This is a genomic window from Paraburkholderia franconis (assembly GCF_009362735.1).
Lineage (GTDB): Bacteria > Pseudomonadota > Gammaproteobacteria > Burkholderiales > Burkholderiaceae > Paraburkholderia > Paraburkholderia franconis.
On sequence record NZ_WHNP01000056.1, the window covers coordinates 1 to 51073 of the forward strand.

Genomic DNA, 51073 nt, shown 5'->3' on the forward strand with positions numbered 1-51073 from the left:
ATGTCGCGCTCCATTTTTAACTGGCGATTCTCACGGCGCAGCCGCGTAAGCTCCTGCCGCTCGGCCGTGGTCAGCCCGTCATGACGCACCCCAGCATCACGTTCGGCTTGCGCAACCCAGTTGGTGATGGTCTGCGCCGTCGGTTCGAACTCGCGAGCGAGCTCCTGCGGTGTGCGCCCGGCCTTGACCAGTTCCACCATCTGCGCCCGGAATTCCGCCGGGTACGGTGTACGAGTCTTGCCCATTTCGGCACCTCCTGTAAAAGGATAGGTGTCCGTTTTGCCGGGTCAACTTCACATGCTCGTCAACCATCCGGCTCGCAAAGCTTTGTATGGTCCGCGACTGGGTTCTGCGCAAGGCCGTTTGGCCGGCCGCGATCTCCGCCTGATTCGCTACAACGAGGATGCCGACGATCTGTGCGTCGGTCAGACGTGCCTCCTGGCCAAATGCGCAAATTGTCGATGCGAGGAGCAGCAATAGCGCCCCAGCGGTACATTTGACATTCATTGCTCGCCTCACATTCGCGTGCCCGGTTCCGTCGCAATAGGTCGGGAGAAGCAAGCGAGTGCCCATATTAAGAGGATTAGTTACATGACGCGGCCTCGCGGACTGTTCCATGTAACCATTCAGCGCCTTGCGCTTATCCGCCGCAATGGCGACGGCTTCGCCAGCCAGTTTCTGTTGTTCATCGTAGCGTTGAGATCGACAGGCGACCGGACAGGACCTTGGCGCATTTTGCTCTTCCGATGAGAGGCGCGTCGAACGAGCTGGCACCCGACGCGCTACAAATGCTTACAAAGTGAGCGCCACTGCGCGTGCACCGCCCTCGTCGACGCGACGTTATTGCTGGCACACACCAGTGGAGGCCGCAATGAACACAAACGTCACGAACAGCATCGCGCAACGCAGCCGCATTCATCCGTTGATCGCGGGCGCAGCCGTGTCCGTCATCCTCGCCTGTGCGACAGGCGTCGCAGCGATGACGGGTATCCTTCCCGTATCGCATGCAGTGCCGTCGCCCAGCGCGCAGATTGCGGCAGCCACTGCACAGCCCGCGAGCTTGCCGCTGGCCGTACAACAACCCGATCCGGTCCAACCCGCTGTTCGACCGGCGGCTCAGGCTTATGCGCAACCGACGGGACCTGCGGCTCCCCAGCGCGTTCATCACACGCACAAGCCGCACGTCGCGCCCGCTCCGCAGTACGCAAACAGCGACTACTCGCAGGCGCCTTCGCAACCCTCCGGCGCAAGACAGATCGCCGCCGATCCGGACGCCGGCGAAGTCGTCGCGATCACTCCAATTCAGACGTCCGAGCCGACGACCGGCCTCGGCGCCGTCGGCGGTGCTGTTGCGGGTGGACTCATCGGCAATCAGATCGGCGGCGGACGCGGCCGCATTCTCGCCACGGTCGCGGGCGCCGTCGGCGGCGGTCTCGCGGGCAACGGCATCGAGCATGTGGTACGCAAGCAGACCAGCTACCGGGTACAGGTCCGCATGGAAGACGGAAGCTACCGCAATTTCAGCTATTCGACGCAGCCGCCCGTGCAGATTGGACAGCGCGTTCATGTGTCGGGCGATACGTTGACCTCTTCGTGACCGAGTATCATCCGGCACGGTACAGAACGGCCCGTCATGCGCGAGCCGTGGTTACACCATCGGTTCCAGCAGCATGTTCGTGGCCGCGACCACTGATCAAAATCCCTGGAACCGACCATCTACAGTCACGACAAATGGCACGGCTTGACCGCGTAAGCTTCGGGTGTCAGCGGATTGATGCTCGCCGCTGCATCGCAACTCTGCAGCCACGCTCCGGCCGGCGACGCGGCGACCGGCCGCCTCTAATACCTCGTATCGCGGCTCTGTGACGGCTGCGACATACGATCTGTCAAAGCGCCCGGCGCTGAACATCGCGAAAGAGAATCTGCGCGCGTTGCTGTTGCGCGAGATCGTCGATGAGACGATCGTGAGCATCACGTCGCGGCGCGGCGTGCCCGTCAGTCCCGCAGGCGCCTGTTTATCGAATGCCTGCGGGAAGTGATCGATGCGGACGCGGTCGCAGGATCTCGACCGTGGCCTGTTTCACTCGATTGAATTGCTGTTTTAGACACAGCACCTGATCAGCGGCCACCGCTCCTTGCGAATGGCTGCTTTCAGGCAGCCCGGCTGGAGTGACGCGTGCAGCCATCCGCGCCGGTGACGTCCATCAACATCCAACCGACATTCGTCGACACCGGAAGGAGCGTCACTCGTCGGCCAAGGCCGACATTCAGGTATCGCGTCCGTCAGGCGGCTACGAGGCGTTTTGCCGACGTTCGCACTGCGGTGGCGTTGAACGTCAGCTTTCACTGCAAGCGAACCCACACTCTCGACGCGTTGCCGCGTCCGCCCTTGGACGCTACTGTCCACTTCCCAAGTCGAAGCGGACGTCAATCGCTTGCGAGCGAAGGTCACTTCCTGGCCGGCAATACGCGTTCACCCACCTTGTCGAAAAGCTGCCGTTGACGACTTCCACGTCAGTTCTGTAGAACGTTCACGGAACTGGTGCTCTCGGCCACAATCGGTCGTTCGCCAATGCCCCAGCAGGGACTTCCGCGAGTCCGCTCCCTTCAGAATCAGCCATTCGGTCAGCCATGATGCAAAGCACATCGTTTGCCGACGTCGTCGTCGACTACACGATGGCTTGTTGGCCGACACCCTTGTAAGCGACGAGACAGCGCACGGATCGTGCGACAGAGTGTTAGACAGGCGACACCCGCCGGTCGCAGCGCCTCCTATAGATAACGCGCATACGATTAAATCTTTTGCGATTGACATCGTTCGTGTCTTCATCCATCATGCGACGCATGCGATTAAAGCGCATACGATATAAAATCACTGACACACTCATGCACGAAGGAATCCATCATGACCAAGATCGACCAAGTCCTCTTCTCAGGCAACAGCCACAGCACGATCAATCGCGACCCCGATGTCCAGCGCGGTGAGCACGGCGTCCTCGACCTTAAGCTGTCAGCGCCTGGCGGTAAAAGCCGCGAGTTCATCGCCACCGAGCTGCACCCGAGAGCCGAGCAGTTGTTTTCCGGCGCCTGGTCGGCCTGTTACATCAGCGCGTTCGAGCTTGCGGCCTCGCTGAAGAAGGTCACGCTGCCATCCGACTATTCCGTGGACATCCAGGTAAACATTGGGTCGGTCGGTGCCGGGTTTTGCCTCGGCGCCCAGTTCACCATCCGCGTACCGGGTCTGGCAAAGGAAGTCGTCGAAGCGATCGCGCATCGGGCCCATCAGATCTGCCCGTACTCAAAGGCGGTGCATGGCAACATCGAGGTCGGCCTCAACGTCATCACGGCGTGATTTTTAATCGTATGCGATGACATCGCATACGTATAGTTAGCTTAACACCCTTATTCACGAAGGAATCCATCATGGAAAAGATCGAAAAAGTTCTCGCCGCAGGTAACACCCATGCTACGGTCAATCGCGATCCCAATGTCCAGCGCGGCGAGTTCGGTGTCTACGACCTCAAGCTGTCAGCGCCCGGCGTTGAAACGCTCGAGTTCATCGCCACGGAGCCACACCCGAGAGCCGAGCAGTTGTTTGCGGGCGCCTGGTCGGCCTGTTACACCACCGTGTTTGGGATGGCCGCCGAGCTGAAGAAAGTCACGCTGCCGCCCGACTATTCCGTCGACATCCAGGTAAACATTGGGCAGACCGGTGCCGCGTGGCACCTCGGCGCCCAGTTCAGGATCCGCATCCCGGGTCTGGCAAAGGAAGTCGTCGAGGAAATCGCGCACCTGGCCCATCAAATCTGCCCGTACTCGAAGTCTGTGCGCGGCAACATCGAGATCGGCATGAACATCGTCACGGCGTGATCCGCGAAGGCACGTGCATCTCTCTGAGGCACGTGCCCCTTATTGATCTTTTTTGGGAATTTCCATCACGAAGACCAAGCTCATCGTTGCACTGCTCGTCGCAGTTTCTGTGTCCGCCACCGCGCCCGCGTTCGCCAGCGGCTATGGACCGGCTCCCTTCTACAAGCCCTCAATTGGCGCACCGGCATTGCAAAGCGGTCAGAGCGTGCGCACCGTCGCCGCCGAACGCGAAGACGCAACCAGCTCGGAAAGGACGTATGGCGGTGCAGTCTCCGGAGCGTCCCAGTCGGGGATCCATGTCGCCGCGACGCCGCGCGATAGCTTCCCTGCACACCACTAGGCGCGCATCCCTCCACCGCTGGGCCGTCTCGCATCGTCGTTGCTCCTGTGCGTCGTTCACGGCATCGGGCGGTTCATGGTTCATTCACTGAGCAAGAAGCAGGCAATGTTCAGTCATATTGTGGTCGGCACCAACGACCTCGAAAAAGCAAAGCGGTTCTACGATGCGGTGCCGCGCGAGCTTCGTTATGGTGAAGGTCTTAACGATGACAACGAGCAGTGCCGGCGCTATATCTATCGCGCCGACACGGGGTTTTTCATCATCACCCAGCCGCTCGATGAATCCACAGATCAACTGGTACCCGCATATCTAACGCTCTGCGGCCAAGAAATCGAGTTTTTCAACAGAACCGACCGATAGTCGACATTGGTTAATCACGGCCAACATAGCAATGAAGCGTGGGCGAAGTCACTGCCTGGTGCCGGCCCGTAGTTACGGGTTTGCCGTAGGCCGTAAGGCAAACAGATCACTCACTCCCTCGGCATCGCCACTATAAAGCCTGCGGCACGTAGTTCCGTGAACATGACGCGCGTGAGCCACGCTATCCGTTCATCGTTCATTCGACTGCGGATGGCCGCAATGGAGATGGCTGCGTACCCATCGGCATCGATATCGAAACTCATGCCTACGCCCGATACACCTTCGTGAATGAGTCCGCCTGTTGCCGAGAAACCGTTCTTGCGTGTTCGCTCGACGATATGACGGATTCTCGGCAACGCAAGACCGAGCGGCCTGAACTCCTCGCTGTGCCGTGCATAAATTTCTGCGATGGCCTTGTCGGTCTGTCGGGCAAGTAGTGCCATGCCGGCCGAACCCACTCCAAGCACTCGCATGCCGCCCACTGGCAACACCAGCGTGCGAACAGGTGATCGCCCCTCCTCATAGTGCAGACAATGAGCGTAATCGCCACTGCGAACCACCAGAAACACCGAATCTTCGGTGAGATGAGCCAGTCGCTTGAGCATGGGCCGACAGGCCTCGAGAATAGGTGCACGCTTCATGGACGCGAGTCCGATTTGCATGGCCTGCATACCGAGCCGGATACGCTTTCCATCTCCGCGCTCAATGAATCCTGCACTCTCCAGGCTCTTGAGAAGCCGATGAGCGGTTGTTCTATCGATTCCTGCGGCCTTCGCCAGATCAGTGACCGTTGCGCCGTCCGGATGCAATCCGGCCACACGTCGCAGCAGATCAAGAGCGCGGTCCACCGACTGCGTGCCGGTCCTGACGGAAATCAATCTTGTCATGGTTCTCCCTAAATGTGTGCACAATGTGAACGATTCAATTACTAATCATTGTGCACGCTTTCAGTGTGCGGTGGAATGCGTCGGTCACACCACCACTTCTGTTTTTTTATGACCAACGATCCGCACAACATTCCCGTTCTCTCCAACGACGAATGGACCGCACAGCTGAAGGCTTCCCTGCCCTCGGCGAATATCCCGACCCTGCTGATGACCCTGATCCACCTGACGGGCGATCGCAAATGGCTGACAGAAACGTATCAATGTTCGCGTGTTCGCGGCATCGACGACAACGATCCGGGCGGCCTGCCGGAGGGAGTGCAGAAGGAAATCCGCGACGCCGCGTTCGAAGCGCTCGTCGAGTGGAAGAAGAGTGGCACGGTCAAGTTGCAGGCACCAGGCTTTGAGACTTTGGTCGAGATGCTCAAACTGAACGTCGGCGAGGACATTCCGCAGTCGTATGGCCCTATGATCAGTTCGTGGCTCGGCTTCGACGAGGACATGGTGATCGACCAGAAGGGTCGCTTCAAGATCCCCGATGGCTTCAAGGTCGTGGTCATCGGTGCGGGTGTTGCAGGTTTGGCCTCGGCGATCCGTCTACAAGGTGCTGGCATTCCGTTTGTTGTCGTCGAGAAGAATGCTGAAGTTGGCGGCACATGGTATGAGAACCATTACCCGGGTTGCGGTGTCGATACGCCGAACCACATCTACTCGTATTCCTTCGCCAAAGGCGACTGGTCGAAGTATTTTGCTTTGCAGGAAGAAATTCAGAAATACTTCGAAGGCGTCGCCGACAAGTTCAACCTACGTCAGTACATTCGCTTCAACACGAAGGTCGAAGCCGCACGCTACGATGAAGCGACGATGACGTGGGTCGTGGACACGAAGAACAAGGATGGCGAAACCGATCGTCTCATTGCAAATGTTCTGCTCTCCGCAGTCGGCCTGCTCAACGTGCCGAAGATGCCGCAGATCCCCGGCCTCGACAAATTCAAAGGTGTGTGCTTCCACAGCACGCAGTGGCCGGAAGGTCTTGATCTGAAGGGCAGGCGCGTGGGCGTCATCGGTAACGGTGCTACGTCGATGCAGATCGTGCCGGAAATCTCGAAGATCGAAGGTATTCAACTGACGGTGTTCCAGCGCTCGAAGCAATGGGCCGCACCGTTCGAGAAGTTCCGCCTCGAAGTGCCGCAGGAAAAGCGCTTCCTGCTTTCGCAACTGCCGTTCTATCAGGAATGGTATCGCCAGCGTCTGGCGTACATCTTCAACGATCGCATCCACAAGTCGTTGCAAATCGATCCGCAATGGCCGCATCCGGAGCGTTCAATCAACCGCACGAACGAACGTCATCGTGAGCATTTCGTGGACTATATCAAGGCAGAACTCGGCGCTCGCCAGGACCTGCTGCCGGATGTGACGCCCGACTATCCGCCGTTCGGCAAGCGCATGCTGATGGACAACGGTTGGTTCCGCACGATGGCCAAGGCAAACGTCAGACTCGTGACGGGTGGCATTCCTGAAATCCGTGGTAACGCCGTGATCGATGAAAAAGGTAATGCGCACGAGCTAGATGTGCTGATCGTCTGCACGGGATTCGATGCGATCAACATGCTCGCGTCGTTCAACCTCGTCGGCAAAGGCGGTCGCAGCATTCGTGAAGTTTGGGCCGACAAGGGCGCCGAAGCATATCTCGGCGTTGCAGCGCCGGGGTTCCCGAATTTCTTCATGCTCGCTGGCCCGAATACAGCACTCGGCCACGGTGGTTCGGTCGTCGCCCTGATGGAAACGCAGGTTGCGTATGTCATGAATATCCTGCGTCAGGCGATGGACAAGACGCCGGGAGGCCAGCGCTTCGAGTTCGACGTGCTCAAGGACTGTCACGACAACTACAACGCGCGCGTGCAGGCTGCTCACGGCGAGATGATCTGGACGCACAAAGGCATGAGCAACTGGTATCGCAATGCTGCTGGCCGCGTGATCGCCACCACGCCGTGGCGTAATGACTACTACTGGCACATGGCTCGCAAGGCCGACTTCGACGATTACGTGTTCCGCACGGAAGCGACGGTCTGAGAGGGGCCGATCATGACTGAAAACCAGCGTAAGCCCGGCCCTCACATGCTGAGCGGCGTGCGGATTCTCGATCTCGGCACGATGGTCGCCGGTCCTCAATCGGCTACTCTCTTCGGCGACTTCGGTGCCGACGTGATCAAGATCGAGGTTCCCGAGCGTGGCGACACGGTTCGCGATATAGGCCCGTTCGTGGATGGCGAGTGTCTCTACTGGGAAGTCGAGAACCGCAACAAGCGTTCGATCACTCTGAACCTGCGTGAAAAAGAAGGCCAGGACCTCCTGTGCAAACTCGTCTCGCAGTGTGACGCAGTGGTAGAGAATTTCCGTCCCGGCACACTCGAGAAGTGGGGTCTCACTTTCGAGGCGCTGACGAAGCACAATTCGAAACTCGTGTTGCTGCGAGTGTCGGGTTTCGGCCAGACGGGTCCGTACAGTTCACGTGCAGGCTATGATCGTATCGGCCTCGCCTTCGGTGGCCTGATGGGTATCACCGGTTATCCGGATCGCCCTCCTGTGCGTATCGGAACCTCGACCGCCGACTATCAGACCGCAATTCTCGGCGCGTTCTCGCTGATGATGGCGCTGTATCACCGCGACTGTCTGGGCGGCAAAGGGCAGGAAATCGACCTCGCGATGTACGAAGCGGTTATCCGTTTCACCGAAGTGCTGGTACCCGAATACGATCGCATGGGCTATATCCGCGGCCCGCGAGGGAACGTGCATTTCGCGGCCGCACCTGGCGACCACTTCCCGATGCAGGACGGTAGTTACGTCATTATCACGTGCTCGGCACAAACCGGTTGGGAACGTCTATGCGCGGCGATGGACCGTCTGGACCTGCTCGAAGATCCGCGCATGGCCACGCACGAACTGCGCTGGCAGCACATCAACGAACTGAACAAGGAGGTGGCGGATTTCGTCATGTCGATGCCGCCCGAGCAGGTTTTTGCAAAACTCGATGAAGCGAAGGCTGCGTACGCTCCAATTCTGACCATCGATAAGATCATGCAGAACGAGCACTACAAGGCTCGAAATACCATCGTCTCGGTCGAGAATCCGCGCATTGGTCCGGTTCGCATGACGGGTGTCGTGCCCAAGATTCCTGGTATTGCTGAGAAGCCGATCGTACCGGCTCCGGCACTCGGTGAGCACAACGCCGAGGTCTATGGCGAACTGCTGGGCCTCACTGAATCCGATCTCGCGGCTCTAAAAAAGAAAGGCACTATCTGATGTCAGCCATCAACACCCATGCGATCGTGTTCGGGGGCGGTGGCCTAGCTGGTATCGCATGGGAAGCCGGCCTCGTCCACGCCCTCGCGAAAACGGGTTTTGACGTCGGACTCGCCAACCTTCTGGTCGGCACCTCCGCTGGTTCGGTGATTTCGACGCAACTGGCCTCCGGTATCAGCACCGAAATCCTGTTCAACGAGCAGGCCAATCCGAATCCAGATTCCGTCGAGAAATTCCGGCCGTACTCGCAGGAGGAAGCGGACAAAGCGAATCAGACATTGATGGCCAAAGTGAATGGCGATTTGACTGCCGCACGCAAACGGATCGGAGCGTTTGCCAGGCGCAGCGAAACGCCCTCTCTGGACGAACGCAAAGCAATCATTGCTTCACGTCTTTCGCAGTATGAATGGCGCTCTCGTAGTCTGCGTCTCGTTGCGGTGGATGTAGATACAGGTGAGCCCCGCGTTTTCGATTCCGAATCCGGGTGCTCTCTGATCGACGCTGTTGCCGCGTCGTGTGCTGTGCCAGGTGTATGGCCCACAGTACCGATCGAAGGAAAACACTATATGGATGGGGGAATCATGTCGATGAATAATGCCTGGGTTGCAAGCGGGAGCAAACGCGTTCTTGTTCTGGCGCCTCTCGGCTACTCAGACGGCAACCCCGTCAGCGGTCATTTGCGTGATGAAGTGAAAACACTCGAAGACGAAGGTGCGAGCGTTCGCGTGATCACGCCGAACGAATCCTCACTCAAAGCCTTCGGTGGCAATGTGCTCGATCCGGCACGTCGCTCGCCTGCGGCACACGCCGGCTATAGCCAGGGTCTGGGCTTGGCCTCGGACCTGGTGGCCTGGTGGCTCGCTTGAATACCCCCTGAAGGAAACTCTCAAATGTCGAAAATTGAACAGTTTTCCCCCGAACGCATCGCCGACCGCATGCTGATCCAGCATCTGATGGCACGCTGGTGTCATGCGGTGGATCGCCTGGATGCACCGGGTATGCTTGCGTGCTTCGTGCCCGGCTGCATCGACAGCCATGGTCCGTATATCGGCCCTGTCGAAGGCCTCGTTGGATGGATTCTTGAACGTCACCAAAAGATTCACTTCAGCTCGCATTTCATCGGCAACATGCTGGTCGACTTCGTGGATGAAGACACGGCAATCGTCGAAACGTATGTCCGTACGAACCAGCAGTATCCGCCCGAAGCAAAAGCCGCGATCGCTCAATTCACGGGTGGTGCATCCGGTGCCGAAGACTGCTACGTGGACGTGTTCACGTCGTCGCGTTACATGGATCGCATCATTCGTATCGACGGCGAATGGAAGATCGCCGAGCGTCGTCTGATCCAGGACTGGAAGCGCCTGGACGAAGTAAAAGTTCAGGCACTGGCACCCAAGGAAGGCTGGATTCTGGGCAAGCGTGATGGCAACGATGAGTCGCAAGTCATGCGTCGCGAATTCGGCCTCGAATAATCGCATATCACAACGATAAGAGGAGACACAGCAATGAAGCTGACACGCCGTCGATTCAATCTCCATGCCCTCGCAGGTGTCGGTAGCCTCGCCCTCGGTGGCGTGAAGTTCGCGAACGCCGATGAAGCGTGGCCGCCCTCGTCGCCGATCGATGTCATTGTTCCGTTTCCTGCTGGCGGCACGACCGACATTCTCGGCCGCTTCGTTGCCGAAGCCGTGACCAAACGCATTCCGGGCGCAAAGGCAATCGTCCAGAACGTGCCCGGTGCCACCGGAATCATTGGATGCGGCCTGGTCGCGCGCTCGAAGCCCGATGGCGGCATGCTCCTGATGGCTTCAATCGGTACCGTCGTGACCAATCAGTTCACCTATCCAAACTTGCCGTTCAAACAGTCGGATTTGACGCCTGTCATCAACCTGGCCGAAATCCCGAACTGCGTGATGGTGCGTCCCGACCTCGGTGTGAAAACGGTGCAGGAATTTGCTGAACTGCTGCGCAAGAATCCGGACAAGTACAAGTACGGTTCGCCGGGTTTCGGCGCCAGCGGCCATATCTCAGGCGTACTGTTCTGCCAGCAGGCGAACGTCAAGGCAATCCATGTCCCGTACAAGGGTGGGGCGCCGATGATTACCGATCTGATCGGCGGTCACATTGACTTCGCGATCGACCAGCTTTCGGGTGCCGTCGAACTGATCAAGGCCGGCAAGATCAAGGCACTGGCCGTGACGTCAAAGACGCGCTCGCCGGTGCTGCCGAATCTGCCGACCATGATCGAATCGGGTTACCCGAAGTACGTGATGGCCCCGTGGTATTGCGTGGAAGCGCGTGCCGGCACGCAGCGTCCGATCATCGACAAGATGAACGCGGCACTGAACCAGATGCTTAAGGATCCGGTGATCATCCAGAAATTCCACGAACAGGCGATGACCCCTATCGGCGGCACGCCTGAAGACCTGCAGGCGGTCGAAGATCGTGATTACGCCGTCATCAAGGAAATGTCGAAGACGATCAACTTCCACGGCAGCGGTGCTTAACGACTGAATGCCATAGCGGAGTCCACTGGACTTTCTTTCCTGAGCTTACTCACCAAAAAACTATCCAATATGAAAACCCTCTCCTGTATTGCAGCGTTGCTGATTGGTGCGAGCATCGTCGCGCCCGTTGCCGCTCACGCCGCTGATACCTTTCCGGGCTCGAAGCGGGTCCGCCTCATCGTCGGCTACACGCCGGGCGGTGCTTCGGATATCGTCGGTCGTCTCGTGGCCAAGGGTATGGCGGAAGTCAATGGCGGCAACTTCATCGTCGAAAACCGTCCGGGCGACGGCGGCATGGTCGGCATGGCCTATGTCAAGAACGCGCCGGCTGACGGCTCTGTGCTCGGCATCGCGGTTTCGGGCACGCTGGTGACCGGTCCGCATCTGCAAAAGAACGTGCCGTACGATGCCCTGACGTCGTTTGCAGACGTCGGCAAGATCGCGAAGGCTCCGATGGTCATGTTCGCATCGCCCTCATACAAGGATCCGACCGTCGCGCACGTGATCGCGGATGCTAAGGCTCACCCGGGTCAGATGAAGTCGGCACAAGGCGCCAAGGCTTTTGAGCTCGCGCAGCACCTCTTCAACTCGCTGGCTGGCGTCAACATCGGCATCGTCCCGTATCCTGGTGGTGCGCAGGCTGCGATCGACGTGATGGCGGGCCGGGTCACGCTGATGGTGGATACGATCGGTGCACAGATCGGCGCGATCAAGGGTGGCAAACTCGTGCCGGTGGCGGTTCTGGATTCGAAGCGCTCGCCACTGCTACCCAAAGTGCCGACGATGCAGGAAGAAGGTGTGAAAGACTACGAAGCAGTTGGCTGGATGGGCCTCGTCGCACCGAAGGGCACGCCCCCCGAAGTTGTGGCGAAGATCAACGCGGACCTGAACAAGGCACTGGCGCTTCCGGAAGTCAAAGAGAAACTTCAGTCGCTCGGCTACGATCCGGACCCCAGCACGCCCGCGCAATTCCAGGAGACGGTGAACAAGGAATTCGCGAAGTGGGGCAAGGTCTGCAAGGACGCAGGCATCCAACCATCGTAATCGAACCCGCAGTGATACTCACCTATGTGGGCCTGCGCTCCTGAAAGTACCAAAACTAATTAGCTTGATGAATATCTCCGATAGCGTTTTCGTCATCACAGGCGGTGCCTCGGGTTTGGGTGCCGCAGTGGTACGCAAGGTCGTGGCGGCCGGTGGCGAGGTCATGCTTGTCGATATTCGTGAAGAGCCGCTCCAGGCGTTTGCCGCCGAACTCGGTGATCGGGCTGCATACAGCGTCGCCGACGTGACCAGCGAAGAACAGGGTGTGGCCGCAATCGACGCAACGGTGAGCAGGTTCGGCCGTATCGATGCGCTGGTCAACTGTGCAGGTGTCGAACTCGGCTCGCGCGTCGTGGGTCGCAACGGACCCCATGATCTGTCCAGGTTCGCACGGACGATCGGCATAAACCTGATCGGTACGTTCAACATGCTTCGTCTTGCTGCTGCTGCAATGGCAAAGCAGGAACCGCGTGAAGGTGGTGAACGTGGCCTGATCGTCAATACGGCTTCGATCGCTGCGTTTGACGGTCAGATCGGGCAGGCCGCCTATTCGGCGTCCAAGGCCGGTGTTGTCGGCATGACGCTCCCGATTGCGCGTGAACTGGCACGCTCGGGGATCCGTGTCATGACTGTCGCCCCCGGCATCTTCCGCACGCCAATGGTCGAGGGTATGGCACAGGAGGTGCAGAAATCACTCGCCTCGAATGTACCGTTCCCGTCGCGTTTCGGGGAACCCCATGAATTCGCTGCGCTCGTTGCCCACATTGCCGAAAACCAGATGCTCAACGGCGAGGTAATCCGTCTCGACGGTGCAGTCCGCATGACCGCCAGATAATCAGAGGAGACACGGAATGAATGCTGATCCGGTTGTTATTGTTGCCGCAACCCGTACGCCCATGGGAGGCTTTCAGGGCGACTTCGCGAACCTCACTGCATCCGATCTCGGTGCAGTTGCAATCAAGTCCGCGCTCGAACGTGCGGGGGTGGCCGGTGACCAGGTCGATGAGGTAATCATGGGTTGCGTGTTGCCCGCTGGCCAGGGACAGGCACCGGCACGTCAAGCCATGATAAAGGCCGGTGTTCCCGTCTCGACGGGTGCTCTCACCGTCAACAAGATGTGCGGCTCGGGTATGAAGGCGATCATGCTTTCGCATGATCTGATCCTGGCCGGTTCGAGCAGCGTCATGGTCGCCGGCGGCATGGAAAGCATGACCAATGCCCCTTACCTGCTGCCCAAGGGTCGAGGAGGCCTGCGTATGGGGCATGGCCAGGTCCTCGATCACATGTTCTTCGACGGCCTGGAAGATGCGTACGACAAGGGCCGCCTGATGGGCACCTTCGCCGAAGACTGTGCCTCCGAGTACAAGTTCACGCGTGAAGAGCAGGACGGGTTTGCGATCGCTTCGCTCACGCGCGCACAGACTGCGATCGCCAATGGTTCGTTTGTAAACGAAATCACGCCGGTCACCGTCCCGGGCAAGACCGAAACCGTGGTGTCGATCGACGAAGCACCGGGCAAGGCAAAACTCGACAAGATTCCGGGCCTCAAACCGGCCTTCCGTGCTGGCGGTACGGTTACGGCTGCGAACTCGTCGTCGATCTCGGATGGTGCGGCAGCACTCGTGCTGATGCGCAAATCAGAGGCCGAGAAACGCGGTTTGAAGCCGCTGGCGACGATCGCCGGGCATGCGACCTATGCATTCAAGCCAAACCTGTTCCCGACCGCGCCAACCAGCGCATTGCGCAAGGTCTCTGAGAACACGGGATGGAATCTGAAGGACGTGGATCTGTTCGAACTGAACGAGGCATTCGCCGTCGTGCCGATGGCCGCAATGAAAGATCTCGATCTGCCGCATGACAAGGTCAATGTGAACGGTGGTGCCTGTGCACTGGGCCATCCGATCGGTGCGTCGGGTGCCCGTATCGTTGTCACCCTTCTGTATGCCCTGCGCAATCGCGGCCTCAAACGTGGCATCGCCGGCATCTGTCTCGCAGGCGGCGAAGCTACTGCGATCGCGCTCCAGATTGACTGAACCTGGAATTGGAGGAGACGTGAGGACCAAATCGTTGCTTCTACGTATCAACAAAGACTATTACGGCGGGGCGCTTCTGCTCGTCATCGGTATGTATGTGACGTTGGTCGGACGTACATACGAGCGAGGCACCCTTAACCAGATGGGTCCCGGGTTCTTTCCGGTCGTGCTGGGCCTCCTCCTCTCGGTGCTTGGCATCATCGTGGCACTGGGTGCGCGTCGAGGCAGCACGGATTCAACAGAAGAAAAAGAGCATAACGATGCTCCGCGCACTGCTGACTGGCGTGGCTGGCTTTGCATCATTTTCAGCATCGTTGCATTCGTCGTTTTTAGTCAGTATTTCGGCTTCATCCCTGCGAGTTTCGCCACGGTCTTCATTTCTGCCATGGGCGACCGGGAGAACACCTGGAAGTCGGCTTTCGTTCTGGCAGTCTTGGCTACAGTCTTCGGCGTCATCGTTTTTGAATACGCACTGAAAATTCAGTTGCCCATGATTGCATTTGGAGGCTAAGCCATGATCGATCAATCGCTCATTGATCTTTGGCACGGGTTTGGAGTTGCATTCCAGTTCCATAACCTGATGTGGTCGTTCTTCGGCGTGCTGGTTGGCAATCTCATCGGCGTGCTTCCAGGCATGGGTGCCATGTCCGCAATGTCGATGCTGCTCCCGCTTACCTATGTGATGAATCCAGTTTCGGCAATTCTCATGCTGGCTGGTATCTTCTATGGTTCGCAATACGGTGGCGCAATCGGTGCGATTCTGCTGAATCTTCCGTGTCACCCGCCTCATGCTGTGACCTGTATCGACGGGTATCCGCTAACGAAGAGGGGCAAGGGCGGAACTGCACTCGGCATCACGATGATCAGTTCGTTCTTCGCGGCGTCAGTTGGCATCATCGTGATGATTTTCGCGTCGCCACTGCTCGTTCAGATCGCGTTCAAGTTTGGTCCCGCCGAACTGTTCTCGATCATGCTGGTGGGCCTGATTGCAGGCGGAACGATGTCTCGCGGTGCCCCGATCAAGGGCGTGTCGATGACCGTTTTGGGACTGATTCTGGGTATGGTCGGTACGGACGTGAATTCGGGCGTTCAGCGTTTCACGTTCGGCTTCCCGGATCTCGCGGACAATCTCGAGATAGTTGCGCTCGCACTCGGTCTGTTCGGTGTCGCCGAGTTCCTGCTCAACGTTAACCGCATGGGTGCTGTCGGTTCCAACATGAAACTCGGCATGAAGGACATGCGGCCCTCGCGTGCGGAACTGAAAACTGCGTTCTGGCCCATGGTCCGTGGCACGCTCATGGGCATGCTTTTCGGTGCGATGCCCGGCACTGGCCCAACGATCACGACGTTCCTTTCCTACTCGGTCGAGAAGAAAATCTCGAAGAATCCGAGATCGTTCGGCACGGGCAACATCGCGGGTGTCGCTGCACCCGAAGCGGCGTCGCACTCGAAGACGCAGGTGGACTTCATTCCGACCATGAGTCTCGGTATCCCTGGTGACCCGGTGATGGCACTGATTCTCGGTGCACTGCTGATCCAGGGTATCCAGCCGGGTCCGCAACTGATCACGGAACACGCAGACATCTTCTGGGGCCTCATTGCATCCTTCTGGATCGGTAATATTCTGCTGATTATCCTGAATGTTCCGCTGATCGGCGTATGGGTGAAAATGCTTCGCGTTCCCTATAAATACCTGTTCCCGTTGGCGATGGTTTTTATCTGCGTCGGCGTGTTCACGACTCAAAACAGCCTGTTTAGGGTGGGCGAAGTCGCGGTATTCGGCATCCTTGGTGCGATTCTCCTGCTACTCAAGTTCCCAGTCTCGCCGATTCTGTTGGGTTATGTTTTGGGACCCATGCTCGAAGAGAACTTCCGCCGTGCACTTTTAATTTCGGACGGCAGTCTGCAGGTATTTGTCGCTACGCCTATCTCGGCGACCTTTATTGGCATCTCGTGTCTGCTGATCTTGCTGCAACTGTTGTTTTGGCTACGCAATCTTATGAGAGCGCGGAAGGTCCGCGAATCTGCGGGCGTGCCGACATAGGCGGGGCAGCCTACGAAAGTAACAATCAGTAGTGCACTCTCGGCGCTCACTCATCATCCGCACGTGCACAGCATCGTCCCCCTGCGGGGGACTGTCGCCCGCAGGCGAGCGCTGGATCGCTTGCCGGCCCGGCTTCTTCCTGCCGGTACTCGTGCTCTCGCGCCTGTTCCGGCGCCGCTTCCTCGAAGCACTCGCCGATTCCCATCGACCGGCCAGCTGCAGTTCTTCGGCGAGTATGCGGGACTCGCCGATCCGGCCGTCTTCGCTCAGTGGCTCGCGCCCTTGCCCGCCCGCGAGTGGTTCGTGTACGCCAGGCGCCCCTTTGCGGGACCGGAAGCCGTGCCGCGTACCTTTCACGCTATACACATCGTGTGGCAATCTCCAACCAGCGTCTGCTCGCCTACGATGAGCGCGGCGTAACCATCCACTGGAAGGACTACCGCGCGACCGGGCGCACCCACTATAAGACCATGACGCTGGAGGCCGGCGAGTTCATGCGTCGCTTCCTGTTTCACGTGCTGCCCGGCGGCTTCCATCGCATCCGTCACTACGGGCTGCTCGCCAACCCGGTGCGCCGTGCCAATTTCGCGAGGGTGCGTGAGTTGCTCGACGTCGCGCGCGAGCTCGACACGGCATCCGACGACGCCATCGTCGAAACTCGACCCACCAGATGGCGGCCGGCAGAAACCGGTCGTAAGCGGCTGCCAGTGGTACATCGCCCCTCGACCAAACACCGTCATTTCAGCGCGATTTGCGCGCTGTTCGAATGCCTTTTGCCCCAGTCTCGTTCATCCGTGTTCCACTATCCGGTTAGTGGCAGCATTCCGGACCTTCCTTTGGGCATTTCGCGCCACAATCCGAATATTTCTACACGGACGGACTATGGAACGTCGTGCGCCGCTTCCTCCGCTGAATCCCACACGGGCATTTGAGGCGACGGGACGCTTGTTGAGCATCTCCAAGGCCGCTGACGAGTTGGCCGTCACGCCTGCCGCCGTCAGCCGGCAGGTACGCACGCTCGAAGCCTACCTTGGCGTCGATCTGTTCGAGCGAGTGAAGGGGCGGCTCGAGCTGACGTCGGCGGGAGCGCGGTATCTCGCGGAACTGATGCCGCTTTTCGCATCGCTGCGCGCGGCCACTGACAGCCTGCGTTCGCCCGAGCGACGTACCCGCGTACTCAAGATCCGCTCTCCTGCGACCTTTGCGGTGCGCTGGCTGATTCCGCGTCTCGCGAGCTTTCATAGACTGCACGAAAATATCGATGTTCAACTGACGACATCGTCGGCTCCGCTGAATTTCGCGCGTGAAGACATCGACGGCGGCATCCAGTTGGGCGATGGCAAATGGCCAGGCCTGCGCGTGCAACGTCTGATCGCGAACGAGCTGGTGCCGGTCGCGGCGCCTTCCAGACAGGTCAAGGCCCGCTCGCAACTGCAGGGCGAAACGCTCCTGCATACGCTTGCGCGCCCAGAAGACTGGACGTTGTGGCTGAAGGCGGCGGGTCTTCCATTGAACGGGCGACGCCGTGAGATGCGCTACGAAACGTCGCTGCTCGCTTACCAGGCGGCCATAGAAGGGCACGGTGTCGCGATCGCGCAGAAGGCGCTGGTGCGCGGCGAGCTCGCAAGCGGCGCGCTGGTCGCACCGTTTTCGTTCGAGCTCGATCGCGGGCATCACACTTACTACTTCGCGTGGCCGACGGGGCGTCCGCAATCGGATGCACTGAGGATTTTCCGCCGATGGCTGCTCACGCTGCTCAATGACTAGCGATGGCGAGCCGATGTCCTTTTAACAAAAAGTCAACGATTCGTTTCGAAATTGTCGATTGTCCAAGATGCCGACGAATACGTAATCTCGTCGGCATGATTCGCTGCAGTGGCGAGTCACGAGACAGGACAATCACAAATGCCAAGAGACAGCCTCAACGGCGTGCGGGTGATCGATTTCTCGCATGTCCTCGCCGGTCCGGTCTGCTCGATGACGCTCGCCGATCTCGGTGCGCACGTCGTCAAGATCGAGCCGCCCAATGGCGAGATCGGACGTCGGATCGGGCCGCCGTGGATAAGCGGCGAAAGCCCGGCCTTTATCAGCGTCAACCGGAACAAGTACAGCGTCGCGATCGATCTGAAAACCGACGCCGGGCGCCAGGCCGTTCGCCGCATGCTGCGGGAGGCGGACGTGCTGGTCGAGAATTTCCGGCCGGGCGTGATGGCGTCGATGGGACTCGACTTCGACTCGTTGCGGCAACTGAATCCACGGCTCGTCTACTGCTCGATCTCCGCATTCGGTCAGACGGGCGCGAATCGTACGCGGCCGGGCGTCGACGGCGTGATTCAGGCCGTCAGCGGTCTGATGAGCACGCTCGGCGCGACGCACGCCGAGCCGCTGAAAGTCCCGATCCCTGTCGCCGACATGATGGGCGGCTATCTGGCGTCGATCGCGATTCTCGGCGCGCTGCATCAGGTCCGCAGCGGCGACGGCGGGCAGCATCTGGACGTGAGTCTTTACAACGCGACGCTGATGCTGCAGCAGATCGGTTTCGCCGCGTTTTTCGCGTCCGGCAGCGAGCCGGAAAAGACCGGAAGTGCCGCACCTTATGCGTGTCCGAACGAAGCGTTCCCGACGGAGGACGGCTGGATGATGGTCGTCGCCTACCATCCGGAGCGGTGGCACGCGCTATGTGAGGTGCTCGCTTCCCCGGCGCTCGAAGCCGATCGGAGGTTCGCCACCAACGACGATCGCGTACGCCATCGCGCGACACTGCATCACATACTCGCCGCGCATTTCATCGAACGGACTACGGCGGAGTGGATGGAGCGGCTCACGGCACGGGACATTCTTTGCGCGCCCGTGGCGACGTACCGCGATGTCGTCGAATCGGCGGAGTACGGTGAATGCGGGCTGGCGCGGACGATCGATCATCCCGTCGCCGGCAGGATGCGCACGCACGGTTTCGCGCTTGGCCCGTCCGACCGCGCGGCCGCGCCGGACCTGCCCGCGCCGCTGACGGGCCAGCACACGATGCAGATGCTCGAGCGATACGGCTTCGCCGAAAGCGAGATAGCCGGACTGCTGAACGCGGGCGTGATCCGCGTGGGCCGCGCACCGCGCGAGACCCGCGACGACGACCGCAAGGTGACCGCATGAGCGCCGCGATGATCCGAAGCGAACGCTGCGGGCGGGTCGCGCTCGTGCGTCTGGCGTCGGATAACCCGCTCAATCCGCTGACCGACGCGTTGATGGACCAGCTGATCGACGTCCTGCTGCGCAATGAAACCGACCCTCAGGTTCACGCGACCGTTTTGACAGGATCCGACAAGGCCTTCGCCGCCGGCGCGGACATCGTCGCGATGTCGAAGCTCGATTACGCGAGCGCGTTCTCGGATGACTACATCGGCCGTAGCTGGGACCGCATCCGCACGGCCCGCAAACCGCTGATCGCGGCGGTGGGCGGCTATGCACTCGGCGGCGGCTGCGAGCTGGCGATGATGTGCGACATCGTCATTGCCGCAGACGACGCGGTTTTCGGCCAGCCGGAGATCAAGCTCGGCATCGTGCCGGGCGCGGGCGGCACGCAGCGCCTGCCGCGTGCGGTCGGCAAATCGACCGCGATGCTCGCGTGTCTGACCGGCGAGCCGCTTAGCGCCAGCGAAGCATTGGCTTACGGCCTCGTGTCGAAAGTCGTCGCCCGCAAGCGGTTGATCGATGAAGCGATGCGCGTCGGAGAGCAGATTGCGCGTCATTCGCTGCCGGTGATCGTCGCCATCAAGGAAGCGCTCAACCGCGCATTCGAGTCGTCGCTCTCGGAGGGGCTGTTGTTCGAGCGAAGGCTATTTCACGCGGGCTTTTCGTTCGCCGATCAGAAAGAAGGCATGGCCGCGTTTCTGGAACGCCGTCAGGCCGCATTCCAGAACCGGTAGTGGCCGGGAACAATCAGGAGACTTTTTCGTGTCAGCTTATCCAAATGATGCCAGTTCACTGGTCGAGTCGTCCGTCGATGCCGGCGTGCTTACGCTCACGCTGAACAGCCCGAGCGACGGCAATGCGCTGACCGTCGCAATGACGGAGGCGCTGTCGGGCGAGCTGGAGCAGGTCAACGACCGGCGCGACGTGCACTGCGTGCTGCTGCGTTCGTCGTCGCGGCACTTCTGCACGGGTGGCAACGTGAAGGACATGCAAAGCGGCAGCGATCTGATGAGCGGCAGCGTCGAGGAGGTACGCGATCGCCTGCTTCGCAGCCTGCACAGGATCACGCGCGCAATGATCGCGCTCGAGGTGCCGTCGGTGTGCGCGGTCAATGGCGCCGCGGTCGGAGCGGGCTGCGATCTCGCGCTGATGTGCGACATCCGCCTGGCGAGCACGAAAGCCTTGTTCGCAGAAAGTTTCTTGCGGCTCGGGCTGGTGTCGGGCATCGGCGGATCGTGGTTCCTGGCGCGGATCGTGGGCCACGCGAAGGCGCTTGAACTGACGTTGACCAATGAGTTCGTCGATGCAGAAGCGGCGCAGGGCCTCGGCATCGTCTCGAAGGTGGTGCCGGAGGAGGCGCTCGACATCGAGGCCCGATCGCTGGCGAAGCAAATCGCGCAAAACCCGCCGACGGCACTTCGCATGGCGAAGCGGCTCGTGCGCGAAGCGGCCGACGCTTCGCTGTCGTCGACGCTCGACATGGCGGCAAGCATGCAGGCCATTCTCTTGTGCGGCCACGAGCACAAAGAGGCCGTCGGCCGGTTTCTCGAGCAACAGGCGGCGAAAAAGCGCACACACATGTGATGCGCCGATACGGCCACCGCGTCGATCGCGCGAGGCCTCACAAACTGAATCAGAGGAGACGACCATGTCCACGACTTCCGGAGCCCGCAATCCAAAGCCCGGCATGCTGCGGATCATCGCCACATCGAGCCTCGGAACGATGCTCGAGTATTACGATTTCTTTGTCTATGTCGCGCTGACGTCGACCTTGACGCACTTGTTCCTTCCATCGACCGACCGGACCGTCGCAGCGATGGCAGGCGTCGCCACGTTCGGCATCGCGTATGTTGCGCGGCCGTTGGGCACGGTCATCTTCAGCCCGATGGCCGATCGGATCGGACGCAAGAAGACGTTTGTCATCACGCTCGCGATCATGGGTGTCGCCACGGTGGGAATCGGCTGTCTGCCGACCTACGCGGCGGCCGGCGTGCTAGCGCCGATCGGCCTGATCACGCTACGCGTGTTGCAGGGCGTCGCGCTCGGCGGCGAATACGGCTCTGCGGTGGTGTACGTTATGGAGCATGCCCCCGCGGGCCGCAAAGGCATGGCGACGAGCGTGCTGCAGAGCACCGCGAGCGTCGGCCTGCTGCTGGCACTGGCGATCGTGTCCGCACTGAAGTTCGCGCTGGATGCATCGGCGTTCGAATCCTGGGGCTGGCGCGTCCCGTTCCTGATCTCGGCGCCGATCGTCGCGGTGGCGACATGGATTCGGCTCGGCATGACCGAAACGCCCGTATTCGCGGAGATGAAACAGGCTGGCCGTCTGTCGAAATCGCCGCTGCAGGACACCTTGTCGAGCGCGACGTCGTGGAAAGCGATTCTGGTGGCGATGTTCGGCGCCCAGGGCGGAACATCGGTGTCGCTCTACACATCGATCGTCTATATGCTGTATTTCCTGCAGAACGTGTTGAAGGTCGATCCTTCGCGCGCGAATCTGTGCCTCGGTGTCGCGATCGTCGTCGCCGCGCCGCTTTATCCCGTGTTCGGTCGTCTGTCCGACGCGATCGGCCGATCCCGCGTCATGTTGATTGGCATCGTGCTCTGGATTCTTGCAGCGTATCCGGCTTTCGCTGGTATCAGGACGAATGCTCTTGCGGGCGGCTGGGCGGCGGTGACGCTGCTCATCGCGCTGCTGGCCGTGTTGACGGCGATGATCATGGCGCCGTTGCCGGCGTTCATCGCCGAGTGTTTTCAGCCGCAGAGCAGGACAACGGGCTTCGGATTGTCGCAACAACTCGGCAATGTGCTTTTCGGCGGATTCCTTCCGTTGATCAGTCTTTCGCTCGTCAATCTGACCGGCAACCCGCTTGCGGGCGTCGGGTATTCGATCGTGTCGCTGTTGCCCTGTCTGGTCGTCACGTTCTTCTGGGGACTGCGGCAGGACCAGCTCATCCGGCAGCGCAATCACGAGGTCCAGTGCGCGAGCCCCGCGGACGCAGCCCAGTTACCGGTGCGCTGAGCCTGCGATGACACGAGGCGCGGCATCTCGATGTCGCGCCTCGCGCCGTTCAGGCGAGACCGCTCATCAGCGTGTATTTCACGTGCACATATTCCTCGATTCCGTAATGACTGCCTTCGCGCCCATACCCGGATTGCTTCACGCCGCCGAACGGCACCGAAGCCGTGCCGACCGAGCCGGAATTCATAATCACCATGCCCGCCTCGAGGTCACGCGACAGCCGGAATGCACGGCCCAGATCGCGAGTGAACGCGTAGGCGACGAGACCATATTCGGTGTCGTTGCTACGTGCAATGACTTCGGCTTCGGTGGAGAAGCGATAGATCGGGAAGACGGGTCCGAATATTTCGGTCGAGGCGATCGGCATATCGTCCGCGACATCGACGAGGATGGTGGGCGCATAGAAGAGACCGCCTTTTACGTGCGGATGTCCGCCGAGCACGACTTCGGCGCCGCGCCTGCGGCAATCATCGACGAGTTGGCCGACCTTGTCGATGGCCGCCCGATTGATCAGCGGACCGACGACGAACCGTTCCTGCTGACCTTGATCAACCGGAATGGCCTCGACGAGCGCCTTGACTCGCTGAACGAACTGGTCGTGCACGCCCGCCTGAACATACACCCGGTTCGGCGAGATGCAGACCTGCCCGCCGTTTCGCAGCTTCGCGGACACGAGTGCTTTTGCGGCTTCGTCGAGATCGGCGTCGTCGAAGACCACGAACGGCGCGTTGCCGCCCAGTTCCATCGTCATTGTCTTCAGCGTGCCGGCGCACTGCGCGGCGAGCAACTTGCCGACCGCGGTCGAACCCGTAAACGAGATCTTCCGGATGCGCGGATCGTCGGTGATCAGGTTGCCGATCTGCACCGGATCGCCGGTCACGATCTCGAACACGCCTTCCGGAATGCCGGCACGCCGCGCGTACTCGAGCAGCTTGTATGCGGTCAGCGGGGTTTCCTCGGCAGGCTTCATGAGGATCGTGCAACCCGCTGCGAGCGCGGTCGCCACCTTGCGCGTGATCATCATGAACGGGAAATTCCACGGCGTGATCGCCGCGACTGGCCCGACAGGTTCTTTCGTGACGATCACCGCTGCGTCTTTCGCGTGGGTGGGAATGGTATCGCCGTGTACGTGCGCCTCGATCCGACACTTGCCGCCAATGTATTGCTGCAGATCGACGAGTGCGACGGCGTGGTGCCGGGCGAGCCGGGCGGCATGGTCACGACGAGGCTCGATCTGGCGCTCGGCGAGACCATGCTGCGGTTTCTCGATGCGATGCGTGATCCGCTCGAAGCCGCGCTATTGGGGCCATCGCTAGTGCGGGAGATGTACTTTCGCGTTTTGATCGGAAAGCAGGGCGGTTCGATGCGTGCGGCGCTCAAGCTGGATGGGAACTTCGGGCGGATTTCCAAAGCGCTGCGCAAGATTCATTCGAGCTATGCCGAGGCGCTGACGATCGAAACGCTCGCGAGGGAAGCGACGATGAGCGTGCCGTCGTTTCATATGCATTTCAAGGCGGCCACGAAGACCTCTCCGCTGGAATACATCAAGTCGACACGACTGCATCAGGCGAGGCTATTGATGGCGCGGCAGGGAATGACCGCCGCTGCGGCAAGCGCCCAAGTGGGCTATGAAAGTGCGTCGCAGTTCAGCCGCGAGTTCAAGCGGCTCTTTGTTGGCACGCCTTCCGAAGAATTGCGACGGATGAAGCGGCATTTCGCGCTGCCCGACGCGGAGCCAGCCTCGCTATACGTTTCGTCGCATTGATTCGGCAGTTGAATGATTTCGACCATCGCTTCCTTGCCGCTGGAAGCACTGCTACGCGCCCATCGCGACAAGACTACGGCCCGGCGTTACTTTGAGAAATCGATCACTCAGAATGGCGTCCCCGAGACGGTGAACATCGACGAAAGCGGAGCCAATCTCGTCGCGCTCGAAGCGATCAATGCTGATCGTGATACGCCTATCAAGATTCGCCAGTCCAAATATCTCCACAACCTCGTCGAGCGACCATCGGGCGATCAAGCGGTGAGCCCGACCTATGCTGGGCTTCAAGAATTCTCGCTGCCCGGATCATTCTGGCCGGCATTGAGCTTGTGTACATGATCGCGAAGGGACAGATGAAGTGTGCTCGCGGAAGCCATCCGGCCTCCGCTGCTCAATTCTACGATCTCGCAATATAAGCAGTACTTCGCACATCGATCTCTTTCGTCTCTTTATCCTTACCGCGACAAAGCCGCTATCCGGCCGCGAAAGCCGAAATCGCCGAGTTGACGAACGTCAAGCATGTCTTCGTCAAAGCGAGCGCCCGGGTGAACAACCGCGCCGAAAACAGTCATCAGCCCACGCGGGAACGCGAGCGTCGGATGCGTGGTTTCCGAGTCCCTCAACGCACCCAGGCGTTCCTGTCGAGCTTCGGCCCGATCCGGCAGCACTTCGCGCTCAAGAGACATTTGCTACGCGCCTCGCGTTATCGCAACCAGCTCGCCGCGCGCTTTGTCACATGACGTCACTTCACTGAGCTCACCCAAGGTTCGTCCGCTTTCTGAGAGCACGGGCTACCTCTCCGCCATTGCGTCGCGAACAACTCAACGTGACAGCGCCCTTTCAATTGATGACACGCGTTCACTGACGTAACAATGACAGATTCACTGCCGCCTGCGATGACACCCGTTAATCCGGTGTAGATCAAGACAAAGTTCATTTTGCTCCACGGTAGTAACGTAGCGTATCGCGCTGTGTACCGTCGCGGCGGTGGCTCTCCCAACTTCCGTTCCCGCCGCGCCTTGGCATAAACCCTGGCCGAGATTCCCGACTCTGTGCCTTGACAGCAATTTGTCTTCGCTCAATACTTTGTCCGTACAAAGTGACAATCACCGAACAAAGTCGGTCGAAACTGGAGACGCAGGCAATGGACGTGAAACGAGAGCAGGTTGGCGAAACGCGCCGCATCCGCGCCAGCTACGGGCGCTATCTGGAAGATTTCGAAATCGGCGACATCTACGAACACCGGCCCGGACGCACGATCACCGAGGCCGACAACATTCATTTTTCGCTGCTGACGATGAACTTCCATCCAATGCATTGCGATGCCGCCCATGCCGCGAAGAGCGAGTTCGGCCAACTGCTCGTCAATAGTGGTCTGACCGTGGCCATCGTGCTCGGCATGACGGTCAACGACGTGAGCGGCAAGGCGATTGCCAATCTTGGCTGGAAGGAAATCAATCTCACGGCTCCCGTGTTTTGCGGCGACACGCTCTATGCGGAGTCCGAAGTGTTAGAGAAACGCGAATCGCGTTCGCGTCCAACCCAGGGGATCGTCACCGTGCATACACGCGCGTTCAACCAGAACGGCGTGCAGGTGATGGATTTCGTGCGCAGTGCGCTGATTCCGAAGCGTGGTCACGGCGTCGGCGATTGATATCCGCGGCCCTCACGGTGCGCGGCGCGCGCTGTACTCGAATCACCTTATGCGCAGCGCCAGGGCGCTGCGGCTTTTCTCGCCGGATGACATTGATTGCAGGGGGAGATGGGCATGTCGAATGAAAGTCGGGCGGATTTCAATGTCGGGGCGCAGTCGTGGGTGGAGCAGTTTGGCTCCGCGGCGCTGAGTTCCGGCCATGCCGATTCGCTGATCGAGGCAGCGCACGCGACCGTGCGGGCGGTTGCCGATGCGGCGCAATCGCTCGACTGGCTCGAGGCCGACGCGTTCACGCGCACTTTGCAAAACCCGGAGCCGGGCCATGAGCGCTGAGACATTCCCGGTGTCAACGCAAACATGCGCGCACCGCACGGCAGCCGCGCTGCGCGAAGCGGAACGAGCGGGGCAGCGAGGTGGCTTCGTGCGTCTGCGCGAAGAGGCCGCATTATCGCAAGCGCGCGCAGTCGACCGGCAACGCGCCGAGGGCGTGCATGCCGGCCGTTTGCAGGGCGCGCCGCTCGCGCACAAGGACATGTTCTTCCGTGCCGGCGAACTGAGCGAATGCGGCAGCCGTATTCTCGCGGGTCATCGCGCCTCACATACGGCCACGGTGCTGCGGCGACTCGACGCGGCGGGCGCGATCGATCTCGGCGCCTTGCACATGGCCGAGTTCGCGATGAGCCCCACCGGCTTCAATGCGCATCTGGGCCATGGCCGCAATGCATGGTCTGACGCGCATGTGAGCGGCGGCTCGTCGAGTGGTAGCGGCACTGCGGTAGCGCTCGGCCTCGTGGCGGGCGCGCTAGGTTCCGATACGGGCGGTTCGGTGCGCATTCCCGCGGCTGTGAACGGCGTTACGGGGATGAAGCCAACGCAGCACGCGATCTCGATGCAAGGCGTGATGCCGCTTTCGCCGAGTCTCGATTGTGTAGGCGTCCTCGCACGCACGGCGCAGGACGCTGCCTCGATGCTCCAGGCGATCTGGGATGCCGATGCCGTAGATCCGCACTGCCTCGCGGCCGGCACACGGGATTTTGAACGCTCGATAGAGCGGCCATTGACGCGCGACGACATCGTCGCCGTGCCCGCTTTCGACGACGACGGTGCACCGGTTTCGGACGAAGTGCGCGCGACGGTATTGCGCGTTGCCGATGCGCTTGCGTCTTGCGGCGCGACGATTTGCAAGGTGGAAATGCCTGACCTGCGCGAAGCGGGCGCGCTCGCGACGCTGGTGCTCGGCGCGGAAGCGGCCTCCATCCACGCCAAATGGCTGCGCGAGTGCCGAGGCGACTATGGCGAGCAGGTGTTGCGCCGTCTCGAACGCGGCCTACTGTATCCCGCCACGCGCTATGTCGACGCACTGCGGCTGCGCGCGCGCTCGATGGCGCAGTTCGTCGAGCGCTACCTCGGCGGTGCCCATGCCTTGCTGCTGCCGGCGCTGCCCTACGCAGTGCCGACGATCGAGGAGACGCTCAAAGGCGATGCCGGCGAAATCGAGCGACGTTTCGGCGACTTCTCATACTGGACTCGCGGCATCAACTATCTCGGCTTGCCGGGTATGAGCGTGCCTGCGGGCAAGAGCGGCAATGGCATGCCGGTTGGCGTACAGCTCGTCGGGCGCCCGTGGAGCGAGGACGTGTTGCTGCGCCTCGCCCACCAGTTGCAGCGGCGTACCGACTGGCACTTGCCTTCGATACTTTCTCACCCACGAGCCGTCTGAAGCAGGACGATAATTTTTCAGTAAAAGAGCAACACGCAGGATAACTAATTTTACGGTGACATTCGGCATCGGATCGCGCTAGCGCATTCTGGCTGATGCCGCATCGTTCAGGAGACAACCGGATGAACGTTTCGTCTGTCAACGCAGGGGCCCGGCTAGACCGGCTGCCGCTCGCGCGCTTTCACTGGAGGATTCTCGGCCTGATCAGTGGCGGCGCGCTGCTCGATGCCTTCGACGTGTACCTCGCGGCGGGCGTGCTCGCCGCAACGGTGAAGTCGGGCTTCTCGACGCTCGCAAGCAATGCCGCGTTCATCTCGGCCACGTTCTTCGGCATGCTGATCGGTTCGGCTTTGGCCGGCTGGGTGGGCGACCGCTTCGGCCGCCGCTATTCGTATCAGATCAATCTCGCAGTGTTCGGCATTGCGTCGCTGCTCGCGTGCTTCGCGCCGAACATCGAAACGCTGATCGTGTTGCGCTTTCTAATGGGCATCGGACTTGGCGCCGAGCTTGTGGTCGCCGCCGGCACACTTTGCGAATTCGTGCCACCTGCGTATCGTGGACGTTGGATTTCGCTCATGGGCCTCCTGATCAACTCAGGTCTTCTGATCGCCACGAGCGTCGGCTATGTGGTGATTCCGAACCTCGGCTGGCGCTGGATGTTCGCGATCGCCGGCGCGGGTGCGATCGCGATCTGGATCATGCGCAAACGCATGCCGGAATCGCCACGCTGGCTGGAGTCGGTGGGGCGCGTTGCCGAGGCGGAAGCTACGCTCGCTGAAATCGAGGCGCAGATCGAGCGCGAAACCGGCAAGCTGCCGCCCGTGCTCGGCACGCAAGCCGTCACGCCGCGCCACCTGCCGCTGTCGGTGCTGTTCTCACGGCCAGTGGTAGGCCGCACGCTGGTGGCGGCGCTGGTGTGCGTGGCGGTCAATGTCTCGGTGTATGGCTTCGTTGCCTGGCTGCCCACGTTTTTCGTCAAGCAGGGGCTTACGGTCGTGCAGTCGCTCGGATTCGTCACGCTGATGGCGTTCGGCGCGCCCGGCGGCGCAGTAGTCGGCTATCTGGTCGGTGACCGGCTTGGGCGGCAGCGCGGCTTGATCGTGTTTTCGCTGGCCACCATCGTCCTTGGCTTTCTCTATCCGCAGATGCGCGATCCCGTCGCGATCTCGGTCACTGGTTTCGCGCTTGTCACGTCGATCTATACCTTTGTGACGCTCGGTCTCTACGGCTATATCCCCGAGTTGTTCCCTACGGCGTTCCGCCTGCGCGGCACGGGTTTCGCGGGCGTGTGCGGCCGCGCCGCTTCGATGTGCACGCCGTATGTGGCGGTCGCGCTGTTCCAGAACTTCGGCGTCACGGGCGTGCTCGCAATGGTGATCGGCATTCTGAGCCTCTTGATCGTCGCGCTGCTGGTGCTGCGCGTGGAGACGAGTGGCCAGTCGCTCGAGGAGATCGGCACGGTGGTCGAAGAGGACGTCACGGGCATGACCGCGGCGCACGCGGATCGCTGAACGCACCCAGCCGGCCCCGCGACGGCGGCCGGCGCAACTATTGGAGACGATATGAGCACCCAGGTTCTACGCAAGGACGATCAGGAAGCGAGCACGGCGGCAGGTGGCATTTCGGGCGAGCTTGCGCAATTCGCGCTCGAACTGAAGCTCGAAGCCGTACCCAAAGCCGTGCGCGAGCGTGCCAAGCATTTGCTGCTCGATGCGATCGGTCTCGCGTATGCCGCACACGCCACCGAATTCGCGGACGTGACGCTGGACGGACTTTCGGTGCTCGGCAAGGGCGATGCCACCGTGATCGGCTACGGCCGCGTGCTCACCGCACGCGACGCGATGGTGATGAACGGCGTGCTCGCACACGGCCTCGACTTCGACGACACGCATTCGCGCGGCGTGATTCATGCGACCGCGAGCCTCCTGCCGTGCGTATTCGGCGTGACCGATGGCCGGCCGCTCGACGGCGCGCAAGCGCTCGCCGCCTATATCGCCGGCATGGAAGCCGCCACGCGCATCGGCTCGGTGGCGAAAAGCGGCTTTCATCAGGTCGGCTTCCATCCGACCGGTGTGGTCGGCATTTTCGGCTGTGCGCTGGCGGCTTCGCGCCTGCTTGGCCTGACGCGCCAACAGGCGCAGATGGCCCAGGGCATTGCGCTTTCGATGGCGAGCGGCAGCCTGGAATTTCTGCAGGATGGCGCGTGGACCAAGCGCATGCATCCTGGCTGGGCGGCGCAATCGGCCTATACGGCGGCGACGCTTGCGTCGCGTGGCTATGTCGGTGCATCGGCGCCTTATGAAGGGCGCTTCGGGCTGTTCTCCAGCTACCTTGGTGAGCAGCGGGGCAACGCCGACCTCTCACTCGCGACGGCCGGGCTCGGCGAGAAGTGGGAGATCGAAGAAGTCGCCATCAAGCCCGTGCCGGCCTGCCATTTCACGCATGCGTTCGCCGATGCCGGGACCGCGCTGCATCACGAATGGCAGCGGCGCAGCTATAAGCTTACCGAACTGGTCGACCGCATTGGGCGTATTCGTGTGAAAGTGCCCGCGGGCGTCGTGAAGGTGGTGTGCGAGCCGGTGGCGAACAAGCGCCGCCCCGCCAATGCGTACGACGCTCAATTCAGCGTGCCGTATGTCACGGCGAGCGCGCTGGTGAAAGGGCGCTTCACGCTCGACGAACTGGAGCCCGCAGCGCTGCGCGACGATGCCGTGCTCGCACTGGCCGCCAAAGTCGAATACGAAATCGATCCCGACAGCACGTTCCCGCGCCACTACACCGGCGAAGTGTGCCTGGAACTGGCGGGCGGCGAAACCCTTTCGCACCGCGAGGCGATTCATCGCGGCAGCGCCGACCGGCCGCTCAGCAACGAGGAGATCGTCGCGAAGTATCGTGCGAATGCATGCCGTGCCTTGCCGGGGCATCGCGTTGAGAAGATCCGTGAAGCCGTGCTCGCGCTCGACACGTTGCCGGCCGGCGCCTGGCATGCAGCGCTTGGCGAGGCCGTCTGAATCGTAGCGTAGAAATCCATTCAATTCGCAGTTCGGAGAAAGTTACATGTCTCAAGTGGACGACAACGTAGTGGAACAGGCCGAGGACGATGCGCTGATTCTCGATATGCTGGACCGCTTCCTCAAGACCGAGGTCAAGCCCTATGTGCACGCACTCGAAAAGGCCGACGAATATCCGGCCGAGATCGTCGAGCAGATGAAGGAAATGGGCTTGTTCGGTTGCCTGATCGCCCCTGAATACGGCGGCCTCGGCCTCTCGGCGCGAACTTATGCGCGCATCGTCGAGCGCATGTCGGCGGTTTGGATGTCGCTGAGCGGCATCGTCAATTCGCATCTGATCATGGCGATGACCGTGCAGCGCAACGGCACGGAAGAACAGAAGGCGCAATTCCTGCCGCGTTTCGCCACGGGCGAACTGCGCGGCGGCATCGGCCTGACCGAGCCCGATTGCGGCACCGATCTGCAGGCAATTCGCACGACGGCCCGGCGCGATGGCGACCACTATGTGGTGAACGGCGCGAAGACCTGGATCACCAACAGCCTCTACGGCAACTGCCTCGTGCTGCTCGTGAAGACTGATCCTGCCGCGCAGCCGCGGCACAAGGGCATGAGCCTGCTGATCGCGGAGAAGGGGCCGGGCTTCGACGTGAGCCGCAAGCTGGAGAAGCTCGGCTACAAGGGCATCGACACCTGCGAGCTCAATTTCGACGGCTACCGCGTGCCGGCCGACCGTTTGATCGGCGGTGTTGAAGGCCGTGGCCTGCAGCAGATTCTTGGCGGGCTTGAACTGGGCCGCATCAACGTGGCCGCGCGCGGGCTTGGCATCGCGGTCGCGGCGCTTGATGCTTCGGTGGCGTACAGCCAGATGCGCAAGACCTTCGGCAAGCCGATCTGCGAGCACCAGGCCATTCAGTTGAAGCTCGGCGAAATGGCTACACGCGTTCATGCGGCGCGCCTGCTCGTCGACGCTGCGGCGCAGGCCTACGATCGCGGCGAACGCTGTGACATGGAAGCCGGCATGGCGAAATACTTCGCCACGGAGGCGGGTGTCGAGAACAGCACGGAAGCAATGCGCATACACGGCGCGTATGGCTATTCGAAGGAGTTCGAGATCGAGCGGCTGTATCGCGACGCGCCGCTGCTCGTGATCGGCGAAGGCACCAACGAGTTGCAGCGCATCATCATCGCGAAGCAACTGATCGCAAGGAGCCCCGTATGAGCCTGCCGCTTGAGGGAGTGCGAATCGTCGCCGTGGAGCAGTACGGCGCGGGCCCGTTCGCCACACAGCATCTCGCGGATCTCGGCGCGGACGTGATCAAGATCGAAAACGCGAAGGACGGCGGCGACGTGGGCCGCGCGGTCGGGCCGCATTATTTCGGCCCAGCAGACAGCCACTTTTACGAGGCCTTTAACCGCAACAAGCGCAGCATCGCACTGGACCTCAAGAGCAGCGAAGGCAAGGAGGTGTTGCTCAAGCTGGTGGAGAAGGCCGATGCGGTGTTCGACAATCTGCGCGGCGATCTGCCCGCAAGCCTCGGGCTCGATTACGCGGCGCTTTCGCGAGCCAACCCGGCCATCGTCTGCGCGCATCTCTCGGCATACGGGCGCACGGGTTCGCGCAAGGCGTGGCCGGGTTACGACTACCTGATGCAGGCCGAAGCGGGTTATCTCTCGCTGACTGGCGAGCCGGACGGGCCGCCCGCGCGCTTCGGCCTCTCGATCATCGACCTGATGACGGGCACTACGGCGGCGATGGCGCTGCTTGCGGGCATCGTCGAGGCGCGCCAGAGCGGGCGCGGCCGAGACGTGGACGTGAGCCTCTTCGATGTCGCGCTCCACAACCTCGCTTACGTGGCAACGTGGTATCTCAACGGCGGCCATACGACGAAACGCGAGCCGCGTTCGAGCCATCCGTCGCTCACGCCGAGCGAGCTGTACCGCACGCGCGACGGCTGGATCTTCCTCATGTGCAATAAGGAGAAGTTCTGGGGCGTGCTCGCGAACGTGGTCGGCAAGCCCGAATGGATCGATGACCCGGAACTGTGCAACTACGCAGCGCGCCTGAAACATCGCAACCGCGTGCGCCGTGAACTGGACGACGTTCTAATGACCGCCGACACCTCGACGTGGATGGAGCGCTTCGCCGGCAAGGTGCCGGCTGCGCCCGTCTACGACGTTGCGCAGGCGCTCGACAATCCGTTCGTGGCCGAGCAGGCGCGCGTGGTCGAGTTCGAGCACCCCGAGCATGGGCCGATCAAGGGCGTGGCCTCGCCCGTGCGCATCGACGCGGCCTTGCCCATGCGCGCCGCGCCGCGCATGGGTGAGCACACCGACGAGGTGCTTCGCGAGGCCGGATTCGCGGACGACACGATCGCTTGGCTGCGCCGGCAGGCTGTGGTGCAATGACAGCATCGCTTTCGCCGCGGGCTCCGCCGCTTTCCCGTATGACACCTTTGCTGAATCAGCAGCCTCGTTATCTGCAACTGGCGCAGACGCTCATCAACGAAATCCGCAGTGGACGGTACGCCGTTGGCGCGTTTTTGCCCACGGAGTTCGACCTGTGCGAGCAGTTCGGCGCGAGCCGACATACGGTGCGCGAGGCCGTGCGCCGGCTCGTGCAGATGGGCCTTGTCGATCGGCATCCGGGTGTCGGCACGCGTGTGCTGGCCCGCGAGGCGGTGAGCGGCTATCAGCAGGTGATGAGGCAGTTGAACGACCTGCACCAGTACACGGCCGACACGGAGCTGACGCTGCTCAGGCGCGATCTCGTCGAAGTAGACGACGCGCTCGCGAAGGTGCTACGCGCGAGCCACGGCGAGACCTGGTTGCATCTCGAAGGGGTGCGCACGAGCGGCAACGAGGTCGATCCGATCTGCGTGAGCGACATTTACATTCACCCGGCGTTTCGCGCGGTGGAAGTCGAGGGGCATTCGCACACGCCGATTTACGCGCTGATCGAGCAGCAGTTCGGCGAGCAGATCGCGGCGGTCCAGCAGGAGATTCGGGCGACGCTCATTACCGCGGCGCAGGCGCGCCTGCTCAACACGCAGGCCCGCTCGCCCGCGCTGTGGATTTGCCGGCGCTATCTGAACCGGCGCGAGGAAGTGGTAGAGGCGGCGATCAGCGTTCACCCGTCCGAGCGCTTCAGTTATCTGGAAACATTTCAGCGCGACTGGCGCGCGACCTGAGGCATCGTCCTGCGCGCGGACGATTTTCTCAGGCGTCGCGCCCGCGCAAGGGACACTCAATGGAAGCGGCAACCAGTTATCTCTTCGTGCCCGGTGAGCGCGCCGAACGATTCGACAAGGCGCTTGCGAGCGGCGCAGACCGCGTGATTCTCGATCTCGAAGACGCCGTGCTGCCCGAGGCGAAATCGCTGGCGCGCGATACGCTGCACAACTGGCTCGAACAGCATGGCGCCGATTCGCGCGTGCTGGTGCGCGTCAACGGCGTGGAAACGCCGTGGCATGGCGACGACGTTCGCCTTGCCGCGCTGCCGGGCGTGGCCGGCATCATGCTGCCGAAGGCCGAGCGCGCGAGCGATCTCGCGCATGTCCGCGCCAGGTTGCGTGAATCGCAGGCGCTCTATGCGCTGATTGAAAGCGTAGATGCCATCGTGCGGCTGCGCGAGATTGCAGCAGCGGCGGGACTGACGCGTCTCGCGTTCGGCTCATTCGACTTTTGCTCGGACGCGGGCATCGGCGACGACCGTGCAGCGCTCGATCCGGTGCGCACGCAACTGGTGATCGAGTCGCGCCATGCGAGGCTGCCGGCGCCCGTCGATGGCGTGACGCTGGCGATCGGCGACGACGCCGCGCTCGCCGAGGACGTTCTCCACGCGCGGATGTTCGGCATGGGAGCGAAGCTGTGCATCCATCCGCGCCAGGTGGGTGTGGTGAAACGCGGCTTCCTGCCGACCGACGCCGAATGCGCGTGGGCGCGCCGCGTACTCGCCGCAATCGCGCAAAGCGGTGCGGGCGCAATCGCTGTGGACGGCAAACTGGTTGACCGTCCCGTGGTCGAGCGTGCGAAGATGATCATCGCGCGGGCTGCCTGAGAGGGAGCATCGCCCCGACTTGCTAAGCAGAGTTCGGACGTGTGGCCCATTGCTGTGCGGAAGGGTACTTATTTGATGCTGTTACGTCTCCGGCCCTGCACCGCATGGCGGTTGCGCTAGCAACTTCCTGGTGAACACCTGATTGCCAACGGAGCCTAGCTTTAAAAAAATCGATATAGTTGGGCCGGTGCGTGATACGCATCAAGGCTCGCGGCTGAGACCTAACTCGATTTGGCATAAAAACCGTGACACCCGGATCCATCCGACTGCTGCCCGATATGTTGTCTCTGGTCTGTTGTGCAAAAGCGGCGCAGAGCGGGCGTAAGCGTTGCCCGAGTACCGTCTAGACCGATGGCGCCAAAGTGGACACAGTAGGCCCCACCAAACGAGTGGTGGAGACTACTTTGTCACCTGAGATAGCAACAGCAGCGAAACGGACGCGTAAAGGTACCCCCAACCACCCCATCGAGTTTCGGCGAGAACTCGCAAAGCTCGCCCGTGAACCGGGTGTCTCGGTCGCACGGCTGGCTCTGGAACACGGGGCCAATACGAATCTGTTGTTCAAATGGCGCCGGGCCTATCAAGCGGGACAGTACGAGTCGCCGACACTGTTGCCGGTAGAAGTGGCGCACGAGGAACGCACGATTGAGAACGCGGCTGCGTTGCCCGTTCAGTCGCAGAGCAAGGCCTTCCCGGTCGTCGCAGGAGTGATTGAGATTTGCGTCGGCATCGCACGCGTGCGTATCGAGGGCACGCCCGACGCAGCCACGCTGCGTGTTGTGTTGCGTACGTTGCGTGCCGCTGCGGAGGCTGAGACGTGATTGGTCTTCCTGCCGGCACGCGTGTGTGGCTGGCTGCTGGCGTGACCGACATGCGGGCCGGATTCAACAGTCTCGCCGCCAAGGTGCAGACCGTGCTGGACCGCGATCCGTTCTGCGGGCACGTCTTCGTGTTTCGCGGCAAACGCGGCGACCTGCTCAAAGTGCTGTGGTGGAGTGGCGATGGCATGTGCCTGCTGATGAAGCGACTCGAGAAGGGGCGCTTCGTATGGCCTCAAGCCGACGGTGGCGTTATATGCCTGAGCCCGGCGCAACTATCAATGCTGCTGGAAGGCGTCGACTGGCGGCAACCGACGAGAACAGCACGACCCACCTCAGCGTTGTAAACGTCGTTGCTGGCGCGTAAACTGCCTGCATGACGCGCGCGAACGTCAGGCATGTATTCGTCAAAGCCGGCGCCCGGGTGAACAACCGCGCCGAAAACAGTCATCAGCCCACGCGGGAACGCGAGCGTCGGATGCGTGGTTTCCGAGTCCCTCAACGCACCCAGGCGCTCCTGTCGAGCTTCGGCCCGATCCGGCAGCACTTTGCGCTCAAGAGACATTTGCTACGCGCCTCCCTTTATCGCAACCCGCTCGCCGCGCGCTTTGTCGCATGGCGTCACTTCACTGAGCTCACCCAAGGTTCGTCCGCTTTCTGAGGGAACGGGCTCCCTCTCCGTCATTGCGTCGCGAACAACTCAACGTGACAGCGCCATGAGGCGCTCTTCATGGCCGACGGAGAAAGCCCATTATTCCTGCAACTCAAGGAGGCAAGGGCTTCCGTGCTGGAGGGCTATCTTCCCGCAAGCCAGTACCCGAACCATCGCCAGTGCGTGGTGACTGGTCAGCGGCTGTTGCAGTCGGCCAGCGATATCTTTTTTGGGTTGGTCCAAGATGCATCACACGGGCAACGATTTCTATGTCAGGCAGTTGCGCGACATGAAAGGTGCATTCGATTTCACTACGTTCGACGTCGAAGATCTCGCCGAGTATGCAGTGTCGTGCGGCACCGCATTGGCCCAATCGATGGCGAAAGCGGGGGACCCCGCGCTGATCAGCGGATATGTAGGCAAGTCGGCCGCGTTCGACGAAGCTATCGAGCGGTTCGCGCTGGCCTACGCTGAGCAGAATGAGGCGGACTGGACCATGCTGAAATCAGCCGTCGAGGCGGGGAGAATTCAGGCTACGCGTGAATGAGTATTTTGCGAATCGCTCGCGAGATGTCTCGCGAAACGCAGCCATCATTGAAATCGAAGCGGATACCACGCGGACCGGCTTGCGTTGGCGTGACCGCCGGCGGCGGATAAGCAACACCGCTGCCGGCTGATGAAGATAGACGGCGACCAGCAGGGGGCTTACTTCTCAAGCGCATGGTCGATCAACACGCAGATGAAGAGCACATAGCAAAGAAACGCGAGCGGGCCGCTATTCATCGACCTCATGCGAGCTTCCCGATGCGGTAACCTACTCCACGCACATTGTGGATTGCATCTCCTCCCAATTTGCGCCGCAGATTGTGGACATGCACCTGGATGGCGTTACTTTCGATCTCCTCGTTCCACCCGTATAGACGTTCCTCGAGTTGCGCGCGCGTGACGACGATCGTCGGATCGCGCATCAGCTCCTGCAGCAGTGCGAACTCTCGCGTCGTCACCGATACCTCCTTATCGCGTAACCACACGCGGTGTTGCGCAGGATCGAGCCGCAGCGCACCTGCTTGAAGTAACGGTTGCACGCGCCCCGTCTGGTGACGGATCACGACACGGATGCGTGCCAGCAGTTCATCGAGTGCGAACGGTTTGACGATGTAATCGTCGGCGCCTCCGTCCAGGCCCGCAACGGCTTTCGGAACGGCATGGCGGGGTGTAGTCACAATCACGGACGTCGCGTCATTTCGCTGCCGCAACCTTGCGAGCAGAATCAGCCCGTCATCTCCGGACAGACCGATATCGAACAGGACCAAGCCATACGAGGTCATGCGAAGCGCAAGCATGGCCGATTCTGCGTCCCTCACCGAGTCGACGGCGAACCCCTCCTTGTGCAATCCGAGCTTCAAATCACCGTCTATCAACGCGTCAGGTCCCACGACCAATATGCGCATGGCACTCCCCGTTTTTCACTCCACAGTCCGTCAATGATTTAGACACGACATGTTATGACTGGAGTGGCCGCCCCGTGACTGCCCCTCAGCGCACCGCGGGCTGTCGCCTCGTTGAGCGCGTTGGCAGCGGACTCGACCACCCGAACGCAGGACCGGTTCGTCACTTTTCTTGCCTTCTCACTGCCCACTCGTTCTCACTGCATCAACCAGGCATATTGAGAAACGCTCGGTACAGAACGACCGCAATAGAACTGGAGAATTTCATCGCCGTCGACAGCGAATGCGATCTCCAGATAGCTGGTTCAGACAGCTTGGCGCGCGGCCGGTACCGCACACAAAGTGGAAGAGGCTAACGACGAAACCATAAGGGATGGTTAACGCGCTAATCATTAGCATGTGAATTGCAACACATTAAGATTTGCCGCGTTTTTGAAAGCTGACAGGTGCTCGGTTGAATTCCCTGGCCATTAGCCCGTTAAAGCAGATCGCACGGTCAGTACTTTTCTCTTCTCTTTACGTTTTCCTTTATTTGCAACACGAGGAAGCCCACTCTGCCACCTTTGTAGCGGCAGACACAACGAATGGCTCTCAGCCTGTCTACGTGGTGCTTTGCGGCGCACAGCATCGCAGTTTTGTCACAAACGGGACAGCTCGATGGCGACCTGACCGATAACCTTCGATTATTTAAACGGTTTTCACGCATAACCTCGCTTTTATCATGCGCATAAAATTATTCGATTGTCATAAAGCCGAGCGCGCCGTCAAAGTTCGATCCGGAACCAGTTGGCGCCTGCAGCGCATCCCCGGCGGACAGCGTTCATCTGGACGCCGCAACGGTCTGCCGGAGATGGCGACCGGGGTGGATCTGAAGCTTCATCTTCTCGTTCAAAAGCATCGACCTTCTGCGCCGAATTCTTTATTACAAAATTCGCACTACAAAGTATTAATAACGTAAGGAGAGGTTGTGAGACATTTCAGGTTTAGAGCAATTTCCATTGTGGCGCTGACGTTTTCTGTGCCTGCTGCAGTACATGCACAGAGCAGTGTCACGCTATACGGCTCGATCGACGAATCCGTCGCCTACTACAACAACACCGGCGGTCATTCTCTCGTGGCGATGCAAAACGGCGACAACGCAGCGACTAATTGGGGACTCAAAGGCAAGGAAGAACTAGGCGGCGGTCTGAACGCGATCTTCACTCTAGAAAGCTCATTCGACATCACCCGTGGATCGCTTTCGGGTAATCGCATTTTCGCCCACCAGGCGACGGTTGGTCTCGCCGACGATTCCTATGGAACGTTAACCATGGGACGGCAGTTCGATCCAACCGTCGACCTGGTCCAGCCGATTACCGGCGACAGCTTTGCGGGACCTGCTTTCACCACACCAGGCGATGCTGACAACAACGACAACTCGGTATGGATCAATAGCTCGATCAAATATGCGAGCCCGACGTACGCCGGCTTCCAGTACGAGTTGATGTACGGATTCGGCGGAATCGCTGGCAATACGACGGGCGGCCACTCGTATGGGGCGGCCGCGTCGTACAACAACGGGGGGTTGACGCTTGCCACCGGTTATTTGTTCTCGAAGAACGATGTGAACGGCAATGGCGCGGCAGACCTCACTCAGACCAATTCGGTGGTGCCTCTTTTCGGCGCGACACCGTTGTTCGGTTCGCGTCAGATCTTCCAGGTCGCCGCGCAGTACGTCGTCGGCAGTCTGACCGCGAACATCCGCTACAGCAACGCACAGTACAAGCCGTACATGAACTACGGCGCGTTCAACCGTACACAGAAATTCAACGTCGGCGGCGCGGCTCTCCAGTACCAGTTCAACCCCGCGCTGACGGGCTCACTCAGCTACGTGTACACGCGCTCAAGCGGTGCGTCGTCCGCAACGTACAACAACTTCGGAGTAAACGGCGCCTACTCGTTGAGCAAGCGCACGAGCCTCTATGCATCTGTCGCGTATTCCCACGCGAGCGGCACGACGTTCAGCGAAGACGGCTCCGCAATCGTCGCGGCAGGCGGCACGGTGGGCGATCTTGCGGCGAGCTCGAGCACGCGCTCGCAGGTCGTGGCGATCCTCGGCATTACGCACAAATTCTGACGTCGGATTCAACGTAGTCGATAAAACCAACCAAAACGCAGTCATTTCCTATGGAGGCAACATGGCTTTTCTCAAGCACAAGGCGTTGACAATTTGTCTCGCAGCAATGGGGTTGTGCGCAATCGCGGTCCACGCGCAGACGTCGCAGTACCAGCTCGTCAAGACGATTGACCTGCCCGGAACCAAAGGCGGTCACGGCGATTGGGTCACCTACGACAAGGACACCCACGCGGTTTGGTTGTCCCAGTCGCCCAATCACAATGTCGTCGTGATCGACGCAAAGACCATGGCTGTCAAAAAGACGCTCTCAGGCGTCGATTCCGGTAACGGCATCGATTTCGACGCAAACCACGCCTATGTCACGGACGCGACGACTGGCAAGCTGATCATCTATGACAAACACTCGTTCGACCGGATCGCTGCTGTCGACACCGGAGGAAAAACCCCCGACGGTGTGAATGTCGACACGAAGTCGGGCACGATTCTGATCGCGAACGACGACAGCAATAACGAATCGATTTTTGATCCGAAGTCGCCGTACAAGCTAACTGCAACGTTCAAGCTGAAGCCCGAAGACGACAAGGACGGACCGGACGTCGCGCTGTACGTTGCCTCCACCGACCGCCTGTATCAGCCCGTTGGCGGGAAGATCGACGTGATCAATCCGAATACCCACGAGATCGAAGCGGTGTGGGAGTTCGGTTTGAAGAGTGCCGCGAAGGGCGGTGTCTACGACAGCAAGACGAATCACCTGATTTTCGGCACCAGCGACAAGAAGATGCTTGTCGTGGACCCGACAACGGGCAAGCCGGTCACGACCATCGGCGTCGCTGGCGCCGTCGACCAGACGGCGATCGATACGGACAAGCGTCGCGCGTTCATCGGCGACAAGACCGGCAACCTTGAGGTGATCGATCTGGATTTGAATCAGGTCGTCGATCACATCCGTACCGAGCCCAAGGTCCACACGCTGACGGTCGATACGGCAACCCATCGCGTCTACGTCTATCTCAACGAAAGCAACAAGGTCGGGGTATACGAGCAGAAGTCCTGATATCGCACACCGGTTTCGGGTCGCGCGGCAGCATGGCCGCCTGCGTTACCCGTACGGCGCCTACGCTGCATGAAACAAGGTGCGGCGCGCAGGATCGCAGCATCGCGCGCCGTCACCCGATCTTTATTTTGTAGGAGATTTCGTCATGTCATCCGCTGCTTCGCGGGCAGGCAAACCCTTCCTGGGAAACCGGTGGACTCAACTGTTCATCGGCATTGCCTGCATGGCGCTCGTCGCCAACCTGCAATATGCGTGGACACTTTTCGTTATCCCGATGAAAACGCAGAATCTTTGGACCGCTGCTGAGGTTCAGACGGCGTTCTCCATCTTCATTCTGATCGAAACGTGGCTCGTGCCGATCGAGGGCTGGCTTGTCGACCGCTTCGGCCCGCGCCCCGTCGTCATGGCTGGCGCAATCTTCGTCGCGCTAAGCTGGGTGATCGATTCTTTCGCTACGACGTTGCCCGTTCTCTATGTCGCTTCAGTCATTGCAGGCCTTGGAGCTGGCTGCGTATACGGCACCTGCGTCGGCAATGCGCTGAAGTGGTTCCCGGACCGCCGCGGGCTCGCCGCCGGACTGACCGCGGCGGGCTTCGGCGCGGGTGCCGCACTGACGGTAATTCCGATCGCGAACATGATTCACAATTCGGGGTATCGGCAGACGTTCTTCGTGTTCGGCGTAATCCAGGGCATCGCGATCTTCATTCTGAGCATTGCGTTGATTCGCCCTGATCCGGGCCCCGGCATCAAGCCGGTCGCGCGCGTCGTGACGAGCAAGGTCGACTACACGCCGGGACAGATGGTCAAAACACCGCTCTTCTGGATGATCTACCTGCTATTCGTGCTCGTAGCCGCCGGCGGCCTGATCGCTACGGCGCAGCTCGGCCCGATTGCAAAGGCATTTGGCTTTGCGAAGCTGCCTGTGCAGTTCTTTGGTGCAACATTGCCTTTGCTGACGCTGGCGCTATCGATTGACAATCTGCTCAACGGGCTGACCCGACCCGTCTGCGGTCTTCTATCCGACAAGATCGGCCGAGAAAACACCATGCTGCTCGTGTTCGTTGGCGAGGGACTTGCGTTGCTCGGAATGAATGCATACGGCCACGATCCTTACGCGTTCCTTATCTTCGCGCCACTCATCTTCTTGTGCTGGGGAGAGATCTTCTCGATCTTTCCGGCGATCTGCGCGGATACGTTCGGCAGCAAATACGCGTCGTCGAACGCGGGCACGCTCTATACGGCCAAGGGCACCGCATCGTTGCTCGTCCCGATTGCGTCGCTGTTGGCGGCAGGCGGATCATGGGAGCATGTGCTGATCGGCTCCGCCGTCGTGTCGGTCGTCGCGGGCGTGTCGGCCAAGTTTATTCTCGCGCCCATGCGAAAGCGCTGGTTCGCAGGCATGGGCGACGAGGTCGCTCCCGTCCTTCAGACTCAGTGAGCGAGCCGCCAGCTCCATTCTGGCGGCCTGGCGGGTGTGGGTGACGGAAAGCTGTCGTTCGCGGTGCCGACAATTGCGCGAGCGTGGTCAATCGTGTTGCCCATTCGGGGCCATCGTGGGTGCCGGTTGACCAGGCTCCAGCGAGTGGCCCGTGCCACGGGCGCCGGCAGCAACGCGTGCCTGAGCCGCTTGCAGGTCCGAAGGATATTTGTTGTGGCGTCCAGTCGGTCTGTACCCAGCTCTTACCAACTGGGCCAACTGCTCGCGCACCTCGGCACGCGTGGGCGAGCCATTGGATGGTTGAGCGAAAGAAACGGCCGGTACAAGCAATGCGGCCGCTACAGTGGCCAGTTTAAGGGTCCTGTTCATAGTCTGTGCCTCCAGCTAGTCAGGTGTCAGCGCTGCTGCCCGGGGTGGGGCAGTAGCTGGCACAGCTAGCTTGCCGGTTCAGACTTAAGGGAAAGTTAACGCCGAACGGGTTCTGTACTCTGATCGAAGGCCGAAAGCGATGATCGGCAGCCAACCAATGTCATTCTCATCAACGTGAATAAAGCGCGCGAGCCGGAGGCCGAACATTAGATGCGCATATTGCTGGTGGAAGATAACGTCTCGATCGGCGGTGCGTTGCAGCATCGGTTACGCAGAAAGGGTTTTGCCGTCGACTGGGCAATAGACGGGGCATCGGCCATGCGTGTGCTTAGAACGACGCCGTACGCGTTGGTGCTGCTCGATCTTGGGCTGCAAGGAAGCGGCGCACTGACACTGCTTACAGGACTGCGGCATCGTAACGATCCGACGCCAGTGCTTGTCATTACGCCGCGGGACGCGGTCCCGGATCACGCCGCGGGTTTGGACAGGGGGCGGACGATTATTTCGTCAAGCCGTTCGCGCTAAACGAGTTGCTTGCCTCCATCCGAGTCGAGCATCGGCATCAAACGAGACGCGCAGATACAACGCTGCACGTCGGTGCCTTGTGGCTCGATTCTGTTCAGTGCCGTGTCTGGCTGCGTGACCACGAGATATCGGTGACGAAACTAGAGTCCGCGTTGCTCCGTGAGTTGATGCGTGATCCGACAATAGTCATCACGCACGAGCAACTCGAGCAGCGTCTTGAGATTATGAGTAACGCTGTTCAGGTGCATGTCCACAATCTGCGCCGCAAGCTCGGCGTCGACACAATCCGCAACGTGCGCGGTGTTGGTTACCGCATCGGAGATATCGCGTGAAGTCGTTGCGTCACCGCCTGCCGCTGTGGCTGCTGTCGGCTATGCGCCGCTGTTAAATAGCGCCAAAGGGATGGATTGCACGGGGCACCACCGCGGCCCCGCGATCAAAATGGCCGAACCCGCTTTCAATAATTGAAGGTCGAGCGGCCCATATAGTTGGCAAGTACGCGCGCGCATTGTGGCGATCCGCGACGGCGACGGTGCTGCGCGTCGAAGCGGGACGCTCGAGCGCGCTCGCGAAAGCCGCGCGCGAATCCGGGCCGCATGCATTCCGCGAGGAACTCGATGCGCTCGCCGGTCTCCGCTTCGCGCGCATCGCGCAGGCATGGGCACATGCTGCATTACGAAGCGCCCGAGGAGGTCGCGGCGTTCGTCGAGGATCTGCTCTTCACGCCGCGGTAGCCCGTCGCACACGGTCCTGCGAAAATGAGCGGATCTTTCGCCTTCTCGCCACGCCATGGAACTCCGACAGCTTCGCTACTTCCTGTCCGTCATCGAGCATGGAAGCATGGGAAAAGCCGCGCTCGAACTCGGCGTCGTAACCTCCGCGCTGAGTCAGCAGATCAGCCGTCTCGAAAGCGAACTGGCGACGCGGCTGTTGCAACGCACGTCGAACGGCGTGGTGCCCACCGATGCGGGCCTCGCATTCTGGCGGCAGGCGCAGCTCGCGCTGCGTCATGTCGACGATGCCGCGCTGGCCGCGCGCGCGGCGCGGCTGTCGGGCCACGTGAGCATCGGCATGGCGCCGAGCACGGCGAGCGTGCTCGGCGTTGCGTTCATGCAGGCGATGCGCGAACGCTATCCCGACGTGCGTCTGCGCATCGTCGAAAGCCTGTCTGGTTATCTGGGTTCGATGCTGAGTGCGCGGCAGATCGATCTCGCGGTGCTGTTCCGCGAAGAGCCCGCGCAACGCTGGAGCGTGCTGCCGCTGCTCGACGAGCGACTGTTCGTGATCGGCGCGAACGGCCTGGACGGCATGCCGGAGGGCGAGTCCGTGCGTCTGGGCAAACTCGGCGGACTGGGGCTGATCCTGCCGAGCGGCCCGCACGGGCTGCGCACGCTGCTCGCCGCGGCGTTCAAGCGCGCGAAGTACGAACCGCGCATCGTCGCCGAAGTCGACGGCCTCGCGCTGCTGATGGACTTCGTGCGCTCGGGCATAGGCGCGACGATCCAGCCGGGCGCGGCGCTGGCGCGGCCGGAGAACGCGGCGCTGGCGAGCGTGCCCGTCGCCGATGTCTATGCAACGCGCCCCAACATGATCGCGAGCGTATCCGACGAAGAACTGTCGCCAGCGGGACTGGCGGCGCGCGTCGTGCTCGCGGACGTCGCGCGCCAACTCGTGCGGGAAGGGCGCTGGCCCGGTGCGCGGCTGCGCCGGCAGGAGTCTTCACGAAACCTGAAGACCTCTTGACGACTCGCTGATGGCGACGCGCGCGGACTGTCGATACAGTGCTTCCGAAAGGAGGCATGTATGGTTGACGTACTGGTCATCGGAGGAGGCAATGCTGCGCTCTGCGCTGCATTGATGGCGAGCGAGGCGGGGGCGTCGGTGCTGATGCTCGAATCCGCGCCGCGCGAATGGCGGGGCGGCAACTCGCAGCACACGCGCAATCTGCGCTGCATGCACGACGCGCCGCAAGACGTGCTGGTCGAGGCGTATCCCGAAGAAGAATACTGGCAGGATCTGCTGAAAGTCACGGGCGGACGTACCAACGAGCATCTCGCACGGCTGACGATCCGCGCATCGTCGACGTGCCGTCCGTGGATGCGCAAGCACGGCGTGCGCTTTCAACCGCCGCTGTCCGGCGCGTTGCACGTCGCGCGCACCAACGCGTTTTTCATGGGCGGCGGCAAGGCGCTCGTCAACGCGTACTACCGCAGCGCGGAAGCGCTCGGCGTGCAGGTCCGTTATGAAACGCCCGTCGATGCGATCGAACTCGACGGCGGCCGCTTCGTCGCGGCGAGGAGCGGCACGCAGCGTTTCGAGGCGCGCGCGTGCGTGCTCGCGGCGGGCGGATTCGAATCGAACCGCGAATCGCTGCGCGAGGCCTGGGGCCAGAACGAGCGCGGCGAATGGCCCGCCGACAACTTTCTGATTCGCGGCACGCGCTTCAACATGGGTGTGCTGCTCAAATACATGATCGACGCGGGCGCGGACGCCATCGGCGAGCCGTCGCAGTCGCATTGCGTCGCCATCGATGCGCGCGCGCCGCTCTACGACGGCGGCATCTGCACGCGCATCGACTGTGTGTCGCTGGGTGTCGTCGTCAATCGCAACGCCGAGCGTTTTTACGATGAAGGCGAGGACTTCTGGCCCAAGCGTTACGCGATCTGGGGCCGGCTCGTCGCGCAGCAGCCCGGCCAGATCGGCTATTCGATCATTGATTCGAAGGCGATCGGCCGCTTCATGCCGCCGGTGTTTCCAGGAGAGAGCGCCGGCACGCTGGCTGAACTCGCGCGCAAGATGGCGCTGCCCGAAGCGCAGTTTACCGAGACGCTGCGGCGCTATAACGAAGCGTGTCGTGTCGGCACTTTCGATCACACCGCGCTCGACGATTGCCATACCGAAGGCCTCGCGCCGCCGAAAACGCACTGGGCCCGCCCGATCGACACGCCGCCGTTCTACGGCTACGCATTGCGCCCGGGTATCACGTTCACGTATCTGGGTCTCGAGACCAACGATCGCGCGCAGGTGCATTTCGGCGGGGTGCCGAGCGACAACCTTTTCGTCGCCGGCGAAATGATGGCGGGCAACGTGCTCGGCAAGGGCTACACGGCGGGCGTCGGCATGTCGATCGGCACGGCGTTCGGGCGCATCGCCGGGACGGGGGCCGCGCGGCATGCGCTGCAAACATCGGGAGTCGAAAGTGCAGAAGTCTGACACGCTCGCGTCCGCGCGGACACGCCACACGTCGCGCGACGATGCGTTTTGCGCGCCTGCGTCGCACGAAGCGGCGTCACGCGTGATCCCCATCGTGCCGATGACGCAAAGCGAAAATGAAGTCGCGCGCCAGATGCAGATCTGCAACGCCTGCCGCTATTGCGAAGGCTTTTGCGCCGTGTTCCCGGCGATGACGCGCCGCCTCGAATTCGGCAAGGCCGACGTCAACTATCTGGCCAATCTCTGCCACAACTGCGGCGCGTGCTATCACGCGTGCCAGTACGCGCCACCACACGAATTCGGCGTCAACGTGCCGCAGTCGATGGCGAAGGTGCGCCTCGAAACGTACACGGAATACGCGTGGCCCGCCGCGTTCGCCGCGCTGTACAAGCGCAACGGCGTGACGGTCTCCGTCGCGCTGGCGCTCGGCCTCGCGCTGTTCCTGCTGCTCGGCACGGCGATGCAAGGCGGCCTCGCGCAGAACGTCGGCGCCAACTTCTACGCGATCTTTCCGCATAACCTGCTCGCCGCGATGTTCGGCGCAGTCTTCCTGTTCGCGGTCGCGGCACTCGGCGTCGGCGTCACGCGTTTCTGGCGCGACGTCACGGAAGGCTCGATGAGCGCGAGCGCACCCGCGATGGCCGAAGCCGCGAAGAACGCACTCACGCTCAAGTATCTCGACGGAGGCCACGGCGACGGATGCAACGAATCCGACGATGCGTTCACGCTCGCCCGGCGGCGGTTTCATCATCTGACGTTCTACGGCTTCATGCTGTGCTTTGCCGCGACTGTGGTGGCAACGCTCTATCACTATGTGCTCGGGCTGCATGCGCCGTATCCGTTCATCAGCGTGCCGGTGCTGCTCGGCACGGCGGGCGGCATCGGCTTGCTGGTCGGGCCGGCGGGGCTGCTGTGGCTCAATCTGCGGCGTCATCCCGAGCAGGGCGATGCACGGCAGCGTCCGATGGATCGCGGCTTCATCGCGCTGTTGCTGCTGACGAGCGCATCGGGCCTCGCGCTGCTGGCTCTGCGCGATACTGCCTCGATGGCCGCGCTGCTCGCCGTGCATCTGGGCATCGTGATCGCGCTGTTCGCGACGCTGCCGTACGGGAAGTTCGCGCACGGCATCTACCGGTTGGCGGCGCTGCTGAAATCGTCGATCGAAAAGCGGCAACGCAACGATTTGAAGCTTGGCTCGGATTAGTCGAAAGAGAAGGACGCGGCGTACCGCGCCGCGCGAGAAATAAACAGGAGACACTCCCATGAACCCCACGACACCCATCGCCGCCACGCCCGGCGGCTCGCGCAAGTCCAAGGTCGCAGCCGTGCTGCGCGTGACCAGCGGCAACTTCCTCGAACAGTTCGATTTCTTTCTGTTCGGTTTCTACGCCACGTCGATCTCGAAGATCTTCTTTCCTGCGTCGAGCGAATTCGCCTCGCTGATGCTGACTTTCGCCGTGTTCGGGGCGGGCTTTCTGATGCGCCCGCTTGGCGCGATCTTTCTCGGCGCGTACATCGACAAGGTGGGACGTCGCACCGGCCTGATCGTCACGCTGGGCATCATGGCGAGCGGCACGATTTTCATCGCCTGTGTGCCGGGTTACGCGACTATCGGCATGCTCGCGCCGGTGCTGGTGCTGATCGGCCGGCTGCTGCAGGGCTTCTCGGCAGGCGCGGAACTGGGCGGCGTGTCGGTCTATCTCGCGGAAATGGCCACGCCCGGCAATAAAGGTTTCTATACGAGCTGGCAATCGGGCAGTCAGCAGATCGCGATCGTCGTCGCGGCGGCGCTGGGCTACGCGCTGAACCAGTGGATGACCACGCAGCAGGTTGCCGCATGGGGCTGGCGCATTCCGTTCTTCATCGGCTGCGCGATCGTGCCGTTCCTGTTCCTGCTGCGCCGCTCGCTGCAGGAAACGGCGGCGTTCGAGGCGCGGCGGCATCATCCGCAATCGACCGAAGCGTTCGCGCTACTTGCGCGGAACTGGCGCATCGTCATCGCTGGCATGCTGCTCACGGCGATGACCACCACCACGTTCTATCTGATCACTGTCTATACGCCGACCTTCGGCAAGGCCGTGCTGAAGCTCTCGACCAGCGACAGCCTGATGGTGACGCTGCTCGTCGCTCTGTCGAACTTCGTGTGGCTGCCGATCGGCGGGGCGATCTCCGACCGCATCGGCCGGAAGCCGATTCTGATGATGATCGCGATTCTCGCAATCTGCACGTCGTATCCGGCGCTGTCGTGGCTCGCGAGTGCGCCGAGCTTCGGCCACATGCTGATCGTGCTGCTGTGGTTTTCGTTCTTCTTCGGCATGTACAACGGAGCGATGGTCGCGGCGCTGACGGAAGTGATGCCGGTTGAGGTGCGCGTCGCTGGCTTCTCGCTCGCGTTCAGCCTCGCGACGGCGCTGTTCGGCGGCTTCACGCCCGCCGTATCGACGTACCTGATCGAAGTCACGCACGACAAGGCCGCGCGAGGTTATTGGCTCAGCTTCGCAGCGCTGTGCGGACTGTGCGCGACGCTCGGGCTGTATCGACGCGGCGTGGGACGCAATGCGTCGGCGGCTTCGTCGGCGTAGCTAGCGCGACTTGATTCGGCGTTGCGCGCGCGGTGCAGACCGAGGCGCGCCTTCGCTTGCGGTTGCGGGTCGCCCGGCATGGTGCGTTATGGTGCGGAAATCATTTTTACAGGCGATGCCCGCGTGACTCTTGTCACCCATCCGAATCGGGCATGGGACGCGGTTGTACTGGTCCGTTACCGTTTCGGGGTGGAGTGTGACCCACAGGAAATCTACCGGGTTCCATAGCAACTGAGCCCGGCAGCTTGCTCGACTGTGGGTGAAGACGTGATCCGGTTACGGCGGACATACCGAGGGGCTGGCGTCCGTCTGTGCGGCAGCGAACGCTTGAAAAATTACGCTTCGCCTACTATGCCATCTGGCGCTTCTTCACACGTCCCCCGGGAGCAATGATGGAAAGCACATCGAGCATGGTTCAACAGGAGCCTGGCGCCGACAACACGCGCCAGCGCGAACTCTCCCCGGAACGGCTACTCCAACTGGGCATGGGGTTCTGGGCGTCCAAGACTCTATTGTCCGCAGTCGAACTCGGTGTGTTCTCGCGCCTCGCGACCGGTCCTCGCGATGCTGCGGAGCTCGCTGAGGCACTCGGACTGCATCCGAGATCGGCCCTTGATTTTCTTGACGCGCTGGTCGCATTGAATCTGCTGGAACGCGAGGACGGGAAATACCGCAATACGCCAGACGCCGAGCTCTTTCTGGACATGGCCAAGCCCAGCTACGTGGGTGGATTACTGGAAATGGCCAACGCGCGCCTATATCCCTTCTGGGGCTCTCTGACGGAAGCCCTTCGCACGGGGCTGCCACAGAACGAGGCAAAAGGGGGTGGCAACCTCTTCGATGCGATGTATCGCGACGAACACAAACTACGGGGTTTCCTGCGGGCAATGAGCGGGGTCAGCCTGGGCGCGGCCAAGGCGATTGCGCAACAATTCCCCTGGCAAAACTACAGCACCTTCATTGACATCGGCGCGGCCCAAGGTGCCTTACCTGTTCAGGTCGCGCTCGCCCATCCCCACTTGCGCGGCGGCGGCTTCGATCTGCCCGTAGTGGGCCCTCTGTTTGACGAGTACATAACGTCGCACGGCCTGCAGGAACGGCTGCACTTCTATCCGGGCGACTTCTTCAAGGATTCCTGTCCGGCGGCCGATGTGCTCGTGATGGGACACATCCTCCACGACTGGGATCTCGGGCAGAAGCTCGATCTCCTTGCGAAGTGCTACGCGTCGCTACCTCCCGGCGGTTGCCTGATCGTCTACGACGCGGTAATCGACGATGACCGCAGGCGCAATGCCTTTGGCCTGCTGATGAGCCTGAACATGCTCATCGAGACACCTGGCGGTTTCGACTATACGGGCGCGCAGTGTCGCGAATGGATGCAGGAAGTCGGCTTCAAACAGGTACGCGTCGAGCCGCTTACCGGCCCCGATTCAATGGTGATTGGAACCAGGTAGAAACTCGCCGCGAGATTCGCAGGCACTCTCAGGGGCGGGAACTGACGCCACGGTGCCGGCTTGGACGGCTGGCGCGTTGCCAACTCCACATTGCGGGCAGGTCAGCACGGATGCGAGAACGACTTTACGCACGGTGGCGGTCTTCCTGTCGAAATCAGCGGTCACCGCGCTGACGTCGGGCGCCTTCCGACGAAGCAACGCGCCACTGTCGCTGACGCACCAGATGGTCGAGCGACAAGGCTCCGGCGCCCCGGCACAACAGGACGAGCAGCATGGCCGCCCACTGGATATGCGTCGGCCATGCCTGCGGGTACACAAAGATCTCGATCACGGAGGTCATCCCGAGCAGGACCAATGCGGCGGGCCTGACGCCCAGGCCGAGCACCAGCAACACCGGCATGCTCAGTTCTATCGATACGGTGATGTGCGCTGCCACATCCGGCGGCAATACCGGCAGCCTGTATTCGTCGCGAAACAGTTCGAGCGCCGCATCCCAGTTTGCGAGCTTGGTCATCGCCGAATTCCAGAAAATCGTTGCAACCGCGAGGCGCAGCGGAATGGCCAGCAGCCAGTAAGGCACGCGTTCCAGCAACTGAACCGCGCA

45 protein-coding genes and 9 pseudogenes are annotated in these 51073 nt (G+C 61.2%); 47 read left to right on the plus strand and 7 right to left on the minus strand.

Going from position 1 to position 51073, the window contains the following annotated elements; genetic code table 11:
• Both GCT13_RS35600 and GCT13_RS35605 read right to left on the minus strand, forming a co-directional pair.
• Positions 1–245: transposase (locus GCT13_RS35600; protein WP_152766407.1), on the minus strand; the 245-nt coding region annotated here is incomplete at its 3' end.
• 46 nt (positions 246–291) lie between these two features.
• A pseudogene (locus GCT13_RS35605) lies at positions 292–618 on the minus strand (DUF4142 domain-containing protein); the annotation flags it as partial.
• A gap of 253 nt (positions 619–871) precedes the next feature.
• Between GCT13_RS35605 and GCT13_RS35610 the strand changes: the two are divergent.
• From GCT13_RS35610 to GCT13_RS35635, 6 genes are all read left to right on the plus strand, one after another.
• Positions 872–1597, plus strand: a complete 726-nt coding sequence (locus tag GCT13_RS35610; RefSeq protein WP_152766409.1) for a glycine zipper 2TM domain-containing protein — start codon at positions 872–874, stop codon at positions 1595–1597.
• A 265-nt stretch (positions 1598–1862) separates the two neighbouring features.
• Complete coding sequence (locus GCT13_RS35615) at positions 1863–2039, plus strand: hypothetical protein (protein WP_227747186.1); 177 nt, start codon at positions 1863–1865, stop codon at positions 2037–2039.
• An 866-nt stretch (positions 2040–2905) separates the two neighbouring features.
• Entirely contained in the window at positions 2906–3352 is a 447-nt protein-coding gene (locus GCT13_RS35620; RefSeq protein ID WP_152766411.1) for an Ohr family peroxiredoxin, read from the plus strand.
• A gap of 71 nt (positions 3353–3423) precedes the next feature.
• On the plus strand, positions 3424–3870 hold the full coding sequence (locus tag GCT13_RS35625) for an OsmC family protein (protein ID WP_152766413.1): 447 nt from the start codon (positions 3424–3426) through the stop codon (positions 3868–3870).
• Positions 3871–3934: 64 nt separating this feature from the next.
• Entirely contained in the window at positions 3935–4210 is a 276-nt protein-coding gene (locus tag GCT13_RS49820) for a hypothetical protein (protein ID WP_321574847.1), read from the plus strand.
• A gap of 75 nt (positions 4211–4285) precedes the next feature.
• Positions 4286–4570 (plus strand): VOC family protein, encoded by a 285-nt coding sequence (locus GCT13_RS35635; protein ID WP_152766417.1) that lies wholly within the window; start codon positions 4286–4288, stop codon positions 4568–4570.
• Between the two features lie 110 nt (positions 4571–4680).
• Here the strand turns inward: GCT13_RS35635 and GCT13_RS35640 are convergent, their stop codons facing one another.
• Positions 4681–5457, minus strand: a complete 777-nt coding sequence (locus GCT13_RS35640) for an IclR family transcriptional regulator (protein WP_152766419.1) — start codon at positions 5455–5457, stop codon at positions 4681–4683.
• A 108-nt stretch (positions 5458–5565) separates the two neighbouring features.
• Here GCT13_RS35640 and GCT13_RS35645 point away from each other — a divergent pair, with 108 nt between their 5' ends.
• The 16 genes and pseudogenes from GCT13_RS35645 to GCT13_RS35720 all read left to right on the plus strand — a co-directional run bounded on the left by GCT13_RS35645 (position 5566) and on the right by GCT13_RS35720 (position 22593).
• Entirely contained in the window at positions 5566–7527 is a 1962-nt protein-coding gene (locus tag GCT13_RS35645; protein ID WP_152766421.1) for a flavin-containing monooxygenase, read from the plus strand.
• A 45-nt stretch (positions 7528–7572) separates the two neighbouring features.
• Positions 7573–8757: a CaiB/BaiF CoA transferase family protein gene (locus GCT13_RS35650; protein WP_227747187.1), complete on the plus strand. Its 1185-nt coding sequence runs from the start codon at positions 7573–7575 to the stop codon at positions 8755–8757.
• Positions 8757–9623 (plus strand): patatin-like phospholipase family protein, encoded by an 867-nt coding sequence (locus GCT13_RS35655; RefSeq protein WP_152766425.1) that lies wholly within the window; start codon positions 8757–8759, stop codon positions 9621–9623. Before GCT13_RS35650 ends, GCT13_RS35655 begins: the two co-directional genes overlap by 1 nt.
• Before the next feature lie 24 nt (positions 9624–9647).
• Entirely contained in the window at positions 9648–10229 is a 582-nt protein-coding gene (locus GCT13_RS35660; RefSeq protein ID WP_152766427.1) for a nuclear transport factor 2 family protein, read from the plus strand.
• Between the two features lie 33 nt (positions 10230–10262).
• Positions 10263–11264 carry a Bug family tripartite tricarboxylate transporter substrate binding protein gene (locus tag GCT13_RS35665; protein ID WP_152766429.1) on the plus strand — a complete coding sequence of 334 codons (1002 nt, stop codon included), beginning with the start codon at positions 10263–10265 and terminating at the stop codon, positions 11262–11264.
• Positions 11265–11333: 69 nt separating this feature from the next.
• Positions 11334–12308 carry a Bug family tripartite tricarboxylate transporter substrate binding protein gene (locus tag GCT13_RS35670; RefSeq protein WP_152766431.1) on the plus strand — a complete coding sequence of 325 codons (975 nt, stop codon included), beginning with the start codon at positions 11334–11336 and terminating at the stop codon, positions 12306–12308.
• Between the two features lie 67 nt (positions 12309–12375).
• Positions 12376–13143 (plus strand): SDR family NAD(P)-dependent oxidoreductase, encoded by a 768-nt coding sequence (locus tag GCT13_RS35675; protein WP_152766432.1) that lies wholly within the window; start codon positions 12376–12378, stop codon positions 13141–13143.
• 16 nt (positions 13144–13159) lie between these two features.
• A complete protein-coding gene (locus GCT13_RS35680; protein ID WP_152766433.1) occupies positions 13160–14341 on the plus strand; it encodes an acetyl-CoA C-acyltransferase in 1182 nt (393 codons plus the stop codon).
• A 19-nt stretch (positions 14342–14360) separates the two neighbouring features.
• Positions 14361–14852, plus strand: a complete 492-nt coding sequence (locus GCT13_RS35685) for a tripartite tricarboxylate transporter TctB family protein (protein WP_321574839.1) — start codon at positions 14361–14363, stop codon at positions 14850–14852.
• 3 nt (positions 14853–14855) lie between these two features.
• Positions 14856–16385 carry a tripartite tricarboxylate transporter permease gene (locus GCT13_RS35690; RefSeq protein WP_152766435.1) on the plus strand — a complete coding sequence of 510 codons (1530 nt, stop codon included), beginning with the start codon at positions 14856–14858 and terminating at the stop codon, positions 16383–16385.
• 39 nt (positions 16386–16424) lie between these two features.
• Positions 16425–16994 (plus strand): annotated as a pseudogene (locus GCT13_RS35695) (IS91 family transposase); the annotation flags it as partial.
• 273 nt (positions 16995–17267) lie between these two features.
• A complete protein-coding gene (locus tag GCT13_RS35700; protein ID WP_152766436.1) occupies positions 17268–18152 on the plus strand; it encodes a LysR substrate-binding domain-containing protein in 885 nt (294 codons plus the stop codon).
• 138 nt (positions 18153–18290) lie between these two features.
• On the plus strand, positions 18291–19532 hold the full coding sequence (locus GCT13_RS35705; protein ID WP_152766437.1) for a CaiB/BaiF CoA transferase family protein: 1242 nt from the start codon (positions 18291–18293) through the stop codon (positions 19530–19532).
• Entirely contained in the window at positions 19529–20305 is a 777-nt protein-coding gene (locus tag GCT13_RS35710; RefSeq protein ID WP_152766438.1) for an enoyl-CoA hydratase-related protein, read from the plus strand. Before GCT13_RS35705 ends, GCT13_RS35710 begins: the two co-directional genes overlap by 4 nt.
• A 28-nt stretch (positions 20306–20333) precedes the next feature.
• Positions 20334–21155 (plus strand): enoyl-CoA hydratase-related protein, encoded by an 822-nt coding sequence (locus GCT13_RS35715; protein ID WP_321574840.1) that lies wholly within the window; start codon positions 20334–20336, stop codon positions 21153–21155.
• Between the two features lie 64 nt (positions 21156–21219).
• Complete coding sequence (locus GCT13_RS35720) at positions 21220–22593, plus strand: MFS transporter (protein ID WP_152766439.1); 1374 nt, start codon at positions 21220–21222, stop codon at positions 22591–22593.
• 49 nt (positions 22594–22642) lie between these two features.
• On the opposite strand, the pseudogene GCT13_RS35725 reads toward GCT13_RS35720, so the two are convergent.
• A pseudogene (locus GCT13_RS35725) lies at positions 22643–23797 on the minus strand (NAD-dependent succinate-semialdehyde dehydrogenase); the annotation flags it as partial.
• Between GCT13_RS35725 and GCT13_RS35730 the strand changes: the two are divergent.
• The 16 genes and pseudogenes from GCT13_RS35730 to GCT13_RS35805 all read left to right on the plus strand — a co-directional run.
• A pseudogene (locus GCT13_RS35730) lies at positions 23711–24358 on the plus strand (helix-turn-helix domain-containing protein); the annotation flags it as partial. The pseudogenes GCT13_RS35725 and GCT13_RS35730 overlap by 87 nt on opposite strands.
• A gap of 39 nt (positions 24359–24397) precedes the next feature.
• Positions 24398–24774, plus strand: a pseudogene (locus tag GCT13_RS35735) (DDE-type integrase/transposase/recombinase); the annotation flags it as partial.
• Between the two features lie 57 nt (positions 24775–24831).
• Positions 24832–25098: pseudogene (locus GCT13_RS35740) on the plus strand (DDE-type integrase/transposase/recombinase); the annotation flags it as partial.
• Between the two features lie 404 nt (positions 25099–25502).
• Positions 25503–26012 (plus strand): MaoC family dehydratase, encoded by a 510-nt coding sequence (locus GCT13_RS35745; RefSeq protein ID WP_087732151.1) that lies wholly within the window; start codon positions 25503–25505, stop codon positions 26010–26012.
• A gap of 114 nt (positions 26013–26126) precedes the next feature.
• The gene (locus GCT13_RS35750) at positions 26127–26345 is read left to right on the plus strand and encodes a hypothetical protein (RefSeq protein ID WP_152766441.1); all 219 of its coding nucleotides are present in this window, start codon (positions 26127–26129) and stop codon (positions 26343–26345) included.
• Positions 26335–27732, plus strand: a complete 1398-nt coding sequence (locus GCT13_RS35755) for an amidase (protein ID WP_193727842.1) — start codon at positions 26335–26337, stop codon at positions 27730–27732. The genes GCT13_RS35750 and GCT13_RS35755 overlap by 11 nt, the downstream gene beginning before the upstream one ends.
• A 122-nt stretch (positions 27733–27854) precedes the next feature.
• Positions 27855–29243 carry an MFS transporter gene (locus tag GCT13_RS35760; protein ID WP_152766445.1) on the plus strand — a complete coding sequence of 463 codons (1389 nt, stop codon included), beginning with the start codon at positions 27855–27857 and terminating at the stop codon, positions 29241–29243.
• 51 nt (positions 29244–29294) lie between these two features.
• Positions 29295–30743 carry an MmgE/PrpD family protein gene (locus tag GCT13_RS35765; RefSeq protein WP_152766447.1) on the plus strand — a complete coding sequence of 483 codons (1449 nt, stop codon included), beginning with the start codon at positions 29295–29297 and terminating at the stop codon, positions 30741–30743.
• A gap of 46 nt (positions 30744–30789) precedes the next feature.
• On the plus strand, positions 30790–31962 hold the full coding sequence (locus GCT13_RS35770) for an acyl-CoA dehydrogenase family protein (RefSeq protein ID WP_152766449.1): 1173 nt from the start codon (positions 30790–30792) through the stop codon (positions 31960–31962).
• A complete protein-coding gene (locus GCT13_RS35775) occupies positions 31959–33149 on the plus strand; it encodes a CaiB/BaiF CoA transferase family protein (protein WP_152766451.1) in 1191 nt (396 codons plus the stop codon). Before GCT13_RS35770 ends, GCT13_RS35775 begins: the two co-directional genes overlap by 4 nt.
• 38 nt (positions 33150–33187) lie before the next feature.
• Positions 33188–33931, plus strand: a complete 744-nt coding sequence (locus GCT13_RS35780) for a GntR family transcriptional regulator (protein ID WP_152766453.1) — start codon at positions 33188–33190, stop codon at positions 33929–33931.
• A 59-nt stretch (positions 33932–33990) separates the two neighbouring features.
• On the plus strand, positions 33991–34800 hold the full coding sequence (locus GCT13_RS35785; protein ID WP_152766455.1) for an HpcH/HpaI aldolase/citrate lyase family protein: 810 nt from the start codon (positions 33991–33993) through the stop codon (positions 34798–34800).
• A 404-nt stretch (positions 34801–35204) separates the two neighbouring features.
• Positions 35205–35621 (plus strand): IS66-like element accessory protein TnpA, encoded by a 417-nt coding sequence (tnpA, locus tag GCT13_RS35790; RefSeq protein ID WP_152766457.1) that lies wholly within the window; start codon positions 35205–35207, stop codon positions 35619–35621.
• Positions 35618–35965 carry an IS66 family insertion sequence element accessory protein TnpB gene (gene tnpB / locus GCT13_RS35795; protein ID WP_321574842.1) on the plus strand — a complete coding sequence of 116 codons (348 nt, stop codon included), beginning with the start codon at positions 35618–35620 and terminating at the stop codon, positions 35963–35965. The genes tnpA and tnpB overlap by 4 nt, the downstream gene beginning before the upstream one ends.
• 38 nt (positions 35966–36003) lie before the next feature.
• Positions 36004–36279: pseudogene (locus GCT13_RS35800) on the plus strand (IS6 family transposase); the annotation flags it as partial.
• Between the two features lie 69 nt (positions 36280–36348).
• Positions 36349–36817, plus strand: a pseudogene (locus GCT13_RS35805) (DUF2252 family protein).
• 241 nt (positions 36818–37058) lie between these two features.
• On the opposite strand, the gene GCT13_RS35810 reads toward GCT13_RS35805, so the two are convergent.
• Positions 37059–37721, minus strand: coding sequence for a winged helix-turn-helix domain-containing protein (locus tag GCT13_RS35810; RefSeq protein WP_152766458.1), 663 nt, complete (start codon positions 37719–37721; stop codon positions 37059–37061).
• Positions 37722–38685: 964 nt separating this feature from the next.
• On the opposite strand from GCT13_RS35810, the gene GCT13_RS35815 reads away from it, so the two are divergent.
• From GCT13_RS35815 to oxlT, 3 genes are all read left to right on the plus strand, one after another.
• Entirely contained in the window at positions 38686–39834 is a 1149-nt protein-coding gene (locus GCT13_RS35815; protein ID WP_321574844.1) for a porin, read from the plus strand.
• 61 nt (positions 39835–39895) lie between these two features.
• Entirely contained in the window at positions 39896–40888 is a 993-nt protein-coding gene (locus GCT13_RS35820; protein ID WP_152766460.1) for a YncE family protein, read from the plus strand.
• Between the two features lie 145 nt (positions 40889–41033).
• On the plus strand, positions 41034–42326 hold the full coding sequence (gene oxlT / locus GCT13_RS35825; RefSeq protein ID WP_152766462.1) for an oxalate/formate MFS antiporter: 1293 nt from the start codon (positions 41034–41036) through the stop codon (positions 42324–42326).
• Between the two features lie 87 nt (positions 42327–42413).
• Here the strand turns inward: oxlT and GCT13_RS35830 are convergent, their stop codons facing one another.
• Positions 42414–42695 carry a DUF4148 domain-containing protein gene (locus tag GCT13_RS35830; protein ID WP_152766464.1) on the minus strand — a complete coding sequence of 94 codons (282 nt, stop codon included), beginning with the start codon at positions 42693–42695 and terminating at the stop codon, positions 42414–42416.
• Between the two features lie 210 nt (positions 42696–42905).
• On the opposite strand from GCT13_RS35830, the pseudogene GCT13_RS35835 reads away from it, so the two are divergent.
• The 6 genes and pseudogenes from GCT13_RS35835 (at position 42906) to GCT13_RS35860 (ending at position 50469) form a co-directional block, all read left to right on the plus strand.
• Positions 42906–43552, plus strand: a pseudogene (locus GCT13_RS35835) (response regulator).
• A 457-nt stretch (positions 43553–44009) separates the two neighbouring features.
• Positions 44010–44963 (plus strand): LysR family transcriptional regulator, encoded by a 954-nt coding sequence (locus tag GCT13_RS35840; RefSeq protein ID WP_152766466.1) that lies wholly within the window; start codon positions 44010–44012, stop codon positions 44961–44963.
• 60 nt (positions 44964–45023) lie between these two features.
• On the plus strand, positions 45024–46433 hold the full coding sequence (tcuA, locus tag GCT13_RS35845; protein ID WP_152766468.1) for an FAD-dependent tricarballylate dehydrogenase TcuA: 1410 nt from the start codon (positions 45024–45026) through the stop codon (positions 46431–46433).
• Positions 46420–47637, plus strand: a complete 1218-nt coding sequence (gene tcuB, locus GCT13_RS35850; protein WP_321574845.1) for a tricarballylate utilization 4Fe-4S protein TcuB — start codon at positions 46420–46422, stop codon at positions 47635–47637. The genes tcuA and tcuB overlap by 14 nt, the downstream gene beginning before the upstream one ends.
• Before the next feature lie 58 nt (positions 47638–47695).
• Positions 47696–49015 carry an MFS transporter gene (gene tcuC, locus GCT13_RS35855; RefSeq protein WP_152766471.1) on the plus strand — a complete coding sequence of 440 codons (1320 nt, stop codon included), beginning with the start codon at positions 47696–47698 and terminating at the stop codon, positions 49013–49015.
• Positions 49016–49425: 410 nt separating this feature from the next.
• Entirely contained in the window at positions 49426–50469 is a 1044-nt protein-coding gene (locus GCT13_RS35860; RefSeq protein WP_152766473.1) for a methyltransferase, read from the plus strand.
• A 154-nt stretch (positions 50470–50623) separates the two neighbouring features.
• On the opposite strand, the gene GCT13_RS35865 is transcribed toward GCT13_RS35860, so the two are convergent.
• On the minus strand, positions 50624–51073 hold a 450-nt coding region (locus GCT13_RS35865), incomplete at its 5' end, for a DoxX family protein (RefSeq protein WP_407670911.1).

Coding starts and splice junctions, on each gene's coding strand:
- GCT13_RS35830 (WP_152766464.1), bottom strand. CDS start 42,695: ATGAACAGGACCCTTAAACTGGCCACTGTAGCGGCCGCATTGCTTGTA.
- GCT13_RS35625 (WP_152766413.1), top strand. CDS start 3,424: ATGGAAAAGATCGAAAAAGTTCTCGCCGCAGGTAACACCCATGCTACG.
- GCT13_RS35680 (WP_152766433.1), top strand. CDS start 13,160: ATGAATGCTGATCCGGTTGTTATTGTTGCCGCAACCCGTACGCCCATG.
- GCT13_RS35770 (WP_152766449.1), top strand. CDS start 30,790: ATGTCTCAAGTGGACGACAACGTAGTGGAACAGGCCGAGGACGATGCG.
- tcuA (WP_152766468.1), top strand. CDS start 45,024: ATGGTTGACGTACTGGTCATCGGAGGAGGCAATGCTGCGCTCTGCGCT.
- GCT13_RS35640 (WP_152766419.1), bottom strand. CDS start 5,457: ATGACAAGATTGATTTCCGTCAGGACCGGCACGCAGTCGGTGGACCGC.
- GCT13_RS35655 (WP_152766425.1), top strand. CDS start 8,757: ATGTCAGCCATCAACACCCATGCGATCGTGTTCGGGGGCGGTGGCCTA.
- GCT13_RS35840 (WP_152766466.1), top strand. CDS start 44,010: ATGGAACTCCGACAGCTTCGCTACTTCCTGTCCGTCATCGAGCATGGA.
- GCT13_RS35610 (WP_152766409.1), top strand. CDS start 872: ATGAACACAAACGTCACGAACAGCATCGCGCAACGCAGCCGCATTCAT.
- GCT13_RS35755 (WP_193727842.1), top strand. CDS start 26,335: ATGAGCGCTGAGACATTCCCGGTGTCAACGCAAACATGCGCGCACCGC.
- GCT13_RS35665 (WP_152766429.1), top strand. CDS start 10,263: ATGAAGCTGACACGCCGTCGATTCAATCTCCATGCCCTCGCAGGTGTC.
- GCT13_RS35775 (WP_152766451.1), top strand. CDS start 31,959: ATGAGCCTGCCGCTTGAGGGAGTGCGAATCGTCGCCGTGGAGCAGTAC.
- tcuC (WP_152766471.1), top strand. CDS start 47,696: ATGAACCCCACGACACCCATCGCCGCCACGCCCGGCGGCTCGCGCAAG.
- GCT13_RS35700 (WP_152766436.1), top strand. CDS start 17,268: ATGGAACGTCGTGCGCCGCTTCCTCCGCTGAATCCCACACGGGCATTT.
- GCT13_RS35760 (WP_152766445.1), top strand. CDS start 27,855: ATGAACGTTTCGTCTGTCAACGCAGGGGCCCGGCTAGACCGGCTGCCG.
- GCT13_RS35675 (WP_152766432.1), top strand. CDS start 12,376: ATGAATATCTCCGATAGCGTTTTCGTCATCACAGGCGGTGCCTCGGGT.
- GCT13_RS35645 (WP_152766421.1), top strand. CDS start 5,566: ATGACCAACGATCCGCACAACATTCCCGTTCTCTCCAACGACGAATGG.
- GCT13_RS35720 (WP_152766439.1), top strand. CDS start 21,220: ATGTCCACGACTTCCGGAGCCCGCAATCCAAAGCCCGGCATGCTGCGG.
- oxlT (WP_152766462.1), top strand. CDS start 41,034: ATGTCATCCGCTGCTTCGCGGGCAGGCAAACCCTTCCTGGGAAACCGG.
- GCT13_RS35820 (WP_152766460.1), top strand. CDS start 39,896: ATGGCTTTTCTCAAGCACAAGGCGTTGACAATTTGTCTCGCAGCAATG.
- GCT13_RS35785 (WP_152766455.1), top strand. CDS start 33,991: ATGGAAGCGGCAACCAGTTATCTCTTCGTGCCCGGTGAGCGCGCCGAA.
- GCT13_RS35745 (WP_087732151.1), top strand. CDS start 25,503: ATGGACGTGAAACGAGAGCAGGTTGGCGAAACGCGCCGCATCCGCGCC.
- GCT13_RS35660 (WP_152766427.1), top strand. CDS start 9,648: ATGTCGAAAATTGAACAGTTTTCCCCCGAACGCATCGCCGACCGCATG.
- GCT13_RS35690 (WP_152766435.1), top strand. CDS start 14,856: ATGATCGATCAATCGCTCATTGATCTTTGGCACGGGTTTGGAGTTGCA.
- GCT13_RS35860 (WP_152766473.1), top strand. CDS start 49,426: ATGGTTCAACAGGAGCCTGGCGCCGACAACACGCGCCAGCGCGAACTC.
- GCT13_RS35620 (WP_152766411.1), top strand. CDS start 2,906: ATGACCAAGATCGACCAAGTCCTCTTCTCAGGCAACAGCCACAGCACG.
- GCT13_RS35810 (WP_152766458.1), bottom strand. CDS start 37,721: ATGCGCATATTGGTCGTGGGACCTGACGCGTTGATAGACGGTGATTTG.
- GCT13_RS35705 (WP_152766437.1), top strand. CDS start 18,291: ATGCCAAGAGACAGCCTCAACGGCGTGCGGGTGATCGATTTCTCGCAT.
- GCT13_RS35635 (WP_152766417.1), top strand. CDS start 4,286: ATGGTTCATTCACTGAGCAAGAAGCAGGCAATGTTCAGTCATATTGTG.
- GCT13_RS35710 (WP_152766438.1), top strand. CDS start 19,529: ATGAGCGCCGCGATGATCCGAAGCGAACGCTGCGGGCGGGTCGCGCTC.
- GCT13_RS35765 (WP_152766447.1), top strand. CDS start 29,295: ATGAGCACCCAGGTTCTACGCAAGGACGATCAGGAAGCGAGCACGGCG.
- GCT13_RS35780 (WP_152766453.1), top strand. CDS start 33,188: ATGACACCTTTGCTGAATCAGCAGCCTCGTTATCTGCAACTGGCGCAG.
- GCT13_RS35670 (WP_152766431.1), top strand. CDS start 11,334: ATGAAAACCCTCTCCTGTATTGCAGCGTTGCTGATTGGTGCGAGCATC.
- GCT13_RS35650 (WP_227747187.1), top strand. CDS start 7,573: ATGCTGAGCGGCGTGCGGATTCTCGATCTCGGCACGATGGTCGCCGGT.
- GCT13_RS35750 (WP_152766441.1), top strand. CDS start 26,127: ATGTCGAATGAAAGTCGGGCGGATTTCAATGTCGGGGCGCAGTCGTGG.